This is a genomic window from Arthrobacter antioxidans, from assembly GCF_023100725.1.
GTDB classification, from domain to species: domain Bacteria; phylum Actinomycetota; class Actinomycetes; order Actinomycetales; family Micrococcaceae; genus Arthrobacter_D; species Arthrobacter_D antioxidans.
The window spans coordinates 2,563,952-2,621,496 of the sequence record NZ_CP095501.1; the positions used below are offsets into that span (position 1 = coordinate 2,563,952).

Annotated in this window: 46 protein-coding genes, 1 tRNA gene and 1 pseudogene (2 of these 48 running past the window's edge); 22 read left to right on the forward strand and 26 right to left on the reverse strand. The window is 72.1% G+C overall.

What is annotated here, in order from left to right:
- The 7 genes and pseudogenes from MWM45_RS11740 to mtrA all read right to left on the reverse strand — a co-directional run.
- Positions 1–532: the 5' portion of a DNA glycosylase AlkZ-like family protein gene (locus MWM45_RS11740; protein WP_336296662.1), read on the reverse strand. It extends 371 nt beyond the left edge of the window; the window shows 532 of its 903 coding nt (coding positions 1–532); the start codon lies at positions 530–532; its stop codon lies off the left edge, out of view.
- Between the two features lie 62 nt (positions 533–594).
- Positions 595–840, reverse strand: a pseudogene (locus MWM45_RS17705) (DNA glycosylase AlkZ-like family protein); the annotation flags it as partial.
- 99 nt (positions 841–939) lie between these two features.
- On the reverse strand, positions 940–1,662 hold the full coding sequence (gene hpf / locus MWM45_RS11745) for a ribosome hibernation-promoting factor, HPF/YfiA family (protein ID WP_247826598.1): 723 nt from the start codon (positions 1,660–1,662) through the stop codon (positions 940–942).
- A gap of 108 nt (positions 1,663–1,770) precedes the next feature.
- On the reverse strand, positions 1,771–2,817 hold the full coding sequence (locus MWM45_RS11750; protein WP_247826599.1) for a ComF family protein: 1,047 nt from the start codon (positions 2,815–2,817) through the stop codon (positions 1,771–1,773).
- Between the two features lie 62 nt (positions 2,818–2,879).
- On the reverse strand, positions 2,880–4,616 hold the full coding sequence (locus tag MWM45_RS11755) for an LpqB family beta-propeller domain-containing protein (protein ID WP_247826600.1): 1,737 nt from the start codon (positions 4,614–4,616) through the stop codon (positions 2,880–2,882).
- The gene (gene mtrB / locus MWM45_RS11760; RefSeq protein ID WP_247826601.1) at positions 4,616–6,403 is read right to left on the reverse strand and encodes an MtrAB system histidine kinase MtrB; all 1,788 of its coding nucleotides are present in this window, start codon (positions 6,401–6,403) and stop codon (positions 4,616–4,618) included. Before mtrB ends, MWM45_RS11755 begins: the two co-directional genes overlap by 1 nt.
- Positions 6,404–6,503: 100 nt before the next feature.
- Positions 6,504–7,181 carry an MtrAB system response regulator MtrA gene (mtrA, locus tag MWM45_RS11765; protein WP_247826602.1) on the reverse strand — a complete coding sequence of 226 codons (678 nt, stop codon included), beginning with the start codon at positions 7,179–7,181 and terminating at the stop codon, positions 6,504–6,506.
- Between the two features lie 168 nt (positions 7,182–7,349).
- Here mtrA and MWM45_RS11770 point away from each other — a divergent pair, with 168 nt between their 5' ends.
- The 5 genes from MWM45_RS11770 to MWM45_RS11790 all read left to right on the forward strand — a co-directional run bounded on the left by MWM45_RS11770 (position 7,350) and on the right by MWM45_RS11790 (position 13,239).
- Positions 7,350–8,738 carry a DUF7847 domain-containing protein gene (locus MWM45_RS11770; RefSeq protein ID WP_247826603.1) on the forward strand — a complete coding sequence of 463 codons (1,389 nt, stop codon included), beginning with the start codon at positions 7,350–7,352 and terminating at the stop codon, positions 8,736–8,738.
- 43 nt (positions 8,739–8,781) lie between these two features.
- Entirely contained in the window at positions 8,782–9,441 is a 660-nt protein-coding gene (locus MWM45_RS11775; RefSeq protein WP_247826604.1) for a DUF4129 domain-containing protein, read from the forward strand.
- Positions 9,438–10,745 (forward strand): DUF4350 domain-containing protein, encoded by a 1,308-nt coding sequence (locus MWM45_RS11780; protein ID WP_247826605.1) that lies wholly within the window; start codon positions 9,438–9,440, stop codon positions 10,743–10,745. Before MWM45_RS11775 ends, MWM45_RS11780 begins: the two co-directional genes overlap by 4 nt.
- Positions 10,742–11,884: an AAA family ATPase gene (locus tag MWM45_RS11785; protein ID WP_247826606.1), complete on the forward strand. Its 1,143-nt coding sequence runs from the start codon at positions 10,742–10,744 to the stop codon at positions 11,882–11,884. The genes MWM45_RS11780 and MWM45_RS11785 overlap by 4 nt, the downstream gene beginning before the upstream one ends.
- A gap of 62 nt (positions 11,885–11,946) precedes the next feature.
- Complete coding sequence (locus MWM45_RS11790) at positions 11,947–13,239, forward strand: DUF58 domain-containing protein (RefSeq protein ID WP_247826607.1); 1,293 nt, start codon at positions 11,947–11,949, stop codon at positions 13,237–13,239.
- 36 nt (positions 13,240–13,275) lie between these two features.
- On the opposite strand, the gene MWM45_RS11795 is transcribed toward MWM45_RS11790, so the two are convergent.
- Positions 13,276–14,121, reverse strand: a complete 846-nt coding sequence (locus MWM45_RS11795; RefSeq protein ID WP_247826608.1) for a class I SAM-dependent methyltransferase — start codon at positions 14,119–14,121, stop codon at positions 13,276–13,278.
- 73 nt (positions 14,122–14,194) lie between these two features.
- Between MWM45_RS11795 and MWM45_RS11800 the strand changes: the two genes are divergently transcribed.
- Entirely contained in the window at positions 14,195–14,863 is a 669-nt protein-coding gene (locus tag MWM45_RS11800; RefSeq protein ID WP_247826609.1) for a DUF4166 domain-containing protein, read from the forward strand.
- 24 nt (positions 14,864–14,887) lie between these two features.
- Here MWM45_RS11800 and MWM45_RS11805 read toward each other — a convergent pair whose 3' ends face one another.
- From MWM45_RS11805 to MWM45_RS11820, 4 genes are all read right to left on the reverse strand, one after another.
- Entirely contained in the window at positions 14,888–15,919 is a 1,032-nt protein-coding gene (locus MWM45_RS11805; protein WP_247826610.1) for a uroporphyrinogen decarboxylase/cobalamine-independent methonine synthase family protein, read from the reverse strand.
- Positions 15,912–16,334, reverse strand: a complete 423-nt coding sequence (locus tag MWM45_RS11810) for a chorismate mutase (RefSeq protein ID WP_247826611.1) — start codon at positions 16,332–16,334, stop codon at positions 15,912–15,914. The genes MWM45_RS11805 and MWM45_RS11810 overlap by 8 nt, the downstream gene beginning before the upstream one ends.
- Before the next feature lie 69 nt (positions 16,335–16,403).
- Positions 16,404–17,549 (reverse strand): tRNA 2-thiouridine(34) synthase MnmA, encoded by a 1,146-nt coding sequence (mnmA, locus tag MWM45_RS11815; RefSeq protein ID WP_247826612.1) that lies wholly within the window; start codon positions 17,547–17,549, stop codon positions 16,404–16,406.
- On the reverse strand, positions 17,546–18,769 hold the full coding sequence (locus MWM45_RS11820) for a cysteine desulfurase family protein (protein ID WP_247826613.1): 1,224 nt from the start codon (positions 18,767–18,769) through the stop codon (positions 17,546–17,548). Before MWM45_RS11820 ends, mnmA begins: the two co-directional genes overlap by 4 nt.
- Before the next feature lie 101 nt (positions 18,770–18,870).
- On the opposite strand from MWM45_RS11820, the gene folP reads away from it, so the two are divergent.
- The 7 genes from folP (at position 18,871) to MWM45_RS11855 (ending at position 24,810) form a co-directional block, all read left to right on the forward strand.
- Entirely contained in the window at positions 18,871–19,815 is a 945-nt protein-coding gene (gene folP / locus MWM45_RS11825; protein WP_247826614.1) for a dihydropteroate synthase, read from the forward strand.
- The gene (locus tag MWM45_RS11830; RefSeq protein ID WP_247826615.1) at positions 19,812–20,555 is read left to right on the forward strand and encodes a pyrimidine reductase family protein; all 744 of its coding nucleotides are present in this window, start codon (positions 19,812–19,814) and stop codon (positions 20,553–20,555) included. Before folP ends, MWM45_RS11830 begins: the two co-directional genes overlap by 4 nt.
- 243 nt (positions 20,556–20,798) lie before the next feature.
- Positions 20,799–21,791 (forward strand): J domain-containing protein, encoded by a 993-nt coding sequence (locus MWM45_RS11835; protein WP_247826616.1) that lies wholly within the window; start codon positions 20,799–20,801, stop codon positions 21,789–21,791.
- A 9-nt stretch (positions 21,792–21,800) separates the two neighbouring features.
- Complete coding sequence (locus MWM45_RS11840) at positions 21,801–22,268, forward strand: tRNA (cytidine(34)-2'-O)-methyltransferase (protein ID WP_247826617.1); 468 nt, start codon at positions 21,801–21,803, stop codon at positions 22,266–22,268.
- A 19-nt stretch (positions 22,269–22,287) separates the two neighbouring features.
- Positions 22,288–23,124, forward strand: a complete 837-nt coding sequence (locus MWM45_RS11845) for a class I SAM-dependent methyltransferase (RefSeq protein ID WP_247826618.1) — start codon at positions 22,288–22,290, stop codon at positions 23,122–23,124.
- A gap of 182 nt (positions 23,125–23,306) precedes the next feature.
- A complete protein-coding gene (sigK, locus tag MWM45_RS11850) occupies positions 23,307–23,924 on the forward strand; it encodes an ECF RNA polymerase sigma factor SigK (protein ID WP_247826619.1) in 618 nt (205 codons plus the stop codon).
- A 16-nt stretch (positions 23,925–23,940) separates the two neighbouring features.
- The gene (locus MWM45_RS11855; RefSeq protein WP_247826620.1) at positions 23,941–24,810 is read left to right on the forward strand and encodes an anti-sigma factor; all 870 of its coding nucleotides are present in this window, start codon (positions 23,941–23,943) and stop codon (positions 24,808–24,810) included.
- Between the two features lie 132 nt (positions 24,811–24,942).
- On the opposite strand, the gene MWM45_RS11860 is transcribed toward MWM45_RS11855, so the two are convergent.
- From MWM45_RS11860 to MWM45_RS11875, 4 genes are all read right to left on the reverse strand, one after another.
- On the reverse strand, positions 24,943–25,695 hold the full coding sequence (locus tag MWM45_RS11860) for a PIG-L deacetylase family protein (RefSeq protein WP_247826621.1): 753 nt from the start codon (positions 25,693–25,695) through the stop codon (positions 24,943–24,945).
- A 3-nt stretch (positions 25,696–25,698) separates the two neighbouring features.
- Positions 25,699–26,646 carry an electron transfer flavoprotein subunit alpha/FixB family protein gene (locus MWM45_RS11865; RefSeq protein WP_247826622.1) on the reverse strand — a complete coding sequence of 316 codons (948 nt, stop codon included), beginning with the start codon at positions 26,644–26,646 and terminating at the stop codon, positions 25,699–25,701.
- 44 nt (positions 26,647–26,690) lie between these two features.
- Positions 26,691–27,518, reverse strand: a complete 828-nt coding sequence (locus MWM45_RS11870; protein ID WP_247826623.1) for an electron transfer flavoprotein subunit beta/FixA family protein — start codon at positions 27,516–27,518, stop codon at positions 26,691–26,693.
- A 199-nt stretch (positions 27,519–27,717) separates the two neighbouring features.
- Positions 27,718–29,208: a S1C family serine protease gene (locus MWM45_RS11875; RefSeq protein WP_247826624.1), complete on the reverse strand. Its 1,491-nt coding sequence runs from the start codon at positions 29,206–29,208 to the stop codon at positions 27,718–27,720.
- Between the two features lie 346 nt (positions 29,209–29,554).
- Between MWM45_RS11875 and MWM45_RS11880 the strand changes: the two genes are divergently transcribed.
- The 6 genes from MWM45_RS11880 to MWM45_RS11905 all read left to right on the forward strand — a co-directional run bounded on the left by MWM45_RS11880 (position 29,555) and on the right by MWM45_RS11905 (position 36,791).
- Positions 29,555–31,675 carry a TPM domain-containing protein gene (locus tag MWM45_RS11880; protein ID WP_247826625.1) on the forward strand — a complete coding sequence of 707 codons (2,121 nt, stop codon included), beginning with the start codon at positions 29,555–29,557 and terminating at the stop codon, positions 31,673–31,675.
- Positions 31,676–31,734: 59 nt separating this feature from the next.
- Positions 31,735–32,532 carry a PspA/IM30 family protein gene (locus MWM45_RS11885; RefSeq protein WP_043441077.1) on the forward strand — a complete coding sequence of 266 codons (798 nt, stop codon included), beginning with the start codon at positions 31,735–31,737 and terminating at the stop codon, positions 32,530–32,532.
- A gap of 135 nt (positions 32,533–32,667) precedes the next feature.
- Entirely contained in the window at positions 32,668–34,059 is a 1,392-nt protein-coding gene (locus tag MWM45_RS11890; RefSeq protein ID WP_247826626.1) for a cryptochrome/photolyase family protein, read from the forward strand.
- Positions 34,060–34,477: 418 nt separating this feature from the next.
- Positions 34,478–34,906, forward strand: coding sequence for a DUF7144 family membrane protein (locus MWM45_RS11895; RefSeq protein ID WP_247826627.1), 429 nt, complete (start codon positions 34,478–34,480; stop codon positions 34,904–34,906).
- Positions 34,907–35,023: 117 nt separating this feature from the next.
- Positions 35,024–36,421 (forward strand): hypothetical protein, encoded by a 1,398-nt coding sequence (locus MWM45_RS11900; RefSeq protein ID WP_247826628.1) that lies wholly within the window; start codon positions 35,024–35,026, stop codon positions 36,419–36,421.
- Entirely contained in the window at positions 36,414–36,791 is a 378-nt protein-coding gene (locus MWM45_RS11905) for a DUF1622 domain-containing protein (RefSeq protein WP_247826629.1), read from the forward strand. Before MWM45_RS11900 ends, MWM45_RS11905 begins: the two co-directional genes overlap by 8 nt.
- A gap of 116 nt (positions 36,792–36,907) precedes the next feature.
- Here MWM45_RS11905 and MWM45_RS11910 read toward each other — a convergent pair.
- From MWM45_RS11910 to MWM45_RS11920, 3 genes are all read right to left on the reverse strand, one after another.
- Positions 36,908–36,981 (reverse strand) — tRNA-Met (locus MWM45_RS11910).
- A gap of 67 nt (positions 36,982–37,048) precedes the next feature.
- Positions 37,049–39,988, reverse strand: coding sequence for a UPF0182 family membrane protein (locus MWM45_RS11915; protein WP_247829218.1), 2,940 nt, complete (start codon positions 39,986–39,988; stop codon positions 37,049–37,051).
- Positions 39,989–40,310: 322 nt separating this feature from the next.
- A complete protein-coding gene (locus MWM45_RS11920) occupies positions 40,311–41,405 on the reverse strand; it encodes a YlbL family protein (RefSeq protein WP_247826630.1) in 1,095 nt (364 codons plus the stop codon).
- Between the two features lie 362 nt (positions 41,406–41,767).
- Here MWM45_RS11920 and MWM45_RS11925 point away from each other — a divergent pair, with 362 nt between their 5' ends.
- Complete coding sequence (locus MWM45_RS11925; protein ID WP_247829219.1) at positions 41,768–43,204, forward strand: zinc-dependent metalloprotease; 1,437 nt, start codon at positions 41,768–41,770, stop codon at positions 43,202–43,204.
- Here the strand turns inward: MWM45_RS11925 and MWM45_RS11930 are convergent.
- The 3 genes from MWM45_RS11930 to nudC all read right to left on the reverse strand — a co-directional run bounded on the left by MWM45_RS11930 (position 43,201) and on the right by nudC (position 46,824).
- Positions 43,201–43,692, reverse strand: a complete 492-nt coding sequence (locus MWM45_RS11930) for a M48 metallopeptidase family protein (protein WP_247826631.1) — start codon at positions 43,690–43,692, stop codon at positions 43,201–43,203. The genes MWM45_RS11925 and MWM45_RS11930 overlap by 4 nt on opposite strands.
- Before the next feature lie 70 nt (positions 43,693–43,762).
- On the reverse strand, positions 43,763–45,916 hold the full coding sequence (locus tag MWM45_RS11935; RefSeq protein WP_247826632.1) for an ATP-dependent DNA helicase UvrD2: 2,154 nt from the start codon (positions 45,914–45,916) through the stop codon (positions 43,763–43,765).
- Positions 45,868–46,824, reverse strand: coding sequence for an NAD(+) diphosphatase (gene nudC, locus MWM45_RS11940; protein ID WP_247826633.1), 957 nt, complete (start codon positions 46,822–46,824; stop codon positions 45,868–45,870). Before nudC ends, MWM45_RS11935 begins: the two co-directional genes overlap by 49 nt.
- Positions 46,825–46,986: 162 nt before the next feature.
- Between nudC and MWM45_RS17710 the strand changes: the two genes are divergently transcribed.
- Complete coding sequence (locus MWM45_RS17710; protein ID WP_336296663.1) at positions 46,987–48,492, forward strand: phosphotransferase; 1,506 nt, start codon at positions 46,987–46,989, stop codon at positions 48,490–48,492.
- 111 nt (positions 48,493–48,603) lie between these two features.
- On the opposite strand, the gene MWM45_RS11950 is transcribed toward MWM45_RS17710, so the two are convergent.
- The 3 genes from MWM45_RS11950 to MWM45_RS11960 are packed head-to-tail and all read right to left on the reverse strand — an operon-like array spanning position 48,604 to position 55,942.
- Complete coding sequence (locus tag MWM45_RS11950; protein ID WP_472924487.1) at positions 48,604–52,125, reverse strand: ATP-dependent helicase; 3,522 nt, start codon at positions 52,123–52,125, stop codon at positions 48,604–48,606.
- Positions 52,068–55,421, reverse strand: coding sequence for an ATP-dependent helicase (locus MWM45_RS11955; protein WP_247826635.1), 3,354 nt, complete (start codon positions 55,419–55,421; stop codon positions 52,068–52,070). The genes MWM45_RS11950 and MWM45_RS11955 overlap by 58 nt, the downstream gene beginning before the upstream one ends.
- Positions 55,422–55,477: 56 nt before the next feature.
- Entirely contained in the window at positions 55,478–55,942 is a 465-nt protein-coding gene (locus tag MWM45_RS11960) for an MGMT family protein (RefSeq protein ID WP_247826636.1), read from the reverse strand.
- A 65-nt stretch (positions 55,943–56,007) separates the two neighbouring features.
- On the opposite strand from MWM45_RS11960, the gene MWM45_RS11965 reads away from it, so the two are divergent.
- Positions 56,008–56,757, forward strand: a complete 750-nt coding sequence (locus MWM45_RS11965) for a 3'-5' exonuclease (protein ID WP_247826637.1) — start codon at positions 56,008–56,010, stop codon at positions 56,755–56,757.
- A 7-nt stretch (positions 56,758–56,764) separates the two neighbouring features.
- Here MWM45_RS11965 and hemL read toward each other — a convergent pair whose 3' ends face one another.
- Positions 56,765–57,545, reverse strand: partial view of a glutamate-1-semialdehyde 2,1-aminomutase gene (hemL, locus tag MWM45_RS11970; RefSeq protein ID WP_247826638.1) — the 3' portion only. It continues 566 nt past the right edge of the window; 781 of the gene's 1,347 nt are visible here — the last part of the coding sequence; its start codon lies off the right edge, out of view — the gene reads right to left on this strand; the stop codon is at positions 56,765–56,767.

Here is a 57,545-nt window from a genome sequence, read left to right on the forward strand (position 1 = left end):
GGGCCTGGCGTGGGCGGGCCGCCGCGGGATGCAGGTACCACGGCTCCACGCCGGCGTCGACGGTCACGGTCTCGAGCACCCCGGCGCCCGCCAGGGCGTCCAGGACGGACCGTGTCTCCCGGACGGGCGTGCGGAAGTAGTCGGCGACGGACCGGGCGGATGCGACGCCGAGCGCTCCCGCCGCCCGCTCGGCCAGCACCGACAGGGACTCCGTCCGGTCCGGGGCGGCGACGGCGAGGGCGGCGTCGGGCAGCACGTGCGCGACGGGGGCGTACAGGCGCTCGAACTGGTCCGTCCGCCCGGCGGAACCGATCTCGCCGCGGGCGAAGAGATCCTCGAGGACGCGCTTCAGGGCGGTCCACCGCCACCCCCACCCCTCCGCGGGGCGCACGGCGTCCCCGCCGAGCAGCCGCTGGATGCTCGACCCGCTGAGCGGTGTCCCCCTGCCGAGGAGATCGAGGACCGCGGATTCCAGGGACTCGCGCAGGCGGCAGGCACACTGCCCGCGCCCATCCACGTCCTGCGTTGCCACACCCTCAGGTGAGGGAACAGTTCGGGCGGCACGAGGCTCGCCTCGTGGGCCCAGTACTCGACGAGCCTGCGCGGCGACCGGGAGTACAGGGCGTCGAACCGGGCGCGATCGTAGGATCCGAGGCGTGAGAACAGGGGCAGGTAGTGGGACCGGGTCAGGACGTTCACCGAATCGATCTGGATGACCTGCAGGCGCCGCGCGGCGGTCGCGACGGCGCGTGGGGATGAAGGCGTCTCACGACGGGGGCGATGCAGTCCCTGGGCGGCGAGGGCGATCCGCCGCGCCTGGGCGAGGGTGAGGTTCGGCATGGGCTCCTGCACGGAACTGCCTCCGCGCGGGGCGCGGAGGCAGTTCCGTGGTCGTCGATGAGGAACACGGCCGGCGGGTGCCGCCCGTGGTGGACCCGGCTAGGCCGAGGCCGCTTCCCGGGCGCGGTAGGCCAGGAGCTCCTCGGTTCCTTCGGCGCCGTTCGAATCGAGCGTGATGACCCCGTAGGTCCATGCCTGGCGCCGGTACACCACCGACGGGGCTCCGGTCTCGGAGTCGACGAACAGGTAGAAGTCATGTCCGACGAGTTCCATGCTGTCGACGGCGTCGTCCAGGGTCATCGGGACCCCGGAGAAGACCTTGCGGCGGATCAGGACCGGCGAGTCGCCCGCGGGCACGTCGTCGGGCGAGGCGTAGGCGTCGACGTCGTCCGGCTGCGGCGCGGGCTCCTGGGACGTCGGGGCGTTCGCCGACGTCTCGAGATAGAGCGGCTGCGCCGGATCGGCGGGTTCGAGATCGGCCGTGGCGATGCGGACGGCCACGGGGGTGTGGCGGCCGTGATGGACCTTGCGACGGTCGCGGGCACGGCGCAGGCGCTCGAGGAGTTTTCCGTAGGCGAGATCGAAGGCGGCGAACTTGTCGGCCGCGGACGCTTCGGCCCGGACGACCGGGCCCCTGCAGATCACCGTCAGCTCGACCGTGAGGGAGGTCTCCGCCATGCGGGCACTGGGCTCCTTGGTGATTTTCGCATCGACGCGCTGTACCTTGTCGCCGAGTTGCTCGATCTTGTCGATCTTCTCCGTCGCGTACTCACGGAAACGGTCCGATACCGCCAGGTTCCGACCATTGATCACGAATTCCATGGTGCCCTCCACATCACTAGGTGATACGACGGCGGCCGAGGCGTACCTGCAGAGCCGCCACCGACGGGTACGTATCGTCACTGTGTTGTACCCGTACTTCACGGTAGTTCACCCCCCTCTTTTATTCACCCTTCGCCACTCCCGAACTTCCTGTATGTCGCCGGGCAGGGCCTGTGCAGGGTCGGTGGCACCATGCTCCGCCTCCGACGGTCCGGCCGGCGGGGCGGGGTGGCCGCCGGTGGGCGAGGACGTCGCGGCGACGACGACGGCGCCCAGCACCCGCGCCCCGCAGTTCCGCAGGACGCGGTGCACCTCGCCGATCGTCGCGCCGGTGGTGAGGACGTCGTCGACGATGATGCAGTCGCGGTCCGCCAGCAGCGCCCGCGCGTCCCTGGGCTCACGCATCGACTGCAGGACGTTCACGCGGCGCCGACGGCGGCCCAGGGCCTTCTGCCCGCCGTCCGGTCCGGACAGCGCGGCCAGACCGCCCCGGACGACCCCTCCGATCCCTGTCCGGACCAGGGTGCCGGCCAGGCGCGACACCGGCGCCACCTGGCGGGCCCCCGCAGCGAGCCTCGCGCCGGCCGGGAGGTCGCCTCTGCGGTCCAGGCGGGACAGCAGGAGCATGAGCGGGTCGTAGCCGCGCCGCCGACGGGACGAGGCCCGTCCCGGTACCGGGACGAGCAGGACCTGGTGGACTGCCGCCGGGTCGGCCCGGCCGCGGCGCAGCTGCGCCACCGCCTCGTGCAGCGCTCCGGCGAGGGCCGCCTCCACGGGAGCCGCGAGGTCGACGTGCCCGTGGTTCTTGTAGGCGAGCAGCACACCCGACACCGCCCGCCCGTACCGCCCGGCGGCGACGACGGGAAGCGGACCGTAGGCGTGGGTGCCGTCGTCGTCGCGCCCGGCTCTCCCGTCCGGGCCCAGGGCGACGTCGGGCAGGGACTCGGCTCCCGCCTCCGCGCGGAACGGGCGCGACGTCGCACGACGGAAGGCCGCGCTGCACGCGCGGCAGAGGGACGTGTCCCACCGCCCGCAGAGCACGCAGGACGACGGCAGGACGAGCGCCGCGAAGGCCGTGAGGGCATCGGCGATGCGCCGCCAGGGACCGGCGAAGACGATCCGGTCCAGGACGGTCGAGGGGTCGGTGGCGTGCATTCCCCCAGATGATCATCCGGCGACGCGGGCCCGGGGCCGGACCGCCGCCATGTGGACAACCGCTACCCCGGGAAGGCCGGATCCGTCACCGCGAGCTGCTCGTCCACCCAGCTGCCGCCGATTCGTGAGTAGAGCGTGCCGCCCGCCTCGGCGTAGAGGGTGTCCTCGGCGTCCGATCCGGCACTCAGGCCGAGGACGCCGTCGAGCGCGGCCATCGACTCGCGGTCGCCGTCGAGGTGCAGGATCACGGGGATCGCTTCGCCCGCTCCGACGGAGGAGGCGACGATCACGCTCTGCCCTGCCCAGGTGGCCGTGTCGATCGAGCCGTCAGTCGGTAGCGTGAGCGGCGTGGTGAGCGACTGCGGGACACCCTCCGTCGACCGGGTGATCCCTGCCAGCAGGACCTCGCCCACGCCGCCACGATCCGTGACGATCAGCGCGCGTGACCCGTCGCGGGCGATGCGGAACTCCCTGACGTCCCTGTCCCCCAGCCACCCGGCCGAGAGGACCGCGGCGTTCGCCTCCGTGCCGCCCGGCGGGACGGCGAGCACCTCGCTCCGCCCCCCGGCCGATCGGGTGGTCCAGACCCAGTTCTCGGGATCGAACGAAGGTTTCGTGAGCCCGCTGCCCCGGACGACGGCGCGCGCCTCGCTGCCCGGCGCCGTGATGTAGAGGGTCTCCCGGTCCGCGTCGAGGAAGGAGTAGGCGCTGCCCGAGACGGACGTCGCGGGGTCCCGCGGGTCGAGCGCTCCCACGGAGTCCAGCCCCTCGATCCCGGTGACGGCGCCGTTGCGGACCCGCACCAGCTCGCCCTCCGCGACCGCCACCTGCTCGCCGCCGACATCGGGGGTCAGTTCGGGGACGATGAGGTCCGGGGCCGGCGGCCCCAGCTGGATGGGCTGGTCGCTGGCCATCTCCACCGACGTGACGTCGTTGAGGTCGAGCAGGTTGGCCTGGAGCTGCTGGTTCATCTGCTGGAGCTTGAGGTTGGTCGCGTTCTCGAGGACCTCCGGCGAGAGTTCGACGGTCGCCCTGCCCGAGGTGATCGGGACGGAATCCCGGGCGAGCGTGACACCCTCGGGGAAGGCGCTGGTGACCGACCCCTGCAGGTAGGGCGCCGGGCCGGCGAGCATCGCGCCGACGATCCGCGCGGTCACCCCGGTGCGCCGGACGAACCAGCGGGCGTCGGGCACCCAGTACCGGTAGTTGCTGCTGTAGAAATACAGGCTGTGCGAGATGAGGAGATCGCGGGCGCTGCTCTGGGCGAGCATGATGCCGTCCGGGATCTCGTCGATCCGCCATTCGCCGTCGAGCTGGACCATCCGCACGCCCAGGGTCTCCGTCGCGGGGACGACGGTGTTGGTGCGCACCCCGCGGGCGTCGACGGTCCCCGCGGTCTCCAGCTGGATCTGGTAGACGCCCTCGGACTCGCGTTTCTCGACGCGCGGGTCGGACCGGAACAGGACGATCCGCTCCTCGGGCTGCCACGTCGCGCGCAGCTCGGGGCTCAGGAACTGGCGTGCCACGCTGTAGCCGTCGCTCGCCCCCGTCCCGGCGGTGATGAAGTCGCGGAGGATCTGCTCCGGCGTCGCCCCGGGCGCGGGCCCCTCGGGGTCGAACACCGGCGCGACGGCGTCCGGTTCGCCGTCGGACGCCTCGATGACCCCCACCGGCCCCGTCGTCGGGATGGCCGAGCATCCCGTGAGCACGAGGAGGCAGGCGACGAGCAGCACGACGAGCCTGGCGGCGCCGGTGCCGGCACGTTCCCTCCGATGGACGGCCGTCGCGTGATCTCCCACTACTCTCCCTCGCTCGGTCCGTGTGCTGCTTCCGTCTGGTGATCGTGGGCGGGACGTTCCGGCCCGGGTCCGCCGTCCGGCGGCGGCGGCAGGATCAGGGGCGACGACGTCAGCTCCGTCCCCTGGGTCCGGGGCAGCGTCAGGAGGAAGCACGCGCCCTCCCCGGGCATGCCCCACGCCTCGAGCCAGGCGTTGTGCAGCCGGGCGTCCTCCAGGGCGATCGAGAGTCCGAGACCGCTGCCCCCGGTCGTCCGCGCCCGGGCGGGGTCGGCCCGCCAGAAGCGGTCGAACGCCCGCGAGGCCTGCAGCGTGGTCATCCCGATGCCGTGGTCCCGGACCGCGACGGCGACCGCCTCGGGACTGCTCGCTATGTGGATCTCCATCGGCTTCGCCTCGCCGTGCTCGAGGGCGTTGACGATGAGGTTGCGCAGGATGCGGTCGATCCGGCGTGCGTCGGCGTCCGCGATGCACCGCGTCTCCTGCGACACGATCGTGACGTCCGATCCGAGCCGCTCCGCCAGGGGCCGCGCCCCCTCGATCGCATGCTGGACGAGCTGCACGATGTCGACCGATTCCGCCTCGAGGACGGCTGCTCCGGCGTCGAACCGGGAGATCTCGAGCAGGTCAGCGAGCAGCGCCTGGAACCGCTCCACCTGGTCGAACAGGATCTCGGCCGACCGCTTGTTGATGGGGTTGAAGTCCGCACGCGCGTCGTAGAGGACCTCCGCGGCCATCCGGACCGTGGTGAGCGGGGTGCGCAGCTCGTGGGAGACGTCGGACACGAAGCGCTGCTGCATCTGCGACAGCTGGGCCAGCTGGGTGATCTGGTCCTGCAGGCTCCCGGCCATGTGGTTGAAGGAGACGCCGAGCCTGGCCACCTCGTCCTCCCCGCTGACCTCCATGCGCTCCTGCAGCTGGCCCGCGGCGAGCTTCTCCGACACCGATGCCGCGTGGCTCACCGGCCGGACGACGCTCCGCGTCACGTACCAGGCGATCGCACCGATGACGAGCAGGAGGACGACACCGGCCAGCCACAGCACCCGGTGGATGTCGTCGAGGGTGGACTGCATGGCCGACAGATCGTAGTAGACGTACAGCGCGTACGAGGCCTGGTCCGGGGGGAGCTGCACCTGGGTCCCGAACGCGATCCCGGGCGCGTCGGTCGCACCGTCCTCCGTGACCGGGATCTGCATGGGGGCCCAGTGGATGTCCGGACCGTCCGCGACGGCCTCCTGCAGGTCCTGCGGGAGCATGCTGGCCGTCACGCCGTTCTGGCTCACCGTGGTGGGGACGAGGACGTCGCCCGAGATGGGCACCAGGATCGCATGGCGCGGCGCGTCGGTGTCCAGGCTGACGAGTGCCTCGACGGAGTCCAGCACGAGGCGGCTGGTGGTGTCGCGGTCGGTCGCGGAGGACTCCCTGAAGACGGCCTTCGTCCGGGTCAGCTCCTCGGTGGCCTCGGCACTGAACTGGTCGAAGCGCTGGTCGTAGAGGGCCCCGGCGATCTGGTTCGAGAGGAACCCGCCGACGGCGACGAAGGAGACCGAGGTGAGGAGCATCGTCGCGACGACGGTCCGGAACTGGAGGGAGCGGCGCCAGCGCTGCGCCACCGACTGCAGCAGCGAGCGGGCGCGGGCCGATGCGGCATGCAGCCGAGCGGCTTGCGGACCGGGCGCGGCGGACGGCCCGCCCTCGGGCTGGCCCTCCCCTGCGGCAGGCCCGTCGGCGGCCCGGGGATCGGCGGCACCGGGGGCCGGATCGGCACGAACGGCCGTCGCGGCAGTCACGTGACCTGCCCCGGCGTCGCGGTCCGGTGCGGGCTCCGGGGTCGGGGTGTCGGGGTGAGCAGCGCGGGAGCCGGAGGAGCGGCGCTCCCGGCTCCCCCCATCAGCCCTGTCCGGCCTTGTATCCGACACCACGCACCGTCAGGACGATCTCGGGTGCCTCGGGATCGCGCTCGATCTTGGAGCGGAGCCGCTGCACATGGACGTTGACGAGCCGCGTGTCGGCCGCGTGCCGGTACCCCCACACCTGTTCGAGGAGGAGTTCACGGGTGAAGACCTGCCACGGCTTCCGGGCGAGGGCCACCAGCAGGTCGAACTCGAGGGGTGTCAGCGAGACCCGCTGGCCCGCCCGTGCCACCTCGTGCCCCGCGACGTCGATGGTCACGTCGCCGATCCGCAGTGTCTCGGGAGCCTTGGACTCGGCGGGCCGCAGGCGTGCACGGACACGCGCCACCAGTTCGGCGGGCTTGAACGGCTTGGGGACGTAGTCGTCGGCCCCCGACTCGAGGCCGCGCACGACGTCGGAGGTGTCCGACTTCGCGGTCAGCATGACGATGGGGAGGTCTGATTCCGCCCGGATCTGGCGGCACACCTCGATCCCGTCCATGCCCGGGAGCATGAGGTCCAGCAGCACCAGATCGGGATGCGAGGAGCGGAAGACGCCGAGCGCCGCCGCTCCGTCGGCACAGAACACCGGGTCGAAGCCGTCGTTGCGCAGGACGATGCCGATCATTTCGGACAGGGCCTCGTCGTCGTCGATGACCAGTATGCGTGCCTTCATGCCTCAATACTGTCGTATCGACCACGCAAAGTCCCATCTGCCGCGGGGTGCGGGATGTCGCGTCGGAATCGGTGCTGCGCGGCTGCCTCGAATGGGCGTCCACCTCACTATGATGCTGGAGGGGGCCGCTGATCGCCTGCCTCCGGGAGCACCGACCGAGGGGACGCTATGCATGATCAGGTGGAGGGCCCGCCGGACGGCGGCCCTGCGGGCGACGGGACACCGCCCCGCCACGCCCGCGGCCCGGCACCCCACCAGGACCAGGCGCAGCAGCCACCCGCGCCCTGGCAGTCCCCCGGCCGGCAGCAGACGCCCCCCGCCCCCTCCTGGGGCGCACAGCAGGGCGGCCCCGCACCCGTCAACCCGTGGGGACAGCCCGCGGGCCCGGCCCGCGGCGACGTCCCCGGATACCAGGGGCAGCCGCCGGGCAGCGGGTTCCCGCCGCACTACGGCCCCCCGGCGGGCAGCCAGGGCTGGGGCGACGCCTATCCGCCGCGCGGGCCGGGGCAGGGCGGCCCCGGTTTCGATCGGCCCCCCGGCTACCAGGCTCCGCCGAAGCCGGGCGTCATCCCGCTGCGGCCCCTCGGGCTCGGCGAGATCCTCGACGGCGCGTTCCAGGCCTGCCGGAAGAACCCCCTGGCGACGTTCGGCACCGCCATCCTCCTGCAGGCCGTCGTCGCGCTCGTGACCGTGCTGCTGCTCGGCAATCTCCTGTCCTCCTTCGAGGTCTTCGAATCCGCGAACCCCACACCGGACAGCCTCATCAGCGCCTTCGCCGGCCTCGGCGTCTTCGCGTCGGTGGCCGGCGTCGTGTCCGCTGTCGCCCTGCTCGTGCTGCAGGGCATCCTCGTGATCCCCATCGCCCGCGCCGTCATCAACCAGGCGACCACCTTCGGCCAGGCCTGGCGGCTCGCCCGGCGGCGGATCCTCCCGCTGCTCGGCTTCGGCCTGCTGGCCTTCGGCGCGGGGCTCGCGGGGCTCGCCCTCCTCGTGGGCATCTCGGCCCTCGCGATCGTCGCGCTCGAGGAGTACTCGGCCCTCGTCATCATCCCGCTCGTGCTCGGCGCGCTGGTGGCCATGGTGTGGGTGAGCACCAAGCTCGTCGTCGCCCCCGCCGCGCTGATGCTGGAGGGCGTGGGACCCTGGTCCGCCATCAGGCGCTCGTGGCAGCTGACCCGGGGCAACTGGTGGCGCACCTTCGGCATCGTGCTCCTGACCAGCATCATCGTCTCGATCATCACCTCCGTCGTCTCGGCCCCGCTCTCGTTCGCGGTGACGCTCTTCTTCGGCTTCAGCACCAGTGCGTCCGCCACACCGGACGCGATGGATTCGCTGCCGGTCCTCGCCGCGTCCCAGGCCATCACGGCCCTGTTCACCGCGGTGGGCTACGCCTTCCAGGCGGGGGTCACCTCCCTGCTGTACGTCGACCTCCGCATCCGCCGGGAGGGCTTCGACGTCGTCCTCATGCGCGAACACGAGCAGGCCGGCCCGGGGACGACGGACATCCTGCCCGGCGGCACCACCTCGTTCGGTCACCAGCCGGGCGGACCTGCCTGATGCCGGACGGCGCCCCCGACCGCCCCCACCCGGGGGTGCGCGCATGAGCGGTGGGATCCCCTTCCTCCTCACCCCTGACACGGACGAGGCGCGGCGCCTGCTCGAGGAGGAACTGGCCAGGCCCCCGTACGTCGAGGCGCAGCCCGGTATCGTCGAACGCATCCTCACCGGGATCCTGCGCGGCATCGCCCGGCTCCTCGACTCAATGGGCGGGCTCGCGCCGGGACCGGGCACCCTTGTGCTGGCCCTCGGCGCGGTGCTCGCCGTCATCGTGGCCGTCGTGCTCATCAGGCCACGGCTGAACACGCGCGGCAGGAAGCAGGAGTCCGCGGTGTTCGACGACGACGCGACACACTCCGCCGACCACCACCGCGGCCGGGCAGCCGCCCTGGCGGCGGCCCGGGACTGGAACGGGGCCGTCGCCGAAGTGCTGCGGGCCGTCATCCGGTCGGCCGAGGAACGCCTCGTGGTCGCCGACCAGCCCGGACGGACGGCCACGGAGGCCGCCGCCCAGCTCGGCGCCGTGTTCGCGCCCCTGTCCACCGACGTCGCCTGGCTGGCCGAGGTGTTCAACGAGACCCACTACGGCAGCGGGACCGCGTCCGAGGACGCCTACCGGCGCGCGGCCGCGCTCGATGCGCGGCTCTCCGCGGAACGACCCGCCCCCTCCGCGGACACGACGGCCCCGGCGGCACCCCGGTGACCCGCAGGCAGCGGACCCCCGCGGCGGCCCGGGCCGCCGGCACCTCTCCCGACGGAACCTCTCCCGACGCCGGCGTGCCGGACCGCGACGGGCCCGCCCCGACGAGAGGGGCGACGGGAGGGATGACGGGACACGAGGTCATGGGCGACGGCGGGAGCGCGCTGACGACCGTCCGCTCCAGGCTCCGGCGTTCCCGTCCCCTGATCCTCGGGGCCCTCGTCCTGGCCCTGATCCTCCTGATCAACCTCTTCTCCGGCCAGGAGGAGGACGCGCGCCCGCTGTCCCCCGGCAACGCGGCGCCGCAGGGTGCACGAGCGGTCGCGGAGGTCCTCGCGTCCGAGGGCGTCGACGTCGTCCGGGCCGATTCCTACGACGAGGCGATCGCCGCCCTGGAGAAGGGGCCGGCGACACTGTTCCTCAACGACGCCCAGCAGTACCTCAGCGCCGGCCAGGTGGCGGACGTGGCCGTCCTGGCGGACCGCGCCGTCCTCGCCGCACCGGGAGCGCGCCAGCTGGCCGCCCTCGACGACGACTTCGCGCCGGTCGGCGCCGCGCCCCTCGATCTGGCCGGGGACGCCCCGGCCCTGTCCGCCGACTGCCCCGACACGGACGCCAGCGCGGCCGGCACGCTCACCGCGTCGGGGACCGCCTACTCCGGCGCCGTCGAATGCTTCCGGGTCGCGGTCGAGGACGCGGCCGGCGGCCTGTACACCACGAGCGACGACGGCTCGGTGGCCGTCCTGGGCGCCCCGTCGATCCTGTCCAACGAGGCCATCACGGAGGAGGGCAACGCGGCCCTCGCGCTGCGCGCGCTCGGCTCCTCGCCCACGCTCGTCTGGTACGAACCGAGCGGGGCGGACGTCGTCTCCACCGGGGAGGGCGTCGACCCGATGACGCTCCTCCCGCCCTGGGTGAATCCCCTGCTCGTCTGGCTCCTGGCCTGCGCGGTCCTCGCCATGCTGTGGCGGGGCCGGCGCATGGGCCCCCTCGCGGCCGAGCCGCTGCCCGTCGTCGTGCGCGCCGCCGAGACGGCGGAGGGCCGGGCCCGCCTCTACCAGGACTCCCGGGCCGTGGGCCACGCAGCCGTGACCCTGCGCGCGGCAAGCCTCGCCCGCATGGCCCGCCGGCTCCGCGTGGACCGTGCGGCCTCCGCGGCGGAGGTCATCGATGCGGCCTCCCGCCACAGCGGCAGGCCCCGGACCGAGATCGAGCAGCGACTGCTCGGCGTCCCGACCACCAACCACCAGCTTGTGCTCTGGGCACAGGACATCCTCGACCTCGAGAAGGAGATCACGCCGTCATGAACCAGACCCGACGCTGGCAGGAAGAGCAGGACGAGCAGGCGGCACCCACCGGAGGCGCCCACCAGGCGACGCGCACCGAGGACCCGGACGCGCCGTCGGACGGGCAGGCGGACGGGCAGGCTGACGGGCAGGCTGACGGCGCGGGGCACGGCCGGGCAGCCGGTCCGGCCGATCAGGCCGCCGCCGACGGCGCCTCGGCCCGGGACGCCCTCCTGCGGGTGCGCGCCGAGGTGGGCAAGTCGATCGTGGGCCAGGACGCGGCGGTCACGGGCCTCCTCATCGGTCTCCTCGCGGACGGGCACGTGCTGCTGGAGGGCGTGCCGGGCGTCGCCAAGACGCTGCTGGTCCGCACGCTGGCCACCGCCCTGGACCTCGACACGAAGCGCGTCCAGTTCACCCCGGACCTCATGCCGGGCGACATCACGGGCTCGCTCATCTACGAGTCGAAGACCTCCGAGTTCACCTTCCGCGAGGGCCCGGTGTTCACGAACATCCTGCTCGCCGACGAGATCAACCGCACCCCGCCCAAGACCCAGGCATCACTGCTCGAGGCGATGGAGGAGCGGCAGGTCTCCGTCGACGGCGTGTCACGGCGCCTGCCGACGCCGTTCATCGTCGCGGCCACGCAGAACCCCGTGGAATACGAGGGCACCTATCCCCTGCCCGAGGCCCAGCTCGACCGCTTCCTGCTGAAGCTCACCCTCCCGCTCCCCGGGCGCGAGGACGAGATCGAGGTGATCCGTCGGCACAGCGTCGGGTTCGACCCCCGCAACCTCGCTGCGGCCGGTGTGCGGGCCGTGGCGGGCGCGGCGGACATCGACCGGGCGCGCGCCGCGGTGTCCGGCGTCGCGATCGCCCCCGAGGTCCTCGCCTACATCGTGGACCTGGTCCGCGCCACGCGGACCTCCCCGTCCTTCCAGCTCGGCGTCTCCCCGCGCGGCGCCACCGCGCTGCTCAACACCTCGCGCGCCTGGGCGTGGCTCTCCGGCCGCTCCTTCGTGACCCCCGACGACGTCAAGGCCCTCACCCTGCCGGCGCTCCGCCACCGGGTCGCCCTGCGGCCGGAGGCGCAGATGGACGGTGTCGGCGTGGACGACGTCCTCGGCAGCATCCTCGGCTCCGTCCCCGTCCCGCGGTAGGCCCACCACCCCGACCACCCGTGCATGCGCCGCCGCGCACGGGGTCCGAGAGGAGCTCTCCCATGGTCATCACCGGCCGCCTGGTCCTGCTGGCACTGCTGGGCGTCGTGCCCGTCATCGTGTACCCGGGCGCGACGTCGATCCTGCTGTGGGCCCTGCTCCTCGCGGCGGTCGTCGGCCTCGACCTCGCCCTCGCCGCGTCCCCCCGGCGCGTCGGCCTCCGCCGGACCCTGCCGGACAGCGTGCGGCTGGGTGAACAGTGCACCAGCGCCGTGGTCCTGCGGAACGACACCCCCCGCACCCTCCGCGCCACGGTGCGCGAGGCGTGGCAGCCCTCCGCGGGTGCCGCGGACCCGGAACAGTCCGTCGTCGTGCCCTCCGGCGAGGCCCGCCGCATGACGCTCCACCTCCGCCCCACGCGCCGCGGGATCCTCCGCGTGGAGACGGTCACGGTGCGCAGTGCCGGACCCCTCGGGGTGGCCGCACGGCAGGTCACCGTGCCGGCGCCGGGCGTCCTGCGGGTGCTGCCGCCGTTCAACTCCAAGCGGCACCTGCCGTCCAAGCTGCGCCGCCTGCGCGAACTCGACGGCCGGGCCGCCGTCCAGATCCGGGGCGCCGGCACCGAGTTCGACTCCCTGCGGGACTACGTCCGGGGCGACGACGTCCGATCGATCGACTGGCGGGCCACCGCGCGTCGCCGCGACACCGTGGTCAGGACCTGGCGCCCCGAACGGGACCGCCGCGTCGTCGTCGTACTGGACACCTCCCGCACCTCCGCGGCGAGGGTCCTCGACGAGCCGCGGCTGGACACGGGGATCGAGGCCGCGCTGCTGCTGTCCGTGCTGGCCGAACGCGGCGGTGACAAGGTGCACTTCATCGCCTACGACCGCAGGCTCCGCGCCCGCGTCGACTCGACCGCCAAAGGCAACCTGCTGGCCTCGCTCGTGACCGCCATGGCCCCGCTCGAGGCGGAGCTGATCGAGGCGGACTGGTCCCGCGTGCCCGCCCAGGTGCGGGCCGTCTCCGCGCACCGCTCCCTCGTGGTCCTGCTCACCTCGCTCGATGCCGGGGCCGTGGAGGAGGGCCTGCTCCCTGCGCTGCCGGGCCTGACCGAACGCCACGTCGTCGTCGTCGCGTCCGTGCGCGACCCGCGGCTCGAGGAGATGAGCGCCGACCGCTCGACGGCGGCAGCGACGTTCCGGGCGGCCGCCGCCGAGCGCTCCCTCCTGGACCGCGGCGCGGTCGCGCAGCAGATCCGGGCGCTCGGGGCGGAGGTCGTGGACGCGGCTCCCGCGGACCTCCCGCCGCTCCTCGCCGATACCTACATCAGGCTCAAGGCCACCGGGCGCCTCTGACGGACCGCCGGCAGGTCCCGTCCCGGCGGGTGGGTCTCACGGCTTCCGGGCGATGATCGTATAGGTGCAGGGCACGAGGTCCCGCTCGGCCTCCGGCCAGGCGAAACCGTCCGGGACCTCGACCATGCGGGGCGAGAACCTCCACGGAAGGGTGGTCCCCTCGTCCAGGCGGAGGAGCTGCAGGCCCGCGCCGAGCAGCGCGTTGACGATGGCGGACAGCGGGTGCGCCCACTCGTACGTCCGCGCGTGGGCCACCCTGCCGTCACCCGCATACGTGGAGTCCTCGTCCCAGACCTGCGCCTGCCCGGTGCTGAAGTACGGGTAGCGGAGCTGCAGTCCGTCGGCGTTCTCGTCGAGCGCGTAGAGCACGGGATGGCCGTCCCGGATGTAGAACGTGCCCCCGGCCCGGAGCAGCCCGGCGACCTGGTGCGCCCAGCGTTCGAGGTCGGGCAGCCAGGTGATGGTCCCGATGCTGGTGTACACGAGGTCGAAGTCCCCGCTCACGGCCGCCCGGGCATCGAGGACGTCGGTCTCCACCCACGTCGCGTCGAGGCCGAGGTGCAGTGCGAGCCCGGCCGCCGAGCGCAGGGCCCCCGGGGAGAAGTCCACGCCCGTGACCCGGGCGCCGGCCCGCGCCAGGGACACCGTGTCGGTGCCGATGTGGCACTGGAGGTGGCAGACGTCCAGCCCGGCCACCGAGCCGTGCGGGAGGAAGGGCGCCAGGACGCCGAGGTCCGCCCTGACGACGCTGCTCAGGTGATCCGGGTCATCGAGGTCCCTGACCGCGTACGCCTTCTCGTGCAGCGGCACCCGGTCCTCCCAGTTCTCGCGGTTGGCGGCACGCGCGGCGTCCCAGTCGATCGCACTCCGGTTCTCACCCATGGACCGAGCATACGAGGGACGGGGCCCGCCGTCGTGGTTGACTGGGGGTCCGAGCGACGGAAGCGGGACCGACATGACCTCGATCTACCAGCAGGCGATGGGCAGCGATTTCGGCCGCCTCCAGCCGGAACTGCGCGAGTACTTCGGCCTGCACGCGGAGAGCGGGCTGTCGGGCTCCGGTCGCGGGGTGTTCGACGTCGCCGGCTGCCCCGCGTGGTTCGCCCGCCCCGCCTTCCGCCTCACCGCCCTCGAGAACGCGTTCTTCCCCGAGTACGACAGCGACGTCCCGTTCACCATCCGCAACTACCCGCACCTCGACCCGTTCGGGCGGCCGGCGCTCACGGCACGCCGGGAACTGGACTTCGGGACCGCCCTGCGCGTCTTCGAGGACACCACGTCCCTGCGGGACGGCGTCCTCACCGACTACGTGGGCCGCCACCGGCGCATGGCCACCCTCCTGACGTGCACCGCCACCGACGAGGGCCGCATCCGCATGGTGTCCTCGCAGACGCGTCTCTTCGCGGGCCTGCGGCTGCCGCTCCCCGACGCGCTCGGCGCGCTCGCCTACGTGGAGCAGTGGTGGGACGACGACGCCGGCCGCTTCAGGATCAGCACGCGGGTGGTCCACCGCCAGCTGGGAACACTGCTCGTCTACGCGGGGAGCTTCGACTACGTCCTCGAGGAGTTCGACGGCGTGCTGCCCCCCGAGGTCCGGCCGCGGCGCTGGGAGGAGCGCGTGTGACCTCTCCCCCGCGCCCGGCGCGGGTCACCCCTCGGCGCGGACCTGGTCCAGGGCGTCGGCGGTCTGGGCGAGCCGCGTGAGCGCCTGCGTCGCACCGGTCGGGGTGAGCGTGCCGAGGCCCGGCAGGGCGGTGACCGTCAGGGAGGCGAGTGCCGTGACGGGCAGTCCCACCCGCCGCCAGGCGGAGAGCACCGACGCCGCGAGGACCCTCACCTGGGGGAGCCCGGACCCGGCGTCGAGGATCGCGAGCCAGAGCTGCCGGCCGGACTCGATGTCCCCGGCGAGGTCCTCCCACCGGCGGTCGGAGATGCGGGACAGGTCCAGGGAGAGGGCGTGTGCCGCACTGGACCGTGCGGCGTCGATGGCCACGTCGCCGTGCCCCGGCGCCAGCACCGTGCCCGCGGCCCCCGCGGCGGTGACGGACGCCGTCACGAGGTCCCACGCCTCGGTGGCCTCCCGGCGGTCCAGGGCGCGGAGGGACCGGTAGCCGCTCGCGGTGGGCACCCTGCCCGTGAGGACGTCGTCGGCGTCGGGTTCGTCGAACTGCACCAGCACCTCGGCCCCGCGCGCCACCGCCGCGACCCGGCGGACGAGGTCCGCGGCGCCCGCGGCGAGCGACGCGTAGAGCTCGCGCCGTGCGCCGTGGTCGACCAGGACGCGCTCGCCGCCGTGCAGGTGGGCGCCGGCCGCCAGGGACAGCGGTCCGTGGAGGTGCAGCTTCACACACGGTGCGGGGCCCTCCTCGGCGCCGGCGATGTCACCGAGGGCGTTGATGTCGGAGGACAGCGCCGATTCGGCGCGGCGCTGGTCCTTGCCGGGCCGCTGGACGAGGCGCCAGCCGTGCGGCTGGAGGTCGAAGGGCAGCTCGACGAGCACGCCGAGCGTGCGTCCCACGGCGTCGCTGCCGGGTCCCCGCGCCGGCAGGGAGGGCAGGAAGGGCAGGTTCGCTCCCCCCAGTTCGCCCCGCACGGCACGGTTGGCCTCGTGCGGATCCGTCCCCGGCCAGTCGCCGGGGGCCGTCGCCCCGACGGCGGGTCCCCGTGTCCCGTCAGGCATGCGGGCCGGTCGTTCCGGGTCCGGCGGGAGTCCCGGGTGACGGGACGGCGGGGGCCTCCGCCGACGGCCGGCGGTTCTCGGAGATGGCCTGATGGTGGCGGATCACCTCGGAGATGATGAAGTTCAGGAACTTCTCGGCGAACGCCGGATCGAGCTGCGCCTCTTCCGCGAGCATGCGGAGGCGGGCGATCTGGGCCGCCTCGCGCTGCGGATCCCCGGCGGGGAGGTCGTGTTCGGCCTTGAGGTGTCCCACCCGCTGCGTCGCCTTGAAGCGTTCGGCCAGGAGGTACACGAGGGTGGCGTCGATGTTGTCGATCGAGCTCCTCACCGAGAGCAGCTCGGCCATCACCTCGGGGGCCACGTCTCCTGCGAGCGAACTGGCGGCCGGGTCGAAGCCACTGCGTGGATGCGTCATGACTCCAGTCAAGCAGAACCCCGCGCGGCTCCGTGAACTGCGACTAGGAACTGCGACTAGGAACTGCGACTAGCCCTGCGCGGCGGCGGCGGCGGGTTCGGGGCGGAGGGCGGAGCGTGCGGAGTCGATGGTCGCCTGGCCGAGCACCCGCGTGCCCTGGTACAGGACCACGGTCTGCCCGGGCGCGACGCCGCGCATCGGCTCGATCAGCCGGACCACGAGCTGCTGGGCGCCGCCGTCCTCCTCGACCCTCGCGCGGGCCGCGACGGGATCGCCGTGCGCCCGGACCTGCGCCGTGCAGTCGAACTCGTCGCCGGTCCGGACGGCCTCGATGGGCACGCCGGCCCAGGACACCTTGATGCCCCGCATCTCGTCGATGGCGAGCAGGTGCTCGGGCCCGACGACGACCTCGTTCTGCTTGGGCCGGATCTCGAGCACGAAGCGGGGCTTGCCGTCGGCGGCCGGGGTGCCGAGCTTGAGGCCGCGCCGCTGTCCGACCGTGAACGCGTTCGCGCCGGGATGGCTGCCGATCTTCCCGCCGTCCACGTCGAGGATGTCCCCCTCGGTCATGTCGATGCGCTCCTCGAGCCAGCCGCGGGTGTCGCCGTCGGGGATGAAGCAGATGTCGTGGCTGTCGGGCTTGTTCGCGACGGACAGGCCGCGGCGTTCCGCCTCGGCACGCACCTCCGCCTTCGACGGCGTCTCCGCCAGCGGGAACATGGAGTGCTCGAGCTGCTCGTGGGTGAGCACGCCGAGCACGTACGACTGGTCCTTGGCCCAGTCCGCCGCCCGGTGGAGCTCGGGGTTCCCCTGGGCGTCCTGGACGACCTTCGCGTAGTGGCCGGTACAGACGGCGTCGAACCCGAGTGCGAGCGCCTTCTCGAGCAGCGCCGCGAACTTGATGCGCTCGTTGCAGCGCATGCACGGGTTCGGGGTGCGGCCGGCGGCGTACTCGGCGACGAAGTCGTCCACGACGTCCTCCTTGAACCGCTCGGAGAAGTCCCAGACGTAGTAGGGGATGCCGAGGATGTCGCACGCCCGCCAGGCGTCCCGCGAGTCCTCGATGGTGCAGCAGCCGCGACTGCCCGTCCGGAGCGTCCCGGGCATGCGGGAGAGGGCGAGGTGGACGCCGACGACGTCGTGCCCTGCCTCCACCGCGCGTGCCGCCGCCACCGCGGAGTCGACGCCGCCGCTCATCGCTGCCAATACCCTCATGAGAAACCTGTTCCTGCCGTCTGGATGGTCGATGCGTGCCCGGCCATGCCGGCCTTGCGGGCGCGGGCGTACGCGGCGCCGATGGCACCCACCACCGCGTCAACGTCGTCGGCCGTGGATGTATGCCCCAGGCTGAAGCGCTGGGCGCCCCGGGCCTCGTCCTCCGTGAGGCCCATGGCGAGCAGCACGTGCGACGGCCTCGGCACGCCCGCGGTGCAGGCGGACCCCGTAGAGGACTCGATGCCCGCGAGGTCCAGGAGGAACAGGAGCGAGTCGCCCTCGCAGCCGCGGAAGGTGAAGTGCACGTTGCCGGGGAGGCGGGCGGCGTCGGGGGCCGGGTGCGGGACACCGCGCAGCACCGCCTCCGGGACCTCGCGGCGGATGCCCTCGATGAGGCGGTCCCGCAGCGCGGCCAGCCGGGGCGCCTCGTCGCCGAGGTGGACGACGGCGTCGTGGGCCGCCGCGGCGAACGCGGCGATGCCCGCCCCGTCGAGCGTGCCCGACCGGATGTCCCGCTCCTGCCCGCCGCCGTGTTGCACGGGGGTGAGCGTCACCGCGCGTCCCACGAGCAGCGCCCCGACGCCCACGGGGCCGCCGATCTTGTGGGCGCTCACGGCCATGGTCGCGAGTCCCGACTCGGCGAAGGACAGCGGGAGGGAGCCGAAGGCCTGGACGGCGTCGCTGTGGACGGGGATCCCGTACCGGGCGGCCTCCGCGGTGATCGCCCGGACGGGCTGGACGGTCCCGACCTCGTTGTTGGCCCACATGACCGTCACCAGCGCGGTGCGCTCCGGGGCGTCGGCGAGCGCGGTCCGCAGCGCATCGAGGGAGACGAGGCCCGTGGCGTCGACGGGGAGCCACACCACCTCGGCACCTTCATGGCGCTCGAGCCACTCGACGGTGTCCTGTACGGCGTGGTGCTCCACGGCACTGCAGAGGATCCGGGTGTGGGACGGGTCCGCCGCGCGGCGCGCCCAGAAGAGGCCCTTGAGGGCGAGGTTGTCCGCCTCGGTCCCGCCGGAGGTGAAGACGACCTCCGAGGCGTGGGCCCCGGCGGCCGCCGCGATCGTCTCGCGGGCCTCCTCGACCGATCGCCGGGCGCGCCGGCCGGAGCCGTGGAGGGAGGAGGGATTCCCGCTGAGGCTGAGTTCGCGGGTGAGGGCGGCGAGCGCGGGCGCCGAGATCGGCGTGGTCGCCGCGTGGTCGACATACACGGGCATGCTCCGATTCTACCGGCGCCGCCCCGGGCCGCCGATTCCGGTGGCGCCCGTCACGCACCGGCGCACGGGCGGCCCCCGGTCCGCAGTGGTAGAAAGACAGCATGGACAGTCATGCAGCGGCTCCTTCCCCCTCCGGCTCCTACCGGCCCGGATTCCGGCACCCGGTGCACACCTTCGGAACGCGCACCCTGGACTTCGACCGCCGGGTCGCCCTCATGGCCGTGATCAACCGGACACCGGACTCCTTCTACGACGGCGGGGCGACGTTCGCGCTCCAGGCCGCCGTCGACGCATCCCTGCGGGCGGTCGACGACGGCGCCGACTGGGTGGACATCGGCGGCGCCCCCTTCTCGCCGGGAGACGCCATCCCGGCGTCGGAGGAGATCGACCGGATCGTCCCCGTGATCAGCGCCGTACGCGCAGCCTCGGACGTCATCATCTCCGCGGACACGTTCCTGCCCGAGGTCGCCCGCCAGGCGCTCGCCGCCGGCGCCACCGTGGTCAACGACACCACGGGGCTGCGCGACCCGGACATGGCGGCGGTGGTCGCCGAGGCCGGAGCCCACCTGGTCATCACCCACAGCCTCGCCGCGCCGCGCACCGTGTACCCGCGGCCCACGTACGGCGACGTGGTGGGCGAGGTCGTGGACTTCCTCCTCCGGAAGGTCGACGACGCCGTGCGGCTGGGCATCCCGGAGGACCGCATCCTCCTGGACCCCGGGCACGACCTCAACAAGAACACGCTGCACTCGCTCGAGATCACGCGGCGGTTCCCCGAGATCGCCGGGCTCGGTTTCCCCACCCTCGCCGCGGTGTCCAACAAGGACTTCATCGGCGAGACGCTCGACCGCCCGAAGGGCGACCGCGTGGAGGGATCGCTCGCCGCCGCCGTGATCTGCATCCTCGGCGGCGCCCGCGTGGTCCGCATGCACAACGTGGCGGCGTCCCGGGCGGCGATCGACCTCACGGAGGCGGTCCTCGGATGGCGGCAACCCGCCTACCTCAGACACAACATGGGCGAGGTCAACGAGCCGGTGACGCGATGATCACCTCACTCATCCCGGCCACCGGCGCGGCGGTCGACGCCGACGCCCTGCACCGCATCTACGCCTACCCGGTGACCGACCGGCCCTACGTCCGCTTCAATTTCGTGGCCGCTGCCGACGGCGCCGCCACGAGCGGCGGTTTCTCCGCGGGACTGGGGAACGACGGCGACCAGCAGATCTTCGCTGTCCTGCGACGCCTCGCGGACGTGGTGCTGGTGGGCGCCGGCACCATCCGCGCGGAAGGCTACGGGGGCGAGCTGGTCGACGACGACGCCCGCTCCTGGCGCCGCGCGCACGGCCTCGCCGCACACCCCGCCGTGGCCGTGATCTCGGGCAGCCTGAATCTCGACCCGGCCGCCGACTTCTTCGGCAAGGCGCCCGTCCGTCCGCTCATCCTCACGACCTCCGGTGCGCCGGCGGACCGGCGTACCGCCCTCGAGCGGGTCGCCGACGTCGTCGACTGCGGCACCGACGCCGTGGAGGCGCCTGCCGTGCTCGCCGAGCTCGGCCGGCGCGGACTGCCGAGGGTCCTCTGCGAGGGCGGGCCCGCCGTGCTGGGCGACTTCACCCGGTCCGGCACCGTGGACGAGCTGTGCCTGTCGATCAGTCCGCTGCTCGCGGGGGGCGACGGACCGAGGATCGCGGTGGGCCGCAGTCCCGAGGACGCCGTCGGGCTGACGCTCTCCTCCCTGCTGATGGAGGACTCCGCCCTCTACACGCTGTACCGGCGCGCGGGCTGAGCCGGGCCCGCCGCGGGACCACCGGGAGGGGTCGGTGAACTTCTCCGCCCGCCGCGGCGTTGTATCAGGGCCTGCATCCGCAGGCAGTCCCGTCAGGGGGCGGGGGCGCCGCCGGGACGACCGCTTTTGTCCGGGCCCGCCCGTGCCCCTAGTGTCAGGTGGAAGCGCAGCACGGCCGGGGCCGCGGCTCCGGGAGCGAGTCCTGGTCCCGCCGGGACGCCGGACACCAGAAAGGGCCGATCGATGGCAGAGGCAGCACGGAAGTCGTACTACGACATCCTCGGGGTGCCCCCCGACGCCGACGCCAAGGAGATCAAGGACGCCTACCGCCGTGCGGCCCGCGCCGCGCACCCCGATCTCGGGGGCAGCGCGACCCGGTTCCACGACGTCGCCGTCGCCTACGAGACGCTGAGCGACCCCCGGCGCCGCGAGCGCTACGACGCCGACACCGGCCGAGGGCGGACCGCCACCACGGGAGCCGGCGGCGGCCCGGGCACCGCCCGCGCCCCCGGGGCAGCGGCGACGGCCGACCGCAACGGCGCGCCGGCGCCCCGCAGCTCCACGCGCACGAGCGTCGAGGACGACGAGGCAGCGAGGTCCGCTCCGAACTACCTGCCGCCGTTCTCGCCGTCGTCGCCGCCGGCCGTCCCCCTGATCCTCGCCGGCCGGCAGCTCCACGGGTCCCCCCGGCAGCCGGGCATGTTCGCGCGGCTCTCGTCCGAGGTGCGCGCGAGGACCGACGGCGAGCTCCGGACCGCTGCGCTGCTCGAACGGGCGCTCCTGTCCACCTACCCGGCCGCACGCCTGGTCAACGGCGTCCGGTTCGACGACCGCGACGGGACGACGGCGGGCCATGTGCTGCTGGCCGGCTACAGGATCGCGGTGATCGACTCCTTCACCGCGTCCCCCGGCAACTTCTCCTGGGACGGCCGGTCCCTCCGCCACCAGGGGCGGCCGGTGGAGCTCGAGGTACCGCGGACCGTGCGCGTGGTGCAGGACCTCTTCCCCGAGTGCAACGTGGCCGGCTGGGTGGTGATCCACGGGGCGCCGGACAATCCCTTCGCCCCGGTGATCGACGTCCCGCCGGGCTTCGACCGTGCGTCGACGACCCTCGTCCAGGTGGTGAATGCGGGCACCGCCGTGCGCACCATCCGCTCCTTCCTGTCCTCGGGACCCACGCCGAACGTCGTGCAGCTGCCCGTGCTCGCGCGCCTGCTGGCCGCGGCCGGAAGCTAGGATGAAGGCGTGTTCCGCATCCTCTTCCACACGCCAGAAATCCCGGGCAACACCGGTGCCGCCATTCGGCTCGCAGCCGTGGCCGGCGCCGAACTGCACCTCGTCGAACCGCTCGGCTTCAGCCTGGAGGATTCGAAGCTGAAACGGGCGGGGCTGGACTACCACGACCTCACGGTGCTGCACGTGCACAGGAGCCTCGAGGACGCCTGGGCCGCCCTGCAGCCGGACCGGGTGTTCGCGTTCACGTCCGAGGGCGATGTGTCCTACACGGACATCGCCTACGAGCCCGGCGACGTCCTGCTGTTCGGGCGTGAATCCGACGGCCTGCCGTCCGCGGTGAAGCAGGACCCCCACGTCACCTCCCGGGTCCGCGTGCCCATGCTGCCGTCCCGCCGATCGCTCAACCTCGCCAACACCGCATCCATCGTCCTCTACGAAGCCTGGCGCCAACAGGGCTTCGCAGGGGCCCAGCGATGATCCACGCCTAGGAGCCCCCATGTCCGCTCGCCATGCCGCAACACTGCCCGACGGCGGGGCCGAGGACCACGACCGCCTCGCTCCGGCCGTCTGGAACCCGGTGGGCAACGCGGTGGTCGCGGCCGCCGACATCCTCGTCGGTGAGCGCGTGCTCGACGTGTTCGCAGCAACCGGCACGGGGACCATCCCGGCCGCCCAGCTCACCGGACCGGACGGACGCGTCGACGCCGTCGACCGCTCCCCGGCGATGCTGGACCTCGCGAAGGCCAAGGCGGAGGCGCTCGCCCTCGACGGCGTGTTCTTCCATCCGGTGGAACCGGCGGAGTGGACGCCCGAGGCGCCGTACGACGCCGTCGTGAGCTGCTACGGCGTCCTCCTCCTCGACGACCTGGACGCCGGCATGGACCGGATCGTCCGCCTGCTGCGGCCGGGCGGGAGGATCGCCCTGAGCACCTGGGACGACGGCGCCCTGGAACCGTTCGGGGACATCCTCCTCGACGTCCTGCGCGAGGTCCTCCCCACGGACACGGACCAGGAGGACGCCGGCGGCGCGGGGCGGTCCGGGATGGCCTTCGTCGAGAACTGCAGGAAGCTGGCCTCCACCGACCGCCTGAGGGACTGGCTGCACGCGCGCGGGCTGACGAACGTGCGGATCGAGCAGTTCGGACTGACGGTCCCGCTCGACCCCGACGGCGCCTGGTCCCTCGCGCTCGGCAGCGGGTACCGCGGGCTGCTGCCGGACGACCCCGAGGCCCTGCACCGCGTGCGGTCGGCCTTCGGGGAGCGGCTCGGCACCGCGTTCGTCCTGAACGCCGACTCCCTCATCGCGGTCGCCGACTACCGGCCCGCGGAGTAGCCCCTCCCCCGGGCCATCCGCCGGTCGGGCAGCTCCGAATACCATCCGACAGCGGAAAGTCCAAAATCGGCAGGGGGGGGTGTGGGATGGTGCTCGTTCTCGAGGTGCATACACCACCGCCGCGCCGCGCGGGTGACGGAAGCGTTCGGCGCGGAGCCGGCCGCGCTTTATGCTGGAGCCCTATGGAAACGCCACGAGTAAGCCGGGTCAGCCCAGTCGCTCCCGCATCAGACGAGTTCTCAGCTGATTCCGGTGCCGGTCCTACCCTGACCGAGCTGCTGTCGCGGATCGCCGAACAGGACCGCGCCGCGTTCGCCCTGTTCTACGAGCAGACCTCGAAGCGCGTCTACGGACTCGCGCGGCGCGTGCTCATCGACCCGGATCTCAGCGAGGACGCGACGCAGGAGGTCTATCTCCAGGTGTGGAACACCGCGGAGCGTTTCAACCCGGCCCTCGGCAGTCCGATGGCCTGGCTCATGACCCTGGCCCATCGCCGCGCCGTGGACAAGGTGCGCTCGGAACAGAGCGCCACGGACCGTGAGGCGCGGTACGGGGCCGCCACCCAGACGGTGGATCACGACGACGTCGTGGACACGGTGACCCAGCGCCTCGAGGCGGAGAGCGTGGTGCGCTGCCTGGATACGCTGACGGCGACGCAGCAGGAGTCGGTGAAGCTCGCCTACTACGGCGGACTCACCTACCGCGAGGTGGCCGAGAGACTCGGCGTCGCGGTACCGACCATCAAATCGAGGATCCGTGACGGATTACTCCGACTGAAGACATGTTTGGGGGTGACCTGAGATGCAGGACAAGGATATGAACCGACGATTCGCCGATGACCTCGGCACGGATCTCGCCCGGGGCCACGTGCTCGAATGGGCCGAGCTCTACGCGCTCGACGCCATCAGCGCTGACGAACGCCGCATCATCGATGCGTTCCTGGCGGACGCCGATCCGGCCGTCGGTGCGGCGTTCCTGGAACGTGTGCGCACGTGCCGTGAGACGGTGACGACCGCCTACGCGAACGAACAGATGGACCCGCCGGCCGACCTCTTCGACCGCATCGTCGCCAGGCTCCCCGGGGCCGTCGGCGACGCGGTCCCGATGCCCGTGGAGGCCGGCCCGGCCGCAGAGGTGTCCGCGCCCCCTCGGTCACGTCACCACGACGCCACGCACGACGCCGGGCAGGACGCCGGGCAGGACGAGCTGGCGAGGCGCCGCACGGCCAGGGCCTCGATGTCCTCGCGCGCCGCACGATGGGTGGTGGCAGCTGCCGCGGCCACCGTGCTCGCCGTCGGCGGCGTGACCATCGCCCAGAACCTGCAGCAGACCACGCTCCAGGAGCAGGTCCTCCAGGCCTCGGACGTCCGGACCGCCCAGCTCGCCCTCGCCTCGGGCGGGACGGCGGACCTCGCGGTCTCCGGCGAGGAGGACGCGGCCGTGGTCACGCTCAGCGGAGTGCCCGCGCCGATTCCCGGGCACGTCTACCAGATGTGGCGGATCCCGGCGGACGGCACCGACCCGGTGTCCGAGGGCACCATGACCGGGGACGACGTCGCCGGATCGAAGGTCACCGAACTCGAGGACATCAGCGGCTTCAGCGCGATCGCGATCACCGTCGAGCCCGACGGCGGGTCGGCGACGCCCACCCTGCCGATCGTCGCCCAGATCCCGCTCGGGGCCTGAGCAGCAGCACGCATCCGATCCGACCCCGGCGATGACCTCGCCGGTGTCGGACGTCGTCGGGGGCCATGGGGGTAAGCCCCAGCTACGGGGGGGTACGCCCTCCACCCGCATCCGGTGTCGCCCACGGTCCGGCTAGAAACCCGCGATCGTCTCGTCGGTGTTGATGCCCACCACATGGAAGGACTCCGCACTGCGCCCCTCCGGCAGGCCGCCGCGCCGCGCGTTCTCCCGGAGGATGTCCCGGACCCGCGACCGCATCCGCTCCACGTCGGGGTGCTGGCTGCGGTGGGCGCTGATGGCCGCGATCTTGGTGTCCTCGAGCCCCGTGACGTCGACGAAGCGGTTCTCGAGGTGCGCCGGCCCGCCGTAGAACCACAGCCAGGGCACGCGGAAGCTCCTCAGCCCCGCCGCCTCGAGTTCCGGGTAGGCGAAGGGGTTCTCGACCGCCGGGTAGACGGCGCGCGTGACGGCTTCCCCGCAGGCCAGGTGGTCCGGGTGGCTCTTCTGGATCCGGTCCCAGCTGCGTTCGGGATGCATGGACACCACGATGTCCGGGCGGACCTCCCGCATGCGCCGGACGATCTCCCGGATGACGCCGTCCGTCGGCCGGAGGTAGCCGTCGGGCTCGCCCAGGAAGGTGACGTCCGTGACCCCCACCAGCTTCGCTGCGGCGACCTGTTCCTCCCGGCGGAGCGAGGCGAGTCCGGGCCGGTCCTCGTCGGAGAACCCTCCCGCGTCGCCGTCCGTCAGGATGCAGTAGCCGACCTCCGCGCCGGCGGCCGTCCACCCGGCGATCGTGGCGGACGCGCCGAAGTCGATGTCGTCCGGGTGGGCGGCGAAGACGAGGACGCGCCCGGGAGGCCCGGTGTCCGGAAGGATCGGCACCCCCTACAGCCCGCGCTTCCGGATCTCCTCGGTGGCCTGCGGCAACACCGTGGTCAGGTCACCGACGATCCCGAAATCGGCGATCTCGAAGATCGGTGAATCGGCGTCCTTGTTGACGGCGACGATCACCTTCGAGGTCTGCATACCGGCCTTCTGCTGGATCGCTCCGGAGATGCCCACGGAGATGTAGAGCTGGGGCGAGACGGTCTTGCCCGTCTGGCCGATCTGCGCGGAATGCTCGATCCACCCGGCATCCGTGGCGGCCCGCGAAGCACCGACCGCTCCGCCCAGCGCGTCCGCGAGGTCCTCCAGCGGGCCGAAGTCACCGTCCACACCGCGGCCACCCGCGACGATCACGCGGGCCTCCGTGAGCTCCGGCCGGCCGCTGACCGGCTTCTCCACCCGACCCGTGATGCGCGCGGCGGCACGGGGAAGCTCGACGGCCACCCGGACCGCCTCCGGGGAGGACGGAGGACCCGCCTCCACGGCCTCGACGCTGTTGGGCTTGACGGTGAGGATGGCGACGCCGGTCGTCACGCGGCAGTGGACGGTGTAGGAGCCGGCGAAATCCGACTTCGTCGCCGTCAGGTCGCCGTCGAGCGCCACGACGTCCGTGATGACTCCGGAGTCGAGCTTGACCCCCGACCGGGCGGCGATCTCCTTGGACTCGTAGGAGTTGCCGAGCAGCACGATCCCGGCGCCGGAGGCCCGCACGGCCTCGGCCAGGAACGCAGCCTTGCCGGCCACGAGCACGTCCGAGACGGCCGCATCGTCCGGCCGGTAGTACCGCTGTACGCCGTAGGATCCGATGCCGTCGAGATAGGCCTGCCCGGCCTCGTCGGCGAGCGCGACGACGACGTCGCCGAGCGAGGCGGCGAGCGAGAGGAGTTCGCGCTCGCTCTTGGCGAGACTCGCTGCGGGGTGGTCGAGGAACACGAGGACCGAGGTCATGGGGGAACCCTCCTGGAAGGAACGGACGAGCGGGCGGGCAACGACTAGAGGAGCTTCTGTCCGGCGAGGAAGTCGACGAGCCTGATGCCGGCGTCGCCCTCGTCGGTGATGACGATGCCCTGGCTGCGGGGCGGCCTCGGAGCAGCCGCCTCCACAGTCGTCCATGATCCGGCGAACCCCACCTCGTCGGCCTGCAGGCCGATGTCCTGCAGGGACAGGACCTGGATCTGCTTCTTCTTCGCCGCCATGATGCCCTTGAAGTTCGGGTACCGGGGATCGTTGATCTGGTCGGTCACCGACACCAGGGCAGGCAGCGGGGCCTCGATGGTCTCCGCATAGGTGTCGCTGTCCCGCCGCGCGGCGAGCGTCCAGCCGCCGTCGCCGGGCGTCAGCTCGAGCGACGCCGCGAACGTCACCTGGGGCAGGTCGAGCCGTTCGGCCAGCTGCGCCGGCACGAGCGAGGTCTCGCCGTCCGTCGACGCCATCCCGGTGAGGACCAGGTCGAACGGACCGGCGTGCTGCAGGAGGGCGGCGAGGGCCCGGGAGGTGGCGGAGGCATCGGAGCCGGTCAGGGCGTCGTCGGTCAGGTGGACGCCGTCGTCCGCCCCGATCTGCAGGGACTTCTTCACTGCGTTCACCGCGGCCGCGGGGCCCATCGTGATCGCCGTGACGCGGTGCCCGGCGGCGGCGCCCCCGTGGGCCTCGACGAGCTGGAGGGCCGCTTCGAGCGCGTACTCGTCGAGCTCGGACAGGATGCTCTCCGAACGGACGGTCGTCAGGTCGTCGCCGCTGATATGGCGATCGAACTGGGCGTCCGGAACATGCTTCACCAGGACCGCGATGCGCAGTCCGCTTGCTGTGGCCTCGTCCATTGATGACCTTCCTCGTCCGGGGATCTTCCCATCGACTAGCTAACCATAGTGGGGTGGCACCGGCCGCAGTGCTGCGGGCCGGGCCGCGATCAGCGCACTCCGCGCTCCCCCGGTCAACGAACAGGAGGCGGTCCCCGCTCCGGGAACCGCCTCCTGCTGTGCCGCCGACCTGCCGGGTCGTCGACGTGGTCGGTGTCCGCTACTGCGTCGGCGCCTGGGCCAGCGTCACGTCCACCGTCCGCGTCTCGCCGCCGCGCACCACCTCGATCGGCACCTGCTGCCCGACCGTCTGGATCCGGACGGCCGCGGTGAGGGACTGGGGGTCGCTGATGGCGTAGGTGCCCACCCTGGTGATCACGTCGCCGACCTGCAGCTCGGCGTCCTCCGCGGGCGACCCCGGCTCGACCCGTTCGACGAGCGCTCCCGACGAGAAGGTGGACGTGCTCTGGGACCCGTCGCTCCCGGCCGCCGTGACGCTGACGCCGAGGAAACCGTGCGTCGCCTCGCCCTCGGCGATGATCTCCTGGGCGATGCGGTCCGCGTAGTTGATCGGGATGGAGAACCCCACACCGATGTTGCCCGTGGACTCGCCGGAGCCGCCCGAGGCGATCGCCACGTTGACGCCGATGATCCGGCCGTCCGCGTCGACGAGCGCGCCACCCGAGTTGCCCTGGTTGATGGCGGCATCGGTCTGGATCACGTTGAGGTAGATGGACCCCTGCGACTGCGGCTGCTGCCCGCCGGAGCCGCCCGGCGGCAGGAAGTTGAAGCCCTCGCCGTTCTCGGACTGCCCGCTGTCCGGCTGTTCCTCGGGGACGGCGGAGGACGCGACGCTGATGGTCCTGTTCAGCGTCGAGACGATGCCGTCCGTCACCGTGCCGCTGAGCCCGAGCGGCGCCCCGATGGCGATCGCCGTGTCTCCGACGTTCAGTTCGTCGGAGTTGCCGAGGGTCGCGGCGGTGAGGTCCGGTGCGTCGATCTTGACGACCGCGAGGTCGCTCAGCGGGTCCGTGCCGACGACGGTCGCGGGGAAGACCCGTCCGTCGTCCAGCTTGACCTCCACGGTGGGATCCGAGACCTGGCCGCCCAGGGTCACGACGTGCGTGTTGGTGAGGATGTGACCATCGGTGTCGAGGATGATGCCGGAACCGGACCCGCCGGAGGTCCCGCCGCTGACCGCGAGCGTGACCACGCTGGGCGAGGCCGTGACGGCCGCCCCGGTGATGGTGTTGACGTCGTCGGTGTTGTTCACCACGATCGACTCGGGCGCGGCCTGGGAGATCCCCGCCGCCGGGCTGTCGTCCAGTGCGTTGAGGCCCGCCGCCGCGACGCCCCCGCCGACCAGGCCGGCCGCGAGCACGCCCGCGGCGAAGGTGGCCAGGCCCACGCGCCGACGCTCCCCGGTCCCTCCGCGACCGCCGCCCGGCTGGGCGTGGCCGTAGGCCGGGTTCTGCTCGCCGTAGAACGGCTGGTGTCCGGCGTAGGCGGGGTGGGAGGCGGCCGGAGCCTGCCGGGGTGCTGCCTGCGGTTCGCCCGTCGGTTCCGCCCCGGCGACGGGGTGCTGCGCCGTCGGCGGTCCCACGACCGGCTGCGCCTCCGTCGCGGGGCGGGACACATTCGTGCCCCGCGACGGCGGGGTCTGCGGTTGCGGAGGCAGGGGACGGTCGGAGTTACCCGGCTGCTCGTTCATGGGGATCCTTTCGTTGCTGTTGACCACATCATGGCAACTTTCCCTGAGCCTTCCGCATGCGTTCGCTGTGCGGGATCTGGGAGGCCGCTGGAGATGTGCCGCTACGGCACGCCGCCGTCGGACTCGTCTCCCAGTATCCCCCGACATCCGGTGCCGGCGGGGCGGGTACGCGCCGCCGTCGGGCGTCCACCGGGGATGCGCCTTTCGCTAGGGGCATAGGTGTCGGTGGTGGACGCTCCCGCACCCCAACCATAGAATCGGGAAGACAGGGAGCCTCCGGCATCCACCGGCCTCAGTCCTGGGACCGGACAGGTCCGGAGGACGTGCTGAAGGGTCGAAAATGCGAATGATGAGCAGGCGCACCCGCGTCTCTGCTGTCCTGGGCGCCATCGTGGCGATCCCGCTGGTCTCGGGGACGGCGGCCTTCGCCGACGAACCGATCACCTTCCCGTCCGGGGACTACGTGATCGACAACGCCGGGGTGCTCAGCGCGGAGGAGGAGAGCGAGCTCGAAGCAGCCGTCGCAGACCTGCAGTCGTCGCAGGGGTTCACCCTCCGGGTGGCCTACGTCGACACCTTCGAGAACCCGAGCAACTCCGGGCAGTGGGCGGAGGAGGTCGCCATCGCGAACGCCTCGTCGGCCGACGAGGCCGTCCTCGCCGTCGCGGTGGACCAGCAGGAGGTCGGGCTCGTCGCTGGAGAGCAGTCGGGCGTCTATTCGTCCGTCCAGGAGATCCGGACGAGCTACGTCATCCCGGAACTGCAGGCCGACGACTGGCTCGGAGGCGGCCTCGCCGCCGTCGAGGGGATCGACCAGGCGCTCGCCGGCGGCACGGGCGGCTCCACGGGCGGCGGGACGTCCCCCGACGGCAGCACTTCGGGCGGCAGCGGCCTCGGCGGCCTCGTGCTCGTCGGCGGGCTCGTCGCCGTCGCGGGGGCCGGCGGCTACATGCTGCTCAAGAAGCGCGGCGCGGGCAGCGCCCAGCGCAAGCGCGAGGAATACGGGTACGGGCCGGTGCCTTCGGCCGAGGGCGAGATCGTGGACCCGCTCGCGGCCCTGAGCGTGGAGGACCTGCGCAAGCGGGCCGGGAGCCTCCTGATCGCCGCCGACGACGCCATCAAGTCCAGTGAGCAGGAACTCGGCTTCGCGGAGGCGCAGTACGGGGCCGAGGCCATCGCCACGTTCTCCCAGGACATCGCGACCGCGAAGCAGCACATGGGTGAGTCCTTCAAGCTCCAGCAGCAGCTCGACGACCACATCCCGGACACCGAGGAGCAGCAGCGCCAGTGGCTCGGGGAGATCATCCGGCGCTGCGAGGACGTCAATGCCTCCCTGCAGGAGCACAAGGAGGACTTCGACGCGCTGCGCGAACTCGAGCGGAACGCCCCCGACGCCCTGCTCCGTGCGCAGTCCGCGGCCGACGAGGCGCGCCGCCGGTTCTCCGCGGCCGAGCAGACCCTGAGGACCCTGCAGGGCCGATACCTCGAGTCCGCCACCACCCAGGTCTCGGACAACATCGAGCAGGCCCGCGAGCGACTGGCCTTCGTCGACAGCGCGGCGACGGAAGCACGGTCGCGGATGGCGCAGGACGACACCGGGCGTGCCGTCGTCGCCGTCCGCGCCGCCGAGGAATCCGTGCACCAGAGCACGGTCCTGCTGGATGCGATCGACAAGCGGGCAGAGGAACTGGCCGGCGCCGAGCGCGAGCTCGACCGCGCGCTGCCGGACACCGAGCAGGACCTGGCGCAGGCCCAGGCCATGGACCGCGCCGGGCAGTACCGGGACCTCGCCGGGCCGATCGCGGCCCTGCAGTCCGCCGTCGCGACCGTGCGGCAGGAGCGGCAGAACGGACGCAGCAATCCGGTGGCGCTGCTGCAGCGCCTGGAGGCGGCCCACGCACAGCTCGACGCCGCGCTCGGCGGTGTGCGCGACCAGGCGGAGAACACGCGACGCGCCCAGGACGCCCTCCAGCACGCGCTGATCGCGGCGCAGTCGAGCATCTCCGGGACCGCCGACTACATCCGCGCACGTCGGGGCGGGGTAGGCAGCGAAGCCCGGACCCGCCTGGCCGAAGCCGAACGCAATCTCGACTACGCCGTCGACCTCCAGCGCTCGGACCCCGTGACCGCGCTGTCCCACGCCCAGCAGGCCACGATGCTCGCCGAACAGGCGGCCCAGCTCGCTGAGCAGGACGTCGACGGCTTCGGCGGCGGCGGCTTCGGCGGCGGTATGGGCGGCAGGTACGGAGGCCGGGGCGGCGACGGGATGGGCGGGGCCCTGCTGGGCGGCATCCTGCTCGGCGGCCTGCTCAACGGCGGCGGTTTCGGCGGCGGGCACCACGACGGCGGCGGCTTCGGCGGCGGTTTCGGCGGCGACGGCGGGAGCTTCGGAGGCGGCGGCTTCGGCGGCTTCGGCGGCGGCGGCGGCGGTTTCGGGGACTTCGGCGGCGGCGGCGGCGACTTCTAGCCGCCGATGCCCCTCACCAGCAGGACACATGACCATTCGCAGAATCGAAAGGGAAATCAATGGTAAAGCAGTCGATATTCGGCAGGATGGCTCAGCTCACCCGGGCCAACATCAACGCGTTGCTCGACCAGGCGGAGGATCCGCAGAAGATGCTCGACCAGATGGTCCGGGACTTCACCAACAGCATCGCCGAGGCGGAGAGCGCCGTGGCCCAGACCATCGGCAACCTGCGGATGATGCAGGACGACTACAACGAGGACGTCGAGAACGCCCGCAGCTGGGGCAACAAGGCCCTCGCCGCCTCCCGCAAGGCCGATGAGTACCGCGCGTCCGGCGACACGGCCGACGCCCAGAAGTTCGACAACCTCGCCAAGGTCGCCATCCAGCGCCAGATGGCGTCGGAGAACGAGGCGAAGGGCGCCGAGCCGACCATCGCGTCCCAGACGGAGATCGTCGAGAAGCTCAAGAACGGTCTGAACCAGATGCGGGGCAAGCTCAACGAGCTGACCGTCAAGCGTGACCAGCTGATCGCCCGCTCGCGCACCGCGCAGGCCCAGCAGCAGGTGCACGACGCCGTCAAGAGCATCGACTTCATGGACCCCACGAGCGAGGTGGGCCGTTTCGAGGAGAAGATCCGTCGGGAGGAGGCCAAGGTCCGCGGCCAGCAGGAACTCGCCACGTCGAGCCTGGATGCCCAGTTCGAGAGCCTGGAGGACCTCGGGGAACAGACCGAGATCGAAGCCCGCCTCGCGGCGCTGAAGTCCGGTTCCGGGTCGCAGTCCGCGATCGGCCAGGGCGCCGACAGCGATGCCGACGCCGCGGGCGCGCCGGCGACGAGGAGCGAGACCACCTACTGATCCGTTCCGGACCGGCTGTCGATCAGTAGCCGGTCAGGAGCCAGGTCGATGACCAGGGGACCGCAGCCGACCGGGCTGCGGTCCCCTGTCGCGTCCGCGGCCCGGACTGTCAGCGCCCGCCGGTAGATTGGGCGCATGGCTGTGACTCTGGTGTGGTTCCGCGACGACCTTCGGATCTCCGACAACCCGGCGCTTGCCAGGGCTGCGGAGCAGGGCGACGACGTCGTCGCCTGCTATGTGCTCGACGACGGGACCGACGGCATCCGCCCGCTGGGCGGCGCATCGCGCTGGTGGCTCCACCACTCGCTCGCGTCCCTGGCCGAATCCCTCACCGACCTGGGGATCCCCCTCGTCCTGCGGCGCGGGGCCGCGGCGGAGGTCCTTCCGCGGCTCGTCGAGGAGTCCTCGGCGCGGACGGTCCTCTGGAACCGGCGCTACGGTCTGGTCGAGCGCACGGTGGACGCGACGCTCAAGGCCTCGCTCACGGACCAGGGGGTCGAGGCCACCAGCTTCCAGGCCAACCTCATGTACGAACCCTGGGAGGTGGTGTCGGGCGCGGGCGAGGCCTACAAGGTGTTCACGCCCTTCTGGAGGGCCTGCCTCACCTTCCGCACCCCCCGCACTCCCCTGCCCGCCCCGACGTCCCTCAGGGGCCCGCAGCTGGCCTCCGACGACCTCGACACCTGGGGACTGCTCCCGACGACGCCCGACTGGGCGCAGGGCCTGCGGGAAACCTGGACGCCGGGAGAGGCCGGCGCCCACGCCCGCCTCGACGACTTCCTCGACGGCGCCGCCCATGGCTACAAGGACAACCGCGACCTCCCCGCGGTCCAGGGCACCAGCATGCTCTCCCCCCACCTGCGGTTCGGCGAGATCAGCCCGTTCGAGGTCTGGCACGCGGCCCAGGACCACAAGGACAGCTCGACGGCGGAGGACATCCGCGTCTTCGGGTCCGAACTCGGCTGGCGCGAATTCAGCTGGCAGCTCCTCTACTTCAATCCCGAACTCGCCACCGTGAACTACCGGCCCGAGTTCAACGCCTTCGCCTGGGAGAGCTCCACGCAGTCGGAGCTGGAGGCCTGGCAGCGCGGACGCACCGGGTATCCCCTGGTCGACGCCGGCATGCGCCAGATGTGGGAGATCGGCTGGATGCACAACCGGGTGCGCATGGCGACGGCGTCCTTCCTCATCAAGAACCTCCTGATCGACTGGCGCGTGGGCGAACGGTGGTTCTGGGACTGCCTCGTCGACGCCGACGCGGCGAGCAACGCCGCGAGCTGGCAGTGGGTGGCCGGGTCGGGGGCGGATGCCAGTCCCTACTTCCGGATCTTCAACCCGGTGCTGCAGAGCAAGAAGTTCGACCGCGAGGGACGGTACCTCCTCCGCTTCGTCCCCGAACTCGCGGACGCCGACAACATCCACGAGCCGTGGAAGGGAGCAGCGCCGGGCTACCCCGAGCCCGTCGTGGACCTCAAGGAGAGCCGTGAGCGGGCCCTGAGCGCCTTCAAGGCCCTCTCGCAGGGCTGAGCACGCCTGAAAGGTCCCATCTCCCCGTCCCCGCCACCTCCGGTGGCTCCGCGATGTTGTGGCAGGACCGCGGCGGGACACCTCGACGTCCGGTCCGCCCGATGGTGGGCCGGACGTTCCTGCGTGTGCGTCGAAGCCGGTCCTCAGGAGTAGCCGCCCACGTCCCGTCGGACGACGCATCATCCGGCAGGGATGACCCCCGCAGGTCCGGTGGCCACGAGACCGTCGCCGTCCCGCCGGACACCGTCCGGACACTCACCATCTTGGGGTGATGTGTGCGCAGCTGCCGTGCGGGATTCTCTGGGTGTACACACGGTCCGCGCGGCCCGGCCTCGGGCAGGGTCACGGTGGACTGCCCGCAAGGGCAGGACCGACAGTCAATGCCTCCCTTCAGGGGCCCGACCAAGGAGCAGTCACCATGTCGAACGACAGCAGGACCTCGACCACCCATCTCGACCACCAGCGCAGCGAAGGAGCCGTCGGGGTGACCGTCCTCGCCGGCACCCTGATGATCATGATCGGTGTCTTCCACGCCTTCCAGGGCATCGTCGCACTCCTGAACGACACCTTCTACGTCGTCCTGCCCGAGTACGTTCTCGCGTTCGACATCACCACGTGGGGCTGGGTCCACCTCATCCTCGGCCTCGTCGTGGCGTTCGCCGGTGCGTCCCTGTTCCGGGGCGCCACCTGGGGCAGGACCATCGCCGTGATCATGGCCTGTGTCAGCATGGCCGTGAGTTTCGTGTGGATGCCCTACTACCCGCTGTGGAGCCTCACCGTCATCGCGCTCGACATCTTCGTCATCTGGGCGGCCGTCCTCCACGGCCGCGACATCGTCGAGGACTGAGCGGCCGGGTCCACCCCGGTCGAAGCGCGCTCCCCCGGCCCGTACCGCCCGGGGGAGACCGGCGCGGATCCAAGGCGTGCTCCCACGCCACCCTCCGACTCGAGAGGCGTATCGCCGATGGATGTCACCGAGACCCGAGACCAGGAAATCGCACGGCTGTCGGCGGAGGTCGCCAGGCTGCAGTCGCAGCTCCAGGCCGACTCGCTCGAAGCGCCACCCCCTGCACCCGCGCGGCGGGCCCGACGGGGACGCGGGCGCGCGTTCCTCGCCGTGGTGCTGATCGCGCTCGGGGTGCTCCTCGCCCCACTCGCCGTCGTCGCGGCGTGGACGAAGGCCGAGGTCACCAACACCGACCAGTTCGTCGCGACCGTGTCGCCGATCCTCGACGACCCGGCCTTCCAGGCCTACCTGGTCGACGAGATCACCGCGGCCATCAACGAGAGCGTCGACATCGAGACGCTCACGGCCGACCTGTTCGACGGGATCGCCACCCTCGACCTCCCACCCAGGGCCGCCGACGCGCTCCAGCTGCTCGAACAGCCCGCCGTGGCGGGAGCACAGTCGCTGATCCAGTCCACGACCGAGCAGCTCATCGCCTCCGACGCCTTCGAACAGGTGTGGGACCAGGCGCTGCGGAGCAGCCACAGCGGGCTCACGGGCGCCCTCGGCGGTGACACCTCCGGGGCCGTCGTGATCAGCGACACGGGCGAGGTGGGCATCCAGCTGGGGCCCATCATCGCCGCGGTCAAGGAGCAGCTGACGGCGCAGGGATTCGCGCTGGCAGACCGCATCCCCGCGGTCGACCGCACGATCGTCGTCGCACAGTCCGACGAACTCGCCCAGGCCCGCACGGCCTACCAGGGGATCGAGGTACTGGGGTTCGTGCTCCCCTGGGTGAGCATCGGCCTGCTCGCCGCCGGCGTCCTCACCGCGAGGAGGAAGGCGAGGGCGCTGATCTGGGCCGGCCTCGGCCTGGCCGTCGCGATGGTGTTCCTCGCCCTCGCCGTGGCCGTCGGACGGATCGCCACGGTCTCGGCGATCTCGCCGCAGTACATGCCGTCGAGCGCGGCCGAGGCGATCTACGACGCCCTCGTGCCCCTGCTCTACTCGACGGCCCTCGCCGTCGGGGTGGCGGGTGTCACCACCGCCGTCGTCGCCTACCTCGCCGGACCGTTCCACGGTGCCATGGTGGTGCGCCGCCTGACGGTCGACACGGCCCGACGGATACGTGCCGCGGCGGAGGGCAACGGGGCGACCACCGGCCGGTTCGGTGCATTCCTCTACCGCGCCCGCCGGTACATCCGGATCGCGATCGCCGTCGTCGGCGCCGCGATCGTGCTGTTCGTACGGCCGCTGACGCCGGGGGTGACCCTCTGGACGGCGTTCGGCGCGCTCATCGCCATCCTGCTGCTCGAACTCCTGCAACGGCCGCCGGCGGTCGACGTCGACGTGCGGGTCGACGGCCAACCCGTCGTCGGCATGGTCCCGCCGGCGAGGGACACGCAGCGTGTTTGAGGAGATCGTCGGCGTCTGGGTCCTCGTCATCGAGACCGTCGGAGCGCTGATCATGATCGTCGGCGCCGGATTCGCCCTCGTGGCCGCGGTGCCTTCGATGCGGCGACCGGAGAGCCGTGGGAAGACCTACGAGCGGCTGCGGCGGAACGTGGGCCGCGCGATCCTCCTCGGGCTGGAGGTGCTCATCGTCGCCGACATCATCCGCACCATCCTCGTCGACCAGACCCCGCAGAGCGTCGCGGTACTCGGCGGCATCGTCGCGATCCGGATAGCGCTCAGCTTCTCGCTCGAGGTGGAGATCGACGGCATGTGGCCCTGGAGCAAGTGGCGCGTCGCATCCGTCCGGTCCCAGGACACCTCGCAGGGGTGACCACGGTGTCGGCCACGTCCCGACACCGATCGGACCGCGTGTACACCGTACCCGCCACGGCACCCAGGAAAGCAAGAAGTCCGGCCCACCAGATGGTGGACCGGACTTCTTTTCCGTTGCGGGGACAGGATTTGAACCTGTGACCTCTGGGTTATGAGCCCAGCGAGCTACCGAACTGCTCCACCCCGCGGCGTGTAACCAACGTTACCGGCCGCGGGGTGGAGAAGCAAATCGAGCGGCTGCCCGGGGCGATCGGGCTACTGCCCGCCGGCGGCCGCGGCGCGCTCCTCGGCGTCGAGCGCCCGCTGGATGGCCTGCTCCAGACGGTCCTGCGCCTGGCCGTAGGCCGTGAAGTCGCCCGACTCGAGGGCGGCGTTGCCGTCCTGGATCGCCTGGTTCGCGTCATCGAGCGCCGCCCGCAGGTCGGCGGCCGGGTCCCCGGTCGCACCGCCGGGGGTCCCGCCTTCGGACGGCGTCGGCGTGGGCGACGGCGTCGCTTCCTCGCCCTCCACCGGAGGCGCCGCCGGGTCGGCCGGGGTCTCCCCGACGTTCTCCTCGTCACCGGTCGTGGCCCCCGAATTGCCGCCGAACACCTGGTCCAGCGCCTCGGCGAGGGTCGGCGCGAACCCGACGGTCTCCCCGAAGCTCACCAGGACCCGACGCAGGACCGGGAAGGACGAACTGCCCGAGGACTGCACGTAGACGGGCTGGACGTAGGCGATCCCGCCGCCGATCGGCAGCGTCAGGAGGTTGCCGTTGATGACCTCGGACGCACCCTGCCGGAGCAGGTTGAGCTCCTGCGACACGGTCGTGTCCGAGTTGAAGAGGTTCTGGGCCTGTCCGGGACCGACCACGGAGTCCTGGCCGGAACTGTCGAGCAGGGTCAGCCTGCCGTAGTCCTCGCTCTTGACGCCGTCCTCGCCCGTTCCGGCATCACCGTTGGCGGCGAGGAAGCCGTACAGCACGTTCCTCGGCGTCTGGCCCACGGGCACGTAGGGGATGTACGGCGTCGTCAGGGAGAACGCCGCCTGCTCCTGGTTGGGCATCTGGAGCGTGAGGTAGAACGGCGGCTGCCGCGGCGTGGACGCCGTCGTGGCGCTGTCCGACGCCGCACCCGGGTCCGCGGGCACGCTCCACGCCTCACTGTTGTTGTAGAACGCGTCGGTGTCGGTGACGTGGTAACGCGCCAGGAGTTCGCGCTGCACCTTGAACAGGTCCTCGGGGTAGCGGACGTGGGCCATGAGGTCGGCCGACATCTCGTCGTAGGGCTTGAGGGAGGACGGGTACACGTTCTGCCAGGACTTGAGGACGGGGTCCTGGTCGTCCCACGCGTACAGGGTCACGGAGCCGTCGTAGGCGTCCACGGTGGCCTTCACGGCGTTCCGGATGTAGTTGACGCGCTCGGCGGGCAGCGCGGTGGCCAGCCCTTCCGCGGTCTGCGCATCCTGCGTCGCCTGCTCGAGTTCCTGCTGCATGGAGTAGGGGAAGCTGTCGCTGGTGGTGTACCCGTCGATGATCCACTTCACGCGGCCGTCGACGATCGCGGGGTAGCTGTTGCCGTCGAGCGTCAGGTAGGGGGCGACCTTGCGGACGCGGTCCACGGGGTCGCGGTCGTAGAGGATCTGCGAGTCGCTGTTGACCTGGTTGGACAGCAGCAGGTCCGTGGACTGGAACTTCAGCGCATAGACGAGGCGGTTGAACATGTTGCCGACATTCGGCCCGCCGTCGCCGTCGAAGGTCGTCCGGGATTCGGTGTCGGAGTTCTCGTTCTGCGGCCGGTCGATCTCGGCGGGGGTCTGGCCCTCCGGGGCTCCGACGACCGAGTATTCGGGGGATTCCTCCCCGAAGTAGATGCGCGGCTCATAGGTGGACTCGTCGCCCAGCACACCGGTCGAGGGGATACCGGACTGCAGGAAGGACGCGCGGCCGTCGGGCTCCACGGTTGACCCGGCAGCTGCGACCACTCCGTAGCCGTGCGTGTAGAAGACGTGCTCGTTGACCCAGCCGTCCGGCACACCGTTGACATCCAGTTCACGCACCGCGATCACGGTGTCCACGACCTCGCCGTCGATCTCGTACCGGTCGACGTTGAGGGTCTCCGGGAACTGGTAGTACTGGCGGAACTGCTGGAGCTGGCTGAAGGCGTCCGAGATCAGGTTGGGGTCGAGCAGGCGGATGTTCGCGGTGGTCTCGCCGTCCTCGTTCAGGGCGCCCGCCGTGGGAATCGACTCCGGCGCGTACGCCTCGACCTCCACCTGGTCGAGGCCGTAGGCCTCGCGCGTGAGCTGGATGTTCCGTTCGATGAACGGCTCCTCGAGGCTGAGTTCGGAGGGGCGCACCTGGAAGCGCTGCACGACCGACGGGTAGACGCCGCCGGCGAGCAGCGCCGTGATGATGAGCATCGCGGTGCCGATCAGCGGCAGCCGCCAGCGGCCGACGAACACCGACGCGACGAACAGGGCGGCGACGATGATCGCGGCCACCGCGAGGATGGCCTTCGTGGGGATGACCGCATTGACGTCCGTGTAGAGCGCGCCCGCCCAGGTGCCCTGGTTCAGCAGCGTGTCGTACCGGTCGAGCCAGTAGTTGACGCCCTGCAGCACCAGGAAGAGTGCCGCGACGACGGCGATCTGCACCCGTGCCGCCTTGGTGGTGAACAGGCCCTTCTCCTCCAGGCGGATGCCGCCGTACAGGTAGTGCGTGAGGACCGTCGCGATGGCGCTGATGATGACCACGCTGATCAGGAACCCCGTCACGAAGTTCAGGAAGGGCAGCGTGAACATGTAGAAGGCGTAGTCCAGGCCGAACTCCGGGTCCTGCCGGTTGAACGGCTCCTGGTTCATGAACAGCAGGACCTGCTGCCACTGCGAGGAGGCGGCCGTACCCGCGAAGGCACCGAGGACCACGGGGATACCGAGCATCAGCAGGCGGCGGATCGGTTCGAGCTGCGCCTGGTACCTGTTGAGGTTGTCCTGGATGGCGCTGTCCGGCGCGTAGATCGGCCTGTTGCGGAACGCGATGCGCAGGCTGAAGTACACCGCCGCCGCCATGACGAGGAACGCGACGAGGAAGAGGAGGATGCGCGTCAGGTTCTCGGTCACGAAGACCTCGAGGAACCCGAGCTGGTTGTACCAGAGCACGTCCGCGTAGACCTGCGACAGGTAGACGAAGGCGATCACGATCACCGCCACGACGATGATCGTCGGTATCAGCGGACTGCGGCGCCTGCTGGTTGTTCCACGTGCTGGGCTCGGGCTACTGCCGAACGGACGGTCTGGTCCGGATGTCACATCTACCTCATCGTTAGCTGCTACGGGTCACGCCGACCGGTCTTCCGCATCGCTCCCCCGCCCGGGCTCGGGCAGGGGAGAGCGCGCAGTCAGGCCCTTCGTGATTTCATTCTGCCCTGTTCACGTTCGGCCGGACCAATTAGGTTCCCGCCCCGGGTCGAGGGGGCGGGGATCGTCACCGAACCGTGTCTTCCCGGGCGGTGGGGGGACGCCGCGCCGTGACCGCGGTTCAGCAGGAGGGCACGGCGGACGGGTCCCCGCCGGCGCCCAGCGTCTCGACGGCGTCGACGGCGTCGTCGAGCGTCTCGACCTTCACGACCGTCAGGCCGTCCGGGATGTTGCCGACCACCTCGTCGCAGTTGTCGGCGGGCGCCAGGAAGTAGTCCGCCCCGCCGGCGCGGGCCCCGACGAGCTTCTGGGCGATCCCGCCGATCGGGCCGACGACACCGGTGGAGTCGATCGTGCCGGTGCCGGCGAAATGCCTGCCGCCCGTGAGGTCGCCCTCCGTCAGGTTGTCGATGATCCCGAGGGCGAACATGGTGCCGGCCGAAGGGCCACCCACGTTGTCGAGCTGGATGGACACGTCGAAGGGGAAGTCGAACGTGGAGGCGAGCAGGATACCCAGCTGGAACTCGCCCTCGTCCGATTCCTTCGGCGTGACCGAGACCTCGGTCTCCGCGCCGTCCCTGACGATCCCCAGGGTGGCGGCAGCGCCGCCCGCCTCGGCCAGCACGCTGCGGAGGGTCTCGATGTTCTCGACCTCGCGCCCGTCGATGGTGCGCAGGATGTCCCCGACCTGCAGGATGCCCTCCGACGCCGAATCGTCCGCCAGCCCGGCGACGGACAGCTCCTCGGTGTACCCGATCCCCTCGTGGGAGAGCGCGGCGGCGATCGCCGACTCCTGCGATGACGTCATGGCGACGGCGTTCCGCTCCTGGACGTCGGAGGAGGTGGTTCCTTCCGGGTAGACCAGCTGCTCCGGCAGGACGTTCTCGTCCGGATCCACCCAGGCCCGGAAGGTGTCGAGGACGTTCACCCGGCCGTTCGGACCACCGCTGACGAGGACGGTGGTGAGATCGAGCTCACCCTCCGGCGGGAAGCTCTCCGTGCCGTCCACCTGGATGAGCGCCTGGCCGTCGATCTCCCCGATGGTGTTGAAGGTGGGGCCGGGCGATTCGATGATGTAGGGCGAGGGCAGCAGCACGGCGGCCGCGCACAGGACGACGGCGAGGCTCCCGGAGACGGCCATGGCACGGAAGCGCGGATCCCTCGGACGGGCGGGTCCGTCGGGGCTGTACGTCTCGAAGTGGACAGGCTGCGTCACTGTGCTTCTCTCTGTAGGCGCGTGCCGTGCGACGGCGCGGTCAGTGCCTCCCGGCTTACCTAGAGTAGACGCTCCGGCCGGCGTCGATCCGGGAGGACGCCGGGCGTCCGCGGCCCGGCCTCCTCCCCCGGCGGCACGGACCGCCTCTCGAGCCCGAGGTGGGCTTTGCCCTCAGCGAACGACCGACGGGTCGAGGGACAGCGGCAACGCCGTGCCGGTAGCGTGTCTTCAACAGCCGGCGGGAGCGGAGCCCCCCTCCTGCCCGGACCCCCAAGCTACTCCCAGGACCGGTGGTATCAGTGACCAACCCATCCAACCCCTCGAACGACGACGACGACACGCCCCAGGACCCGCTGTCCGAGATGCTGGCGAAGATGTTCGGTGGCGGGGCCGGAGGCTTCGACCCCCAGGAGATCGCGAAGGCGGCCGGGCTCCCCTCCGATCCTGCGGCGATGGCCATGATGATGCAACAGGTCCAGGCGATGTTCTCCGCGCCGAGCGAGGGACCCGTGAACTGGCAGATGGCCCATGACCAGGCGCGGCGCGTGGCGGCGTCGGACAACGACCCCTCGGTCACCTCCCTCCAGCGCCGGAGCGTCGACGAGTCACTGAAACTCGCCGAGCTGTGGCTCGATCCCGTGACCGAGTTCCCGAGCACGGGACAGCTCGGCCGTGCGTGGTCCCGCGCCGAATGGGTCGAGGCCACCATGGCCACCTGGCGGCGGCTCACCGAACCCGTGGCGACGAGCATCGCCAAGGCCCTCTCCGACGCCATCACCGGGCAGCTCCCCGACGAGATGAAGTCGATGATGGGCATGATGGGCGGCCCCGCCTCGATGCTCCAGAACGTGGGCGGCGCGATGTTCGGGATGCAGCTGGGGCAGGCCGTGGGCGCGCTGTCCAAGGACGTCGTCGGATCGACGGACATCGGGGTCCCCCTCGCCGACGGGCGGATGGCCCTCCTCCCGGCCAACGTCGCGGCGTTCGGTGCGGGACTCGACATCCCCGAGCAGGAGGTCCAGCTGTTCCTCGCGGTGCGCGAGGCGGCCCACGTCCGGCTCTTCACGCATATCCCCTGGCTCACGGGCCACCTCCTCGGCAGCATCGAGCGCTATGCCCGGGGCATCCACATCGACATGGGCAAGATCGAGGAAGCCGCCCGCGACATCGACCCCACCAACCCCGAGAGCCTTCAGGGCGCGCTGTCGCAGGGCGTGTTCATGCCCGAGAAGACACCCGAGCAGGACGCCGCCCTCGTGCGACTCGAGACCACGCTCGCCCTCGTGGAGGGCTGGGTGGACGAGATGACCGCAGCAGCAGCGGCGAACCTGCCGTCGGCAGGCGCCCTGCGGGAGATGCTCCGGCGCCGTCGGGCCACCGGCGGTCCGGCCGAGCACGCCTTCGCGTCGCTGGTGGGGCTCGAGCTGAGGCCGCGCAGGCTGCGCGACGCCGCCGCCCTGTGGTCCCTCCTCACCGAGGAACGCGGCATCGAGGGGCGCGACGCCCTGTGGCAGCACCCCGACCTGCTGCCGACCGCCGAGGACCTCGACGATCCCGCCGGCTTCGCCGGGCGCCGTCGACTGCTCGACTCCTCCGACGCCGACGTCGACGCGGCCCTCCAGCGGCTCCTCGCCGGAGGCTTCGAGGACGGCGACGCCGCGCCGTCGACCGGCCCCGACGGCTCTGCGCCGGACAGCTCGGCGCCCGACAGCACGTCCGACGACGGCTCGGACGGGCAACCGGACGGCGAGTCGGGCGGCGAGTCCGACGGCGGGGAGCAGGGCGATTCCCGCTCCTAGAGCTCCTCGGGCGTTCCCGTGAGGTTGCGGTGCGCGGCGAAGGCGGCGCCGTCGAGGAAGGCCTTGGCCGTCTCGGTGCTCGGGTAGGCCGAGAGCAGGTCCCAGAACACGGCATTGTGCGAGGGCTCGACCAGATGGGCCATCTCGTGCAGGATCACGTAGTCGACAACCCACTCCGGCATGCCCCGCAGCCGGTGTGAGAGGCGGATGGAACGATGCGCCGGGGTGGCGGAGGCCCACCGCGTGGTCTGGTTGGTGACCCAGCCGATCGTGGACGGCACTCCCCTGCCGCCGAGGTACTGCCGTGCCAGCGCCTGGGCCCTGCGCTGCAGCGCCGATGCGGCCTCGTCGTCGTCGACGGCGGGACGCGCGAAGTACTTCGCGGACATCCGCTCCACCATGCGCTCCACCCACTGGCGCTCCTGGCTGGGCGAGAAGTGACCCGGGATGGAGACACGCAGCACGCCGTCGCGGATGTCCGCACTCACCGTGCGCTTCCGCCGCGCCGACCGCCTGACCTCGATCGGAAGCCGCGAGGGGTGCGACGGTCCGCCGGTGTCAGGCGGTGTCACTGATGATCTCCAGGACCGCCTCGCCGTACCGCTCGAGCTTGGCGGAGCCCACGCCCGCGAGGTCCCCGAGTTCGTCCAGGGTCTGAGGGCGCGCCTCGGCGATCGCGACGAGCGTGGCATCCGTGAACACCACGAAGGCGGGGACGTCCTTCTCCTTCGACTCCGCGAGCCGCCAGGCCCGCAGGGCCTCGAACGTCTCCTCCTCATAGGTGGCCGGGCAGTCGCTGCAACGACCGATCTTGCGCTCGGCGCCGGTGAGGAGGGGCCGCTTGCACACCCGGCAGACCGCCGGCGCGGAGGACTTGCGGCCGGCCTTCGCCCGTGGCTGACGGAACGACGCCTGGCCGGCGGTCGCGGGCCGCAGCGCGTCCAGGAAGCGCGAGGGCTTCCTCGTGGCGCGCCCGCCCGGGGACCGCGAGGTGGACCAGGACATCGACAGGTGGATCCGGGCGCGCGTGATGCCCACGTACAGCAGCCGCCGCTCCTCGTCGACCCCCTCCTGGGTGTCCGCGAACGAGATGGGCATGAGCCCCTCGCTCAACCCCACCAGGAAGACGGCGTCCCATTCGAGGCCCTTCGCCGAGTGGAGGGAGGCGAGGGTGACGCCCTGGACGGTCGGGGCGTGCTGCGCCGCGGCCCGTTCCTCGAGCTCGGCGACGAACGTCTGCAGCGTGAACGCCTCGCCGCGGACCCTGCTGAGCTCGTCGGCGAGGCCCACGAGGGCGGCCAGCGATTCCCACTTCTCGCGGACGGCGCCGGAGTTCTGCGGGGCGACGGAGGTGTACCCGAGGGACGCGAGGACATCGCGCACCTGCTGCGGGACGTCGTCGTCGCCCTGGGTGCGCGCGGCGGCCCGGAGCTGCAGCAGCCCGTCGCGGACCTCGCGTCGCTGGAAGAACCGCTCACCGCCGCGCAACTGGTAGCCGATGCCGGCGCTCGCGAGTGCCTGCTCGTAGGCCTCGGACTGCCCGTTCGTGCGGTAGAGGATGGCGATCTCGCTCGCCTTGACGCCCTCGCCCAGCAGGACGCCGATGCGTCGGGCGCACTCCGCCGCCTCGGCGTCGTCGTCGGTGCACTCCGTGTACACCGGCTCCGGGCCGGCGGGGCGCTGCGCGACCAGTTCGAGCGGGGCCGACCAGGTCGTCTCGCCCGGGCGCCGGTCCACCTCCGTGCCCCGCGCGGCGAGCAGCGTGTTGGCGGCACGCACCACCTGGGGCGTGGAACGGTAGTCGCGCACCAGCCTGACCACCTGCGCGCCCTCGTAGCGCTTGGTGAAGTCGAGGAGGTGGCGTGAGGTGGCCCCGGTGAACGAGTAGATGGTCTGGCTGGCGTCGCCCACGACGCACAGATCGCGCCGCTCGCCGAGCCACAGGTCGAGCAGGCGCTGCTGGAGCGGCGAGACGTCCTGGTATTCGTCGACGACGAACTGGCGGTACTGTGCCCGCACCGTCGCCGCCACCTTCTCGTCCTCCTCGAGGATGGCGACCGTCGTCAGCAGGACGTCCTCGAAGTCGATGAGGTTGCGGTCGATCTTCAGATCCTCGTAGGCCGAGAAGATCCGGGACACCGTGATGAGGTCCATGCCCGCCGGTTCCGCCCGGCCCGCAGCCGCCGCCGTATAGGCGTCGGGCGTGAGCATGGAGACCTTGGCCCACTCGATCTCCGCGGCGACGTCGCGGATCGCCGCGCGATCGGTGGACAGGCGCAGGCGGCGGGCCGACTCCGCGATCAGCTGGGCCTTGTGGTCCACGAGGGCTGGCAGGGGTCCGCCGACGGCCTGCGGCCAGAAGTACTGCAGCTGCCGGAGCGCCGCCGCGTGGAAGGTCCGTGCCTGGACTCCACCGGCCCCGAGGTCCCGGAGCCGCGTGCGCATCTCCGCGGCGGCGCGCGCGGTGAAGGTCACGGCGAGGACCTGCTGCGGTTTGTAGACCCCCGTGTGCACGCCGTACGCGATGCGATGGGTGATGGCGCGGGTCTTTCCCGTGCCCGCTCCCGCGAGGACGCACAACGGCCCGGACAGGGTACTGGCCACGGTCCGCTGTTCGTCGTCGAGTCCCTCGAGGATGCTGTCCTCGAGCAGTTGTCCGGACACTAGGGACGCGCCCCCGACGGTTGCTCGTCCAGCGGCCCGCCGTACCATCGCTCGATCATGGCCCGCGCGATGGAGACACCGCCCGCCACGACGATCTTCTCGTCGCGCACCTCGGCGAAGAGCTCCTCACGCGTGAACCACCGCAGCGACCGCATCTCCTCGCCGTCGGGTACGGCGTTCGTGTGCGCGGCCCGCGCGGTGAAACCGAGCATCAGGGACGCGGGGAACGGCCAGGGCTGGGAGCCAAGGTACTCCGGTGACAGGACCTCGATCCCGGATTCCTCGCCGACCTCGCGGACGACGGCGGCCTCGAGGGACTCGCCGGGTTCGACGAAGCCGGCCAGCGTCGAGTAGCGACCCTCGGGCCAGGCGACGGCGGAGCCGAGCAGGATGCGGTCGTCCTCGTCGATGACGGAGACGATGATGGCGGGGTCGGTGCGTGGGTAGTGCTCGGACTTGTCCCTCGGGCACCGGCGCACCCACCCGGCGTGGCTCAGCGCCGTGGCGGCGCCGCAGCGGGGGCAGTGGGTGTGGGTCGCGTGCCAGTTGGCGATCGCGGCCCCCGCCACGAAGAGTCCGGTGTCGCGCGCGTCGAGCGACGCCGCGATCTCGCGCAGGCCGAACCACTGCTCGAGGGGCGCGACGGCGGCGTCCTCCTCCTCGAGGACGGCGAGGACGATGCGGCGCCCGGCGTCGGCGGATCCCTCGTCGACGCGGCCGAGGTAGACGACCACGTCCGGGCGGGCCACGTCCGCGGGAGCCAGGAGACGGAGCGCGCTGTCGACGACCGGTGCCTTCCCCCGGGCGAGGGGCAGGACCCGCGTGTCCGCGGACGCCCACAGGTCCTCGAGGAAGTGTTCGGCGGTCCGGGCGTCGCCGTCCCGGTCCGTGGCGGCACGCGACAATGGCAGCGATCCGAGGGGAGGGAGCACGAGGGTCCGGAGGGGATCGGTCATGGTTCTACGGTACGTTCTTGCACTCCCAAAACCCATTCACCGGAACCCCGGTGGAGGAGTAGTGCGGGGGCCTACACGAGTGGTGCATCCGGCGACTCGCCGCGTTCCTGCAAGCGGCCGGAGCAGGAACGCCCTACGGTTGATCTTGTGAAACGGACACCCATGGAACTTGCAGCCATCGCCAGCGCCGCAGTACCTGGCCTCGCTCCGACCGGCGTCGCCGGCGCCCCCGACGACGCCGCGGACTTCGACTCCGCCCTGCTGGTCGACGACGCGGGGAAGCAGTGGCGGGTCCGCTCGCCCCGGCATGCAGAGGCGAGCATGCGTCTCGAGACCGAGCTGCAGGCCCTGCGCGCCTTCACGCCTGCCATCAAGGCGGAGCTGCCGTTCCTCATCCCGCACATGGCCGGCAGCGTCCGCCAGGGGGAGCTCAGCACGTTCGTATACTCGCACCTGGCCGGCACCACCCGCCCGCTCGACGCGCTCACCGCCGGTGGGCTCGCGATGGCGCAGGAGCTCGGCCGTGTGATCGCCGCGATCCACGCGCTGCCGCCGGAGATGGTGCAGCGCGCCGACCTGCCCGGGTACGAGGCCGACGAGTACCGCCAGCGCAAGCTGAACGAACTGGACCAGGCCGCGACCACCGGGAAGATCCCCTCCATCCTGCTGCGCCGCTGGGAGCATGCGCTCGAGGATGTCGCCCTCTGGCGGTTCAGTCCCGCCGTGGTCCACGGCGACCTCCACGAGGACCACCTCCTCATCGCCGCGGGTCGCGTCTCGGCCGTCACCGGTTGGACCGACCTGTGCGTCGGAGACCCCGCCGAGGACTTCGCCTGGCTCGCCGCGGCGGAGGACACCTCGTTCGTCGACGCCGTCTACACGGCCTACGCGGCCGCCAGGGGCACCGCCGTCGACCCCCACCTGTCCCGACGCGCGGCGCTTGCTGCGGAGTTCGCCCTGGCACAGTGGCTGGTCCGTGGGATCGCCCTCGAGGACGCCGTCATGATCGACGAGGCGGAGGACATGCTCGCCACGCTCGAGGCCGACGTCGAGGCGATCGAACGCGAACAGCACGAAGCAGCGGAACGGGCCCGGCACGAGCACGAGCAGCGCCTCGAATGGGGCGACGACCTGGGCACGGACGTGCATGCTGCCGGAGGGTCCGTCGCCGACCACGCGGCGCCCGGCCCGACCAGCGGCGTCGGTGCCGGTGCCGCCGATGGTGCGGATGGTGAAGATGCCAACAGTGCGGGTGCCGACGGTGCCGGTGCCCGGGAGCGTGCCGCGCACGATCCGGCATCCGACGATCCGGACGGCGCAGGCGGAGGTCGCGCCGCCGCCGACCACGACCGGCCGTCGGGACACACCGGGGCTCCTGCGGTGGACGGCGCTCCGGCCCCGGAGCGGACCGGCAGCCACCTCTTCGACCCGAAGGCTGCGGCGAACCGGGCGCATCTGCGCGCGGCGCCGACCGACGACGACGACCGTCACCGCGACCATGGGGCCCCTTCGGGATCCTCGCTGGCGCACGCCCGCCTCACGGCGGGGCGCCAGCGGCCTGTCACGACCTCGTCGAAGGTCACGCTGCTGACGGGCCCCGAACCGGGTGCAGGGTCCCCGGACGACGTCGCCACCTCCGCCCTGCCGATCGTCCAGTCCCGCCGCTGACCCGGCCGGAGCGCCGGCCCGAGGCCGTCGCCCCGTCCTGACGCGGGCAGGGTCACCGCTGCCGGACGGGGCGACGCCTGCGAGGTCACCCGCCCGCACCCGTTCCGACGCTCAGGAACCGGCCGCGCCGGCCGCCCGGATGATCTTCTCGAGTTCTCCCGCGTCGGCGAGATCGTGGGGCCGCACCACCAGGTTGTCGGCGACGTAGAAGAACGCCGCGCGCACCGTCTCCAGGGGCACCTCCTTCAGCCGCGACCACGCGAGCCGGTAGACGGCGAGCTGGACCGCCTTGGCGGCGCGCCGGTCCGGCGACGGAGGCCGCCCCGTCTTCCAGTCGATCAGGTCCCAGCCGCCGTCGGCGTCGCGGAACACCGCGTCGACCCGGCCACGCACCACGATGCCGCCGATCTTCGTCTCGATGGGCGCCTCGATCGCCGCGGGTTCCCGCAGGGCCCATTCGGACTGTTCGAAGATCGCCGCCATGTCCGCCAGCCCGAGGGTCTCGTCGACGTAGGCGTCGGCCCCGCCGGGGTACTCGCCGAGATCGAGCATCCCGCCGGCCCCGTAGAACTCCTCGATCCAGGCATGGAACGCGGTGCCCTTGCGGGCGGCCGACCCCGGCCGCCGTGGAAGCGGCCGCCGCAGCTGCTGCATGACCGCGGCGGCGTCCTCGCGCAGTTCCACCAGGGTCGAGGCGGAGATGTGCGATGGCAGGGCGAGGGGCATGCGTTCCCGTTCCCGGGCCTGCCGGGCGAGGGCGAGCCGGACCTCCCGCCCCCAGCGCCCGCCGTCCGGTTCGGTCTCGGGGGCGGGTGCGGCGGCCTGCTCGAGGACGGCCTGGGCCGCGCGTTCCATGGGCGCCCGTCGGGCGCCGAGGGGATCGAACGGCCAGCGCGCCCGCTCCGGGCTCGCGTTCGCCGGGTTCGCATCGCCCTCCTCCCCCTCCGGCAGCCAGTGCGGCAGGACGACGCCGGCCGTCCCGGAGCCGGCGAGCGCCACGAGGTCGGTCAGATAGGACGACGGCGCCGACGGCTTCGACCGCCCGCCGCCCCACGCCGAGGACGTGCACACCAGCGCGTACTTCGCGCGGGTGAAGGCCACGTACGCGAGCCGCCGTTCCTCGCGTTCGGCGTGCGCGCGCGCCTCGTCGGTGAACTCCTTCTCGCTGGCGAGCCACTCCTTCTGGTCCTGCTGCTCCCAGTCCCAGTGCGGCAGTTCGGGCGCGTCGCCGCGCAGGGGCCACGGGATGGCGGAGTCGCCGCTGCTCCAGCGCGAGTCCTTGCCGCTCGGGAACGAGCCGTCGTTGAGGCCGGGCACGAAGACGACGTCCCATTCCAGCCCCTTCGAGGCGTGCACGGTGAGGAGCTGGACCGCATCCCGGCTCGCTTCGAGCTGCGTCACCGGCAGTCCGTCCTCCTCCTGGTCCGCGGCCTCGAGCCAGGCGAGGAACGCAGGGAGGTCCACGCGCTCCGCGGTGGACACGAAGCCGGCGACGGCCTCGGTGAAGGCATCGAGGTTCCGGCGGGCCTCGTGGATGCTCACGCCCGGTTTGGCGGCCACCTCGATGTCCAGCAGGATGGTGCGCTCGACCTCGCCGATCATGCTGCCGAGATCGTCGCCCACGAAGCTCCGCAGCCCGCGCAGTTCGTGGCGCAGCAGCCCGAGCCGCTGCCGGGCGGTACCGCTCAGGGTCCTGCCGGCCGACGACACCCAGTCCAGGGGCGGGAGGTAGTCGACGGCCTCGACCAGGCTGCCCGCCTCGGCCAGGTCGGGGGCCACGACGGCGTCCCTGCCCTGCTCGCGGTCGAGCTCGCCGTTGGGCTCTCCGGCGGGCTCGCCGGCGGATGGACCGCCCCGGCGGAACATGGCCTCACGCGTCCGGGCGAGCTGCCGGGACCAGTCCCCGAGGGCCGTCAGGTCCGCAGGGCCGAGCCGCCACCGTGCACCGGACAGCAGGCGCAGCATCGAATCGGAACGGTCCGGGTCGCCGAGGACCCTCAGGGTGGCGAGCAGGTCGACGATCTCGGGGGTGCGCAGCAGGCCGCCGAGACCCACGACCTGCACCGGGATGCCGGCGCGCTCCAGTTCGCGCCGGATCGGCTCGAACTGCTTGCGGCCGCGGCACAGCACAGCCATGGTGGGCCGGAGCGGCGATCCGTCGTCGTCGGTCTCGAAGCTGCGCCGACGCTGGCGCAGGACCTCACGGGCAACGGCCTCGGCCTCGCTGAGTGCCGGCTGCGGATCGACCGGCGGCTGCCCGGCGGCTCCCGCAGAGGCGTCCGGGGCGTCGGACCCGACCGCGGGCGCATCCGTGAGGAACCGCCCCAGCAGGACCTCCCCGACCGGCGCGCCGGGCCGCGCCACGAGGCCGGGGACCTGCTGGACCGTGGTGTTGCGCAGCCACGGCGCCGGCACGTTGAGCGGCGCCGACACCGTGTTCGCGGCCTCGAGGATGGAGGTCGAGTTCCGCCAGGCGACCGACAGGTGCGCCACCTCCGAGGGCGCCCGGCCCTCGGTGGACACCCTCGGGAACGCGGTGCGGAAGGTGCCGAGCTGCCCCGCGGACGCTCCCCGGAACCCGTAGATGGACTGGTGGGGGTCACCGACGGCGGTGACGGACCGCCCGTCGGCGAACAGCCGCGAGAACAGGACCATCTGGGCGTGGGAGGTGTCCTGGAACTCGTCGAGCAGCACCACCCGGTACTTCTCGCGTTCCATGGCCCCGGCCTCGGGGATGTCACGGGCGATCCTCGCCGCGAGCGAGACGAGGTCGCCGAAGTCGAGCTGCCTGCGCGCGAGCTTCGCGGCGGCGTAGTGCTCGGCCAGCTCGGTGACGGTGACGCGGGTGCGCAGCTTGTCCAGCATCTCCTGGACCTTCTGCGTCGCGGCCCGGCTCGAGCCTGCGACGTAGGGCCGCGCTGCCACGTGCTCGATGTGGCGGCGCAGCTCGTCACGGACCGTCGCCGGGCTGACCAGGTGCTCGGCGCACTCCCCCGCCATGTCGAGCACCGCCTTCACGAGCGTGCTCTTCGCGGCCGTGAAGTGCTCCCAGTCGCCGTCGTAGGCTTCGACGACGGCGTGGGCGAGCTGCCACGACTGGGCGGTACCGAGCATCACCGAATCACGTTCCACACCGATCCGCAGCCCGTAGTCCTGGACGATCCCGTTCGCGAAGGAGTGGTAGGTGGAGATGGCGGGGTCGAGCCGGTCCAGCGCGTCCCCGGCCGCGGGTGAGGATGACGGTGCGGGGGCATCCTGGGCGAGCGCGGCGTAGAGCTGGGCCAGCCGCTGCCTGACTCTCGACGCCAGCTCCCCGGCGGCCTTGCGGGTGAAGGTGACGCCCAGGACCTGCTCGGGGCGCACGAGGTCGTTGGCCACGAGCCAGACGACCCTGTCCGCCATGGTCTTGGTCTTGCCCGAGCCCGCGCCGGCGATGACCAGCAGCGGCTCCAGGGGGGCCTCGATGACGCGTGCCTGGTCGTCGGTGGGGTACTGGACGGGGGCGTCCGGGTCCGTGTGCAGCAGCTCCGCCAGTCCCCTGGCCGAATACCGTACTGCCGGTCGTGCAGCGGCCACTACTGCGTCACCTGCTTTCCTTCTTCGCACAGGGGGCAGACTTCGGGCAGCCGGCATCCGCTGCCGCCGAACCCCGACCGGCGGGGGTCGTGGACGGTGTCGAACGTCGCGGCGGACATCAGCGCGGCGGCGTCCTCGATCATGGTCCTCGCCCACGTGTCCGACGGACCCACCGGTGGCTGCACCTGGACCGCGACCCCCTTGGCCTTCGTACCCAGCTGGACCAGTGCGGCACCGCCCGGTGGGGTGGGTTCGGCCGTCGCTGCCTCCTCGGGGGCGGCCGGGACGGCGTCCGAGGCGTCCTCCGGGTCCTGGCCGCCGAGCCGGGCACCCGCGGCGAGGGCCGTCTGGTAGGCGGCGAGCTGCGGATGGCGTGGGATGTCCGCCCCGACGGGCGAACTCTTGCCCGTCTTCAGGTCCACGACGACGAAGCGACCCTCGGCGTCGACCTCCAGCCGGTCGATCTGCCCGCGCAGGCGGACGAGTCGTTCCACGTCCGCCAGGCGGAGCTCGAGGTCGACCGCGAAGTCGACCTCCGTGGCCAGCAGGCTCCGTCCGTCCTTGCGCATGGAGAGCACGTAGGCGGCGAGCTTCCGGACCATCGTCTCGGCGCGCCGGAAGTCGGATCGGCCCTCCCACGTGTCCTTGATCCCCAGCTGGGGCCACCGCCGCTCGAGCTCCCGCACGTACTCGTTACCGGTGGCCTCCGGCAGGTCCTGGGCGATCTGGTGGACGAGCGTGCCGAGGGACCGGGCGAAGTCGGTGGTCCGCTCCCCGCCCGCCGCGGAGACGAACCAGCTCAGGGGCGAGGCGAGCACGGACTCGACCTTGGACGGCGACACCGGGATCGGCTGGTCCGCGGGCACCACCGGGTCCTCGCTGGTCATGCCGAGCACACCCCACCACTGGGACGGGTGCGCGCCCGGCACCGGTGGCTCCAGGACCGCCATCCGGCCGAGGTGCCGGGCAGCCTCGGTGGACAGGGCCGGGCCGGCCTGCGGGTCCTGCGCGAACTTCCGCAGCTCGGCGACGAGCGCGCGGAGGGTGACGGGACGCAGGACCTCCGTCCGCGGACGGGCCGAAGTTCCGGGCGGCAGGGGGTCCACCACGTCGAGGAACGGGGAGGGCTGCTCGTCCTGGGAGGCGACGGCGCAGCACACCAGCTCCTGCGTGGCCCGCGAGACGGCGAGCGAGAAGGTCCGCAGCTCGTCGAACCGGATGTCCTGCAGCAGCGACACCGGGTCCCGGGTGCTGCGGAACGATTCCCCGTAGTCGAGCAGCGCACGCAGTTCGCCCGACCCGAGGAGTTCTCCGCGCAGCCGGAGGTTCGGCCAGACGCCGTCCTGCACGCCCGCCACGATCACGAGCGGCCAGTGCCTGCCGGCGGCACTCGCGGGCGTGAGCACCGACACCGATGCCTGGCGGGCGATGCGCGTCGTCAGCGTGTCCATGGGGATGTCCTGGCTGAGGATGTAATCCAGGAACAGTTCAGGGTCGGCGCCGGGCATCTGTTCCACGAACCGCTCGGCGGTGTGGAAGAGGGCCATCATCGCGTCGAGGTCGCGGTCGGCGCGGGTCGAGGACGGCCCCTCGGACAGGGCCGCGGCCGACCATTGCTGCGCGAGCCCCGACGCGGACCAGAGAGCCCACAGGACGGTCTCGGGATCGCGTCCGGGGTCGGCGACGGCGGACCGTCCGGCCTCCAGCATGCGGGCGAGGCGCCGGACCGGCGCCCCCTCCGACGGCAGGGCGGCGATCTGCTCCGGCGCGGAGAACAGGGCCGCGAGGAGTTCGTCGCTCGTCCGCCCCCCACCCTCCTGCAGCTCGGTGCGCCGGAGGATCTGGCGCAGGCGCCGGAGATCCAGGCTGCCCGCCCCGCCGATCCGTGAGGTGAGCAGGGAGATGCACAGCTCCGTGTCGAGGTCCGCGCGGCCCACGACGACGGCGAACAGATCGAGCAGGGGACGCACCGCCGGCTCCTCCCGGATCGCGGTCTCCGCGGCCGGGACGTTCACGGCGATGCCCTGGGCGGTGAGGAACCGCTGCACCGCGGAGACCTGCGCTCCGTTGCGGACGATCACGGCGATGTCGTCGAGGCTGCGCCCCCCGAACAGGTGCGCCTCGAGGACGCGCTGGGTGATGAACCGCTGTTCGTGGAATGCGCTGTCGAGCACGTGGGCGGACATGGCCGGTCCGTGCGTCGTCGTGCCGTCGGCCGGGGAGTCCTCCTGCCGGTGACCGTCCGGCCGGACCTCGGGCGCGCTGGAGACGGGAGGGACGGGACCACCCTCCACGGTCCGGTAGGCCGTACTTATGCCCGTCGTCGCGATCCGGGCGGCGACGTTGCTCCAGGCCCCGGCGAGCGGGCCCTGCAGGGTCAGCGATCCGGGCAGGGTCACCGTGGTCAGGCCCCCGCCGCGGCGGAAGAGGGTGGACAGGCGCCCGGTCAGCTCGGGGCGTGCCCCGCGGAAGCCCTGCGCCACGGTGTCGGGGCAGGAGGTGATCACGACGTCGTTGCCTGCTCCGATGAGCCCCAGCAGGGCGTGGACGGCGGGATTGGCCTCCTGGTAGTCGTCGACGAGGATGAGCTGCAGGCGCCCCCGCTCCCGGTCGAGGAAGTCGCGGTCCGTCTTGAGGATCTCGCGGGCGGCGGTGAGGATCCCGGCCGGGTCGAAGGCCTCGGGCATGCGGAGGTCGAGGACGTCGCGGTATTCGCGGTAGAGCGCGGCCGCCGCGACCCAGTCCGGGCGGTCGAAGCGCTCGCCCCAGGCGGAGAGCTCCTCGGCGGACACCCCGTATTCGCTCACGCGGTCGAAGAGGTCGCGGATCTCCTGCCGGAAGCCGCGCGTCGGCAGGGCGAGGGCGAGGCCGGAGGGCCAGTCGAGCGCCGGAGCACCATCGCGTCCGTGTCCGGAGAGGAGCTCCTTGATGATGAGGTCCTGCTCGGCTCCCGACAGCAGCCTCGGTGCACGCGTGATGGCGGGGGTGCGTCCCTCGGCCCTGGCCCGGCGGATGAGGTCGAAGGCGTAGGACGCCCAGGTCCGGGCGGGAGCCGTGCTGATGCTGCGGTCCAGCTTGGCGGTCAGTTCGTCCCGGAGCCGCGTCGAGGCCGCACGGGTGGGCCCGAGGAGGAGCAGTCCTTCCGGCTCCACGGCTCCACCCCCGATGCGGGCGACGGCGAGGTCGGTGAGCAGGGAGGACTTGCCGCTGCCCGGCGCTCCGAGGACCAGCACCTGCCCGGTCACATCCGCCAGCGACCGGAGCACGGCGTCGTACCCTTCCGCGGGGGTCACGGCCGTGGCCGTGCCGTCACCGGGCGCTGCCGGCGGGGCGTCGGGAAGAGTGCTCGTCATTGGTCAAGACCATCACACGCCACGGACAAACAGCGGCAGCGCACCGGTGCCGCGCATCAGGAACCGGCGCGTCGCAGGGACGCGCCGACGTCGTCGAGCAGGGCCTGTTCCTCCGCCGTGGGCCACCAGCGGGCGGAACGCAGATCCACGCGGTACCCGCCGGGGTCGGTACTGCCCTCCGGCACGGAGAGCGGAGTGCCCTCGGTCTCGTAGTGTGCGCGGGCACGCAGGGCCAGGCCGCGGGGCGGATGGCCGCCGGCACGCAGGACGCGCCACCAGGGGACGTCCCCGGTGCTGCGGGAGAGGGCCCTGCCGACCTGGCGGGGCCCGCCACGATCGAGGAGTTCGGCGATGTCCCCGTAGGTCAGCACCTTGCCGGCGGGGATCAGCCCGGCGACGGCGAGGACGGCCTCGCAGTAGTCGGCAGGATCGGGGCCGGGAGCACCGGTGCCGGATCCTACGGCGGGGGCCGGGCTGGTCCGCCTGCCGGGGTGGTGCGCGTCGGCGGGTCGTCGATCCATGCGCTCCACCCTAGCCCGGCGGGCTGCACGCCTATTTGGTCGGAGCCCGCCCGTACGGTGGTCCCATGACGAGCTGGCATGAGGGGCCGAGGGCCGGGTTCGACCTCGAGACGACGGGGCGGGATCCGCTGACCGCGCGCATCGTCACCGGGACGATCGTCCTCGTGGACGGCGACGGCGACGTGCTCGAGCACCATGAGTGGCTGGCCGATCCGGGCGTCGACATCCCGGACGGCGCCGCGGCCATCCACGGCATCACGACGGCGCACGCGCAGGCGCACGGCCTGCCTGCCACGGACGTCGTGCACGGGATCTCGGCCGTGCTGGCACGCCTCTTCGCCGCCGGCGTCCCCGTGCTGGCGTTCAACGCCCGGTACGACTTCACGGTGCTCGCGCAGGAGGGGCGCCGCCACGGCGCGCCGGTCCCGGTGCCCTCTCCCGTGATCGACCCGTACATCATGGACAAGCAGGCGGACCGCTACCGGCGCGGCAAGCGGACCCTGACGGCGATGTGCGAGCACTACGCCATCCCGTTCGAGAACGCCCACACCTCCGCCGCGGACGTCCTCGCGACGCTCCGGGTGGGAACGGTCCTCGCCGAGCGCTTCGCGTTCCTCCGGCGCCCCGCCATGGACCTGCATGCCTCGCTCGTCGTGTGGGCCGACCGGCAGGCGGCGAACTTCGAGGAGTACCTCCGGCGGACCGAACCCGACGCCGTCATCGAGCGGGCCTGGCCCGTCGTCGGCTGCTCCCCCGACCGGCCGGCGGACCGGGCGGAGGGTCCGCCGCCTCAGCCGGTCGACCAGTACACCTAGGCGGCCACTACGGCTGGTCGACCGGCACGGCCTCCGCCGCTGCCCGCGCGGCGGCCGGAAGAGCCGCATGGATGCGCTCCATCGCGGCGTCGTCGTGTGCCGCGGAGAGGAACCACGCCTCGTACACGGACGGTGGGAGGTACACGCCCGAGTCCAGCATGGAGTGGAAGAAGGGCCCGTAGCGGAACGCCTCCTGTGCCTGCGCGTCGGCGTAGTTCCGGACGCCGTGCTCGGCGGTGCCGAACGCGACGCTGAAGAGGTTCCCCGCGCGCTGGATGGAGTGGTCCACACCGGCCTTCGAGAGTTCCGCGGTGAGGGCGTCGCTGACCTCGAGCGACCGCGCATCGACGTGCCGGTAGACGTCGTCCGTCGCGGCCGTGAGGGTCGCGACACCCGCCGCCATGGCGATCGGGTTCCCCGACAGCGTGCCCGCCTGGTACACCGGGCCGATCGGCGCGAGGTAGTTCATCACGTCGGCGCGCCCTCCGAGCGCCGCGGCCGGGATGCCGCCGCCGATGACCTTGCCGAAGGTCAGCAGGTCCGGCGTCCACGGGTGCTCGGCGTCGTCCGCGCCGCCGGTGAGCTTCCAGTACCCGCCCGGGTGGGTGCGGAACCCGGTCATGACCTCGTCCACGATGAACAGCGCGCCGTGCTCCGAGGTGATGCGGCTGAGGAAGGCGTTGAAGCCGGGCGCCGGCGTCACGACGCCCATGTTCGCGGGAGCGGCCTCCGTGATCACGGCGGCGATGTGCTCGCCGTGCGTGCGGAAGGCCTCCTCGACGGCCTCG

Bases quoted from the DNA above. Each gene is read 5' to 3' on its own strand.
- hpf (WP_247826598.1), bottom strand. From the start codon at position 1,662: ATGGAATTCGTGATCAATGGTCGGAACCTGGCGGTATCGGACCGTTTC.
- MWM45_RS11750 (WP_247826599.1), bottom strand. From the start codon at position 2,817: ATGCACGCCACCGACCCCTCGACCGTCCTGGACCGGATCGTCTTCGCC.
- mtrA (WP_247826602.1), bottom strand. From the start codon at position 7,181: ATGAAGGCACGCATACTGGTCATCGACGACGACGAGGCCCTGTCCGAA.
- MWM45_RS11770 (WP_247826603.1), top strand. From the start codon at position 7,350: ATGCATGATCAGGTGGAGGGCCCGCCGGACGGCGGCCCTGCGGGCGAC.
- MWM45_RS11775 (WP_247826604.1), top strand. From the start codon at position 8,782: ATGAGCGGTGGGATCCCCTTCCTCCTCACCCCTGACACGGACGAGGCG.
- MWM45_RS11785 (WP_247826606.1), top strand. From the start codon at position 10,742: ATGAACCAGACCCGACGCTGGCAGGAAGAGCAGGACGAGCAGGCGGCA.
- MWM45_RS11790 (WP_247826607.1), top strand. From the start codon at position 11,947: ATGGTCATCACCGGCCGCCTGGTCCTGCTGGCACTGCTGGGCGTCGTG.
- MWM45_RS11795 (WP_247826608.1), bottom strand. From the start codon at position 14,121: ATGGGTGAGAACCGGAGTGCGATCGACTGGGACGCCGCGCGTGCCGCC.
- MWM45_RS11800 (WP_247826609.1), top strand. From the start codon at position 14,195: ATGACCTCGATCTACCAGCAGGCGATGGGCAGCGATTTCGGCCGCCTC.
- MWM45_RS11805 (WP_247826610.1), bottom strand. From the start codon at position 15,919: ATGCCTGACGGGACACGGGGACCCGCCGTCGGGGCGACGGCCCCCGGC.
- MWM45_RS11810 (WP_247826611.1), bottom strand. From the start codon at position 16,334: ATGACGCATCCACGCAGTGGCTTCGACCCGGCCGCCAGTTCGCTCGCA.
- mnmA (WP_247826612.1), bottom strand. From the start codon at position 17,549: ATGAGGGTATTGGCAGCGATGAGCGGCGGCGTCGACTCCGCGGTGGCG.
- MWM45_RS11820 (WP_247826613.1), bottom strand. From the start codon at position 18,769: ATGCCCGTGTATGTCGACCACGCGGCGACCACGCCGATCTCGGCGCCC.
- folP (WP_247826614.1), top strand. From the start codon at position 18,871: ATGGACAGTCATGCAGCGGCTCCTTCCCCCTCCGGCTCCTACCGGCCC.
- MWM45_RS11830 (WP_247826615.1), top strand. From the start codon at position 19,812: ATGATCACCTCACTCATCCCGGCCACCGGCGCGGCGGTCGACGCCGAC.
- MWM45_RS11835 (WP_247826616.1), top strand. From the start codon at position 20,799: ATGGCAGAGGCAGCACGGAAGTCGTACTACGACATCCTCGGGGTGCCC.
- MWM45_RS11845 (WP_247826618.1), top strand. From the start codon at position 22,288: ATGTCCGCTCGCCATGCCGCAACACTGCCCGACGGCGGGGCCGAGGAC.
- sigK (WP_247826619.1), top strand. From the start codon at position 23,307: ATGGAAACGCCACGAGTAAGCCGGGTCAGCCCAGTCGCTCCCGCATCA.
- MWM45_RS11855 (WP_247826620.1), top strand. From the start codon at position 23,941: ATGAACCGACGATTCGCCGATGACCTCGGCACGGATCTCGCCCGGGGC.
- MWM45_RS11865 (WP_247826622.1), bottom strand. From the start codon at position 26,646: ATGACCTCGGTCCTCGTGTTCCTCGACCACCCCGCAGCGAGTCTCGCC.
- MWM45_RS11870 (WP_247826623.1), bottom strand. From the start codon at position 27,518: ATGGACGAGGCCACAGCAAGCGGACTGCGCATCGCGGTCCTGGTGAAG.
- MWM45_RS11875 (WP_247826624.1), bottom strand. From the start codon at position 29,208: ATGAACGAGCAGCCGGGTAACTCCGACCGTCCCCTGCCTCCGCAACCG.
- MWM45_RS11880 (WP_247826625.1), top strand. From the start codon at position 29,555: ATGATGAGCAGGCGCACCCGCGTCTCTGCTGTCCTGGGCGCCATCGTG.
- MWM45_RS11885 (WP_043441077.1), top strand. From the start codon at position 31,735: ATGGTAAAGCAGTCGATATTCGGCAGGATGGCTCAGCTCACCCGGGCC.
- MWM45_RS11890 (WP_247826626.1), top strand. From the start codon at position 32,668: ATGGCTGTGACTCTGGTGTGGTTCCGCGACGACCTTCGGATCTCCGAC.
- MWM45_RS11895 (WP_247826627.1), top strand. From the start codon at position 34,478: ATGTCGAACGACAGCAGGACCTCGACCACCCATCTCGACCACCAGCGC.
- MWM45_RS11900 (WP_247826628.1), top strand. From the start codon at position 35,024: ATGGATGTCACCGAGACCCGAGACCAGGAAATCGCACGGCTGTCGGCG.
- MWM45_RS11925 (WP_247829219.1), top strand. From the start codon at position 41,768: ATGCTGGCGAAGATGTTCGGTGGCGGGGCCGGAGGCTTCGACCCCCAG.
- MWM45_RS11935 (WP_247826632.1), bottom strand. From the start codon at position 45,916: ATGGTACGGCGGGCCGCTGGACGAGCAACCGTCGGGGGCGCGTCCCTA.
- nudC (WP_247826633.1), bottom strand. From the start codon at position 46,824: ATGACCGATCCCCTCCGGACCCTCGTGCTCCCTCCCCTCGGATCGCTG.
- MWM45_RS17710 (WP_336296663.1), top strand. From the start codon at position 46,987: ATGGAACTTGCAGCCATCGCCAGCGCCGCAGTACCTGGCCTCGCTCCG.
- MWM45_RS11950 (WP_472924487.1), bottom strand. From the start codon at position 52,125: ATGCCGGCTGCCCGAAGTCTGCCCCCTGTGCGAAGAAGGAAAGCAGGT.
- MWM45_RS11955 (WP_247826635.1), bottom strand. From the start codon at position 55,421: ATGACGAGCACTCTTCCCGACGCCCCGCCGGCAGCGCCCGGTGACGGC.
- MWM45_RS11960 (WP_247826636.1), bottom strand. From the start codon at position 55,942: ATGGATCGACGACCCGCCGACGCGCACCACCCCGGCAGGCGGACCAGC.
- MWM45_RS11965 (WP_247826637.1), top strand. From the start codon at position 56,008: ATGACGAGCTGGCATGAGGGGCCGAGGGCCGGGTTCGACCTCGAGACG.